41 protein-coding genes (1 of these 41 cut by a window edge) are annotated in these 40,691 nt (G+C 68.6%); 27 read left to right on the top strand and 14 right to left on the bottom strand.

Annotated elements, in window-relative coordinates; all coding sequences use genetic code 11:
* A protein-coding gene (locus ABDZ95_RS01450; RefSeq protein WP_343789257.1) for a fatty acid desaturase family protein crosses the window boundary here: on the top strand, positions 1–288 show its end. It extends 657 nt beyond the left edge of the window; 288 of the gene's 945 nt are visible here — the last part of the coding sequence; its start codon lies off the left edge, out of view; the stop codon is at positions 286–288.
* On the opposite strand, the gene map is transcribed toward ABDZ95_RS01450, so the two are convergent.
* Positions 285–1,052, bottom strand: coding sequence for a type I methionyl aminopeptidase (gene map, locus ABDZ95_RS01455; protein WP_343789260.1), 768 nt, complete (start codon positions 1,050–1,052; stop codon positions 285–287). The two genes, ABDZ95_RS01450 and map, sit on opposite strands and share 4 nt — an antisense overlap.
* Positions 1,049–1,261: a ParD-like family protein gene (locus ABDZ95_RS01460; RefSeq protein ID WP_343789263.1), complete on the bottom strand. Its 213-nt coding sequence runs from the start codon at positions 1,259–1,261 to the stop codon at positions 1,049–1,051. Before ABDZ95_RS01460 ends, map begins: the two co-directional genes overlap by 4 nt.
* Positions 1,262–1,435: 174 nt before the next feature.
* Between ABDZ95_RS01460 and ABDZ95_RS01465 the strand changes: the two genes are divergently transcribed.
* Together ABDZ95_RS01465 and ABDZ95_RS01470 are read left to right on the top strand one after the other, a co-directional pair.
* Entirely contained in the window at positions 1,436–2,374 is a 939-nt protein-coding gene (locus ABDZ95_RS01465; RefSeq protein WP_343789266.1) for a hypothetical protein, read from the top strand.
* A 46-nt stretch (positions 2,375–2,420) separates the two neighbouring features.
* The gene (locus ABDZ95_RS01470) at positions 2,421–3,062 is read left to right on the top strand and encodes a class I SAM-dependent methyltransferase (RefSeq protein ID WP_343791207.1); all 642 of its coding nucleotides are present in this window, start codon (positions 2,421–2,423) and stop codon (positions 3,060–3,062) included.
* On the opposite strand, the gene ABDZ95_RS01475 is transcribed toward ABDZ95_RS01470, so the two are convergent.
* A complete protein-coding gene (locus ABDZ95_RS01475; protein ID WP_343789269.1) occupies positions 3,034–3,321 on the bottom strand; it encodes a hypothetical protein in 288 nt (95 codons plus the stop codon). The genes ABDZ95_RS01470 and ABDZ95_RS01475 overlap by 29 nt on opposite strands.
* Before the next feature lie 9 nt (positions 3,322–3,330).
* Between ABDZ95_RS01475 and ABDZ95_RS01480 the strand changes: the two genes are divergently transcribed.
* The 4 genes from ABDZ95_RS01480 to ABDZ95_RS01495 all read left to right on the top strand — a co-directional run bounded on the left by ABDZ95_RS01480 (position 3,331) and on the right by ABDZ95_RS01495 (position 7,055).
* A complete protein-coding gene (locus ABDZ95_RS01480; protein ID WP_343789273.1) occupies positions 3,331–3,714 on the top strand; it encodes a hypothetical protein in 384 nt (127 codons plus the stop codon).
* Between the two features lie 68 nt (positions 3,715–3,782).
* Positions 3,783–4,625, top strand: a complete 843-nt coding sequence (gene ypfJ, locus ABDZ95_RS01485; protein WP_343789276.1) for a KPN_02809 family neutral zinc metallopeptidase — start codon at positions 3,783–3,785, stop codon at positions 4,623–4,625.
* Positions 4,626–4,665: 40 nt separating this feature from the next.
* A complete protein-coding gene (gene proB / locus ABDZ95_RS01490) occupies positions 4,666–5,796 on the top strand; it encodes a glutamate 5-kinase (RefSeq protein WP_343789279.1) in 1,131 nt (376 codons plus the stop codon).
* Positions 5,793–7,055: a glutamate-5-semialdehyde dehydrogenase gene (locus tag ABDZ95_RS01495; protein WP_343789282.1), complete on the top strand. Its 1,263-nt coding sequence runs from the start codon at positions 5,793–5,795 to the stop codon at positions 7,053–7,055. The genes proB and ABDZ95_RS01495 overlap by 4 nt, the downstream gene beginning before the upstream one ends.
* On the opposite strand, the gene ABDZ95_RS01500 is transcribed toward ABDZ95_RS01495, so the two are convergent.
* Together ABDZ95_RS01500 and ABDZ95_RS01505 are read right to left on the bottom strand one after the other, a co-directional pair.
* Positions 7,040–8,002, bottom strand: coding sequence for an aspartyl protease family protein (locus ABDZ95_RS01500; protein ID WP_343789285.1), 963 nt, complete (start codon positions 8,000–8,002; stop codon positions 7,040–7,042). The genes ABDZ95_RS01495 and ABDZ95_RS01500 overlap by 16 nt on opposite strands.
* A 211-nt stretch (positions 8,003–8,213) precedes the next feature.
* On the bottom strand, positions 8,214–9,035 hold the full coding sequence (locus tag ABDZ95_RS01505) for an LD-carboxypeptidase (protein ID WP_343789288.1): 822 nt from the start codon (positions 9,033–9,035) through the stop codon (positions 8,214–8,216).
* A 96-nt stretch (positions 9,036–9,131) separates the two neighbouring features.
* Between ABDZ95_RS01505 and ABDZ95_RS01510 the strand changes: the two genes are divergently transcribed.
* The 8 genes from ABDZ95_RS01510 to ABDZ95_RS01545 all read left to right on the top strand — a co-directional run bounded on the left by ABDZ95_RS01510 (position 9,132) and on the right by ABDZ95_RS01545 (position 18,826).
* Entirely contained in the window at positions 9,132–10,520 is a 1,389-nt protein-coding gene (locus tag ABDZ95_RS01510; RefSeq protein ID WP_343789291.1) for a UDP-N-acetylmuramate--L-alanine ligase, read from the top strand.
* A gap of 115 nt (positions 10,521–10,635) precedes the next feature.
* On the top strand, positions 10,636–12,234 hold the full coding sequence (locus tag ABDZ95_RS01515) for an ATP-binding protein (protein WP_343789294.1): 1,599 nt from the start codon (positions 10,636–10,638) through the stop codon (positions 12,232–12,234).
* A 39-nt stretch (positions 12,235–12,273) separates the two neighbouring features.
* Positions 12,274–14,298 carry a TonB-dependent receptor gene (locus tag ABDZ95_RS01520; protein WP_343789297.1) on the top strand — a complete coding sequence of 675 codons (2,025 nt, stop codon included), beginning with the start codon at positions 12,274–12,276 and terminating at the stop codon, positions 14,296–14,298.
* A 54-nt stretch (positions 14,299–14,352) separates the two neighbouring features.
* Positions 14,353–15,006 carry a PepSY-associated TM helix domain-containing protein gene (locus tag ABDZ95_RS01525; RefSeq protein WP_343789300.1) on the top strand — a complete coding sequence of 218 codons (654 nt, stop codon included), beginning with the start codon at positions 14,353–14,355 and terminating at the stop codon, positions 15,004–15,006.
* A 10-nt stretch (positions 15,007–15,016) separates the two neighbouring features.
* The gene (locus tag ABDZ95_RS01530) at positions 15,017–15,550 is read left to right on the top strand and encodes a DUF2271 domain-containing protein (protein ID WP_343789303.1); all 534 of its coding nucleotides are present in this window, start codon (positions 15,017–15,019) and stop codon (positions 15,548–15,550) included.
* Between the two features lie 11 nt (positions 15,551–15,561).
* A complete protein-coding gene (locus ABDZ95_RS01535) occupies positions 15,562–16,362 on the top strand; it encodes a DUF4198 domain-containing protein (protein WP_343789306.1) in 801 nt (266 codons plus the stop codon).
* A gap of 47 nt (positions 16,363–16,409) precedes the next feature.
* Complete coding sequence (locus ABDZ95_RS01540; RefSeq protein ID WP_343789309.1) at positions 16,410–17,465, top strand: FAD:protein FMN transferase; 1,056 nt, start codon at positions 16,410–16,412, stop codon at positions 17,463–17,465.
* Positions 17,462–18,826, top strand: a complete 1,365-nt coding sequence (locus ABDZ95_RS01545; RefSeq protein ID WP_343789312.1) for a sulfite reductase subunit alpha — start codon at positions 17,462–17,464, stop codon at positions 18,824–18,826. The genes ABDZ95_RS01540 and ABDZ95_RS01545 overlap by 4 nt, the downstream gene beginning before the upstream one ends.
* Positions 18,827–18,830: 4 nt before the next feature.
* Here the strand turns inward: ABDZ95_RS01545 and ABDZ95_RS01550 are convergent, their stop codons facing one another.
* Positions 18,831–19,508, bottom strand: coding sequence for a Fe2+-dependent dioxygenase (locus ABDZ95_RS01550; protein WP_343789315.1), 678 nt, complete (start codon positions 19,506–19,508; stop codon positions 18,831–18,833).
* Between the two features lie 92 nt (positions 19,509–19,600).
* Complete coding sequence (locus tag ABDZ95_RS01555; protein WP_343789318.1) at positions 19,601–21,877, bottom strand: TonB-dependent receptor; 2,277 nt, start codon at positions 21,875–21,877, stop codon at positions 19,601–19,603.
* Positions 21,878–22,224: 347 nt separating this feature from the next.
* Here ABDZ95_RS01555 and ABDZ95_RS01560 point away from each other — a divergent pair, with 347 nt between their 5' ends.
* Positions 22,225–23,862, top strand: coding sequence for a putative bifunctional diguanylate cyclase/phosphodiesterase (locus tag ABDZ95_RS01560; RefSeq protein WP_343789321.1), 1,638 nt, complete (start codon positions 22,225–22,227; stop codon positions 23,860–23,862).
* Here ABDZ95_RS01560 and ABDZ95_RS01565 read toward each other — a convergent pair whose 3' ends face one another.
* Positions 23,863–25,071, bottom strand: a complete 1,209-nt coding sequence (locus ABDZ95_RS01565) for an NAD(P)/FAD-dependent oxidoreductase (protein ID WP_343789324.1) — start codon at positions 25,069–25,071, stop codon at positions 23,863–23,865.
* Between the two features lie 117 nt (positions 25,072–25,188).
* On the opposite strand from ABDZ95_RS01565, the gene ABDZ95_RS01570 reads away from it, so the two are divergent.
* The 6 genes from ABDZ95_RS01570 (at position 25,189) to ABDZ95_RS01595 (ending at position 31,703) form a co-directional block, all read left to right on the top strand.
* A complete protein-coding gene (locus tag ABDZ95_RS01570; RefSeq protein WP_343789327.1) occupies positions 25,189–26,079 on the top strand; it encodes a peptidase in 891 nt (296 codons plus the stop codon).
* A 175-nt stretch (positions 26,080–26,254) separates the two neighbouring features.
* The gene (gene zwf / locus ABDZ95_RS01575; protein WP_343789330.1) at positions 26,255–27,712 is read left to right on the top strand and encodes a glucose-6-phosphate dehydrogenase; all 1,458 of its coding nucleotides are present in this window, start codon (positions 26,255–26,257) and stop codon (positions 27,710–27,712) included.
* Positions 27,705–28,421 carry a 6-phosphogluconolactonase gene (gene pgl / locus ABDZ95_RS01580; RefSeq protein WP_343789333.1) on the top strand — a complete coding sequence of 239 codons (717 nt, stop codon included), beginning with the start codon at positions 27,705–27,707 and terminating at the stop codon, positions 28,419–28,421. The genes zwf and pgl overlap by 8 nt, the downstream gene beginning before the upstream one ends.
* On the top strand, positions 28,421–30,310 hold the full coding sequence (gene edd / locus ABDZ95_RS01585; RefSeq protein ID WP_343789335.1) for a phosphogluconate dehydratase: 1,890 nt from the start codon (positions 28,421–28,423) through the stop codon (positions 30,308–30,310). The genes pgl and edd overlap by 1 nt, the downstream gene beginning before the upstream one ends.
* 65 nt (positions 30,311–30,375) lie before the next feature.
* The gene (gene glk, locus ABDZ95_RS01590) at positions 30,376–31,344 is read left to right on the top strand and encodes a glucokinase (RefSeq protein WP_343789338.1); all 969 of its coding nucleotides are present in this window, start codon (positions 30,376–30,378) and stop codon (positions 31,342–31,344) included.
* Between the two features lie 83 nt (positions 31,345–31,427).
* Positions 31,428–31,703: a hypothetical protein gene (locus tag ABDZ95_RS01595; protein WP_343789341.1), complete on the top strand. Its 276-nt coding sequence runs from the start codon at positions 31,428–31,430 to the stop codon at positions 31,701–31,703.
* Positions 31,704–31,799: 96 nt separating this feature from the next.
* Here ABDZ95_RS01595 and ABDZ95_RS01600 read toward each other — a convergent pair whose 3' ends face one another.
* From ABDZ95_RS01600 to ABDZ95_RS01620, 5 genes are all read right to left on the bottom strand, one after another.
* Positions 31,800–32,600, bottom strand: coding sequence for a DUF1295 domain-containing protein (locus ABDZ95_RS01600; RefSeq protein ID WP_343789344.1), 801 nt, complete (start codon positions 32,598–32,600; stop codon positions 31,800–31,802).
* 41 nt (positions 32,601–32,641) lie between these two features.
* Positions 32,642–33,022: a hypothetical protein gene (locus tag ABDZ95_RS01605; protein ID WP_343789347.1), complete on the bottom strand. Its 381-nt coding sequence runs from the start codon at positions 33,020–33,022 to the stop codon at positions 32,642–32,644.
* Positions 33,022–34,320, bottom strand: coding sequence for a homogentisate 1,2-dioxygenase (hmgA, locus tag ABDZ95_RS01610; RefSeq protein ID WP_343789350.1), 1,299 nt, complete (start codon positions 34,318–34,320; stop codon positions 33,022–33,024). The genes ABDZ95_RS01605 and hmgA overlap by 1 nt, the downstream gene beginning before the upstream one ends.
* 49 nt (positions 34,321–34,369) lie before the next feature.
* Entirely contained in the window at positions 34,370–35,488 is a 1,119-nt protein-coding gene (locus ABDZ95_RS01615) for an acyl-CoA dehydrogenase family protein (protein WP_343789353.1), read from the bottom strand.
* 143 nt (positions 35,489–35,631) lie between these two features.
* On the bottom strand, positions 35,632–36,813 hold the full coding sequence (locus ABDZ95_RS01620) for an acyl-CoA dehydrogenase family protein (protein ID WP_343789356.1): 1,182 nt from the start codon (positions 36,811–36,813) through the stop codon (positions 35,632–35,634).
* Positions 36,814–37,023: 210 nt separating this feature from the next.
* Between ABDZ95_RS01620 and ABDZ95_RS01625 the strand changes: the two genes are divergently transcribed.
* Positions 37,024–37,500, top strand: a complete 477-nt coding sequence (locus tag ABDZ95_RS01625; protein ID WP_343789359.1) for a GNAT family acetyltransferase — start codon at positions 37,024–37,026, stop codon at positions 37,498–37,500.
* Here the strand turns inward: ABDZ95_RS01625 and ABDZ95_RS01630 are convergent.
* Positions 37,466–37,723 (bottom strand): Lrp/AsnC ligand binding domain-containing protein, encoded by a 258-nt coding sequence (locus tag ABDZ95_RS01630; protein ID WP_343789362.1) that lies wholly within the window; start codon positions 37,721–37,723, stop codon positions 37,466–37,468. The genes ABDZ95_RS01625 and ABDZ95_RS01630 overlap by 35 nt on opposite strands.
* Positions 37,724–37,769: 46 nt before the next feature.
* On the opposite strand from ABDZ95_RS01630, the gene ABDZ95_RS01635 reads away from it, so the two are divergent.
* The 4 genes from ABDZ95_RS01635 to ABDZ95_RS01650 all read left to right on the top strand — a co-directional run bounded on the left by ABDZ95_RS01635 (position 37,770) and on the right by ABDZ95_RS01650 (position 40,666).
* On the top strand, positions 37,770–38,588 hold the full coding sequence (locus tag ABDZ95_RS01635) for an alpha/beta hydrolase (RefSeq protein WP_343789365.1): 819 nt from the start codon (positions 37,770–37,772) through the stop codon (positions 38,586–38,588).
* 133 nt (positions 38,589–38,721) lie between these two features.
* A complete protein-coding gene (locus ABDZ95_RS01640; protein ID WP_343789368.1) occupies positions 38,722–39,396 on the top strand; it encodes a bifunctional 4-hydroxy-2-oxoglutarate aldolase/2-dehydro-3-deoxy-phosphogluconate aldolase in 675 nt (224 codons plus the stop codon).
* A 12-nt stretch (positions 39,397–39,408) separates the two neighbouring features.
* Positions 39,409–39,972, top strand: a complete 564-nt coding sequence (locus tag ABDZ95_RS01645) for a helix-turn-helix transcriptional regulator (protein WP_343789371.1) — start codon at positions 39,409–39,411, stop codon at positions 39,970–39,972.
* Positions 39,973–40,027: 55 nt separating this feature from the next.
* On the top strand, positions 40,028–40,666 hold the full coding sequence (locus ABDZ95_RS01650; RefSeq protein WP_343789374.1) for an HD domain-containing protein: 639 nt from the start codon (positions 40,028–40,030) through the stop codon (positions 40,664–40,666).
* Positions 40,667–40,691: the final 25 nt, after the last annotated feature.

Here is a 40,691-nt window from a genome sequence, read left to right on the forward strand (position 1 = left end):
TGGTTTCCAATGGTCACGCGCCTGCGCAACATCGCCGAGCACGCCTGCGTCGAAGGCTCCAGCGAGGACCCGTTCCGCGCGGCCCGCACCACCCGCGTCTCGTGGTGGGAACGAGCCTTCATCGCTCCCTACTGGGTCAATTTCCACGCCGAGCACCACCTGTTCATGCACGTCCCCTGCTGGCGACTCCCGGCCCTGCACAGGGCCGTGCGCGGCAAGCCGCAAGGCGCGCGAATGGAGGTGGCCGGCGGCTATGCCGAGGTGCTGCGCGAGGCCGCGTCCCGCTAGGCGGCCGCCTTTTCGTCAGGCCTGAGGGTCAGCACACGGACGCCGTCCTTCGTCACCGCCACCGTGTGCTCGAACTGGGCCGAAAGCTTTCCGTCGATGGTGGTGACGGTCCAGCCATCATCGGCTGTCTCGGTGCCCGCGCGACCCTGGTTCAGCATCGGCTCGATGGTGAAGGTCATGCCTTCCTTCAGCGTCAGCCCGCGGCCAGGCTTGCCGAAATGCAGGATTTGGGGATCCTCGTGCATCTCGCGCCCGATGCCATGGCCGCAGAAGTCGCGGACGACCGAGTAGCCGGCCTTCCTGGCATGGGTCTCGATAGCGTGACCGATATCGCCCAGGGTCGCGCCGGGCTTCACGACGCGGATGCCCTTCCACATGGCCTCATAGGTGGTGCGCACCAGACGCTTGGCCGCCGCGGACACCTCGCCGATCATATAAGTCTTGCTGGAGTCGGCGATGAAGCCGTTCTTCTCCAGCGTGATGTCCAGATTGACGATGTCGCCAGCCTTCAGGATCTCGGTCGCCGAGGGCACGCCGTGGCAGACCACGGCGTTGATCGAGCAGTTCAGCACGAAGCCGTAGCCATACTGACCCTTGCTGGCCGGTCGCGCCTTCAGCTCATCGACGATGAAGGCCTCGACCCGGTCGTTGACCTCCAGCGTGCTCATGCCCGCCAGCGTCAGGCCGTCGAGCCAGGTGAAGACCGACGCCAGCAGGCGGCCGGACTCGGCCATCAGTTCCAGTTCCTGCGGGGTCTTGGTCATGCCGCGGCCGCTGTTGCAGCCGGCTCGCCCACGCCCGCGGCCTTCAGTTCGCGCGCGGCCAGTTCCTGAAAGGTCAGGCCGGGGTTCAGCTCGCCCAGCATGCCGATCCTGATCCAGAAGGCCGCCTGGGCATTGATCGACCGGCAGGACGCCTTGCTGGCGCGACGCAGCTGTTCGTGCAGTTCGTCCTCGATGTTGACGATGCCCATGGGCGACCCTCGGAATATACGTTTCGTATATGCCATATATTGACCAAGTCGCTTCGCAGCAAGCGCTCGAGACGCCTCGCCACAGGTTTTAACCAACCCCGGAAGCACGCGGTTAAGTTGATAGTGATGATTGTCCCCCAGTTGTGCGGGCACACACAACGTCAGGGGGCTGGAATGAAACGTCGCGCGGCAGCGTTGATGGCGATCGCCACGGTATTGACTGGCGCTGCGGGCTGCGCCTCGCATGACACGCAGGTCGCCCTGCAACGTCCCGGCATCCCGAACAATCAGGCCTTCCGCATCCCGTATGACCACGCCCTGCGTGGCTCGGTCACCATCGACTACATCTCGGGCATGTCGCAGTACTCGTTCTTCTTCGCGGAGGCGAACAGGAGCCAGTTCCGCCCGGCTCTCGAACAGGTGCTGGACCGCTCGGGCATGCTGGCGAAAACCCCGGCCGCAGCGCGTTATGGTCTGCAGGTCGAGTTCGTCGACCTGCAGGGCTCTTTCTTCGGCGCGGACTTCGACAGCCGCAGTCGGGCCATCTACCGGATCGTCGAACGCCGCAGCGGACGCGTCGTGTCCCAGCAGACCGTCGATGCCGGCTTCATGGCCCGCTACGTCGGCCTCACCGAGGAAGACGCTGCAGCCGCCTACTGGCTGACGATCGCTGTCGCGGCCGGCGGGCTGGCGCATTACGTCGGTGCAGACAACCAGGTGAAAGCCTGGCGGCAGGCCTATCAGGCGACGCTGTGGTCAACCCTCTTCGCTCCGGTGAACGCCATCACCCCGGGCAATTTCATCGCCGGCGGCGACTTCTTCGGCAATACCGACGTCCCGCGTCCGTACGTGCTGCACGGCGACCTGTCGACCGAGGGCTATGGGTCGCGCGACGGCCGCACGCGCGGCATCCAGGCCGACAGGCAGATGATGCGGCAGTCGCTGGCCAAGTGGGTCATGGGCCTGTCCGAGGAGCAGGGCGTGCCGTTGACCGTCATCCTGCCCTGCGACGGCAACATCGAGGTCGAGAACATCAAGCTTGAGCTCACCATGCGCGGTATCCCCTATCGCGGCGAGACCTGCCACATGCGTCCGGTCAGGGTGATTCACTAGAGGAACTCTGGCCGGAGGCGCCCCTCCCCGCTACTGACCGCGGGTGATCTCTGACCCCGAAGCCTTCATTCTCGCCAACACCCGGCTGCAGCCCGTGCCGCATGCGCCGGAGATTTCGCTGTGGATGGCGGACGAGCTGACGCCGATCTGGCGGCTGACCGAGGAGGAGCTGGGCGAGATGGGCGTGCCGCCGCCGTTCTGGGCCTTCGCCTGGGCTGGCGGACAGGCGCTGTCGCGCTGGCTGCTGGATCATCCGGAAGAGGTCGCCGGCAAGCGGGTGCTGGACTTCGCGGCGGGCTCCGGTCTCGTCGGCATCGCCGCGATGAAGGCCGGCGCTGTCTCGGCCCTGTGCGCGGACATCGACCCGTTCTGCGGCGCGGCCGTGCGGCTGAACGGCGAGGCCAACCGGGTCGCCCTGACCTTCACGGCGGCAGACCTGCTGGAGGCTCCACCGCCCGATGTCGACGTCATCTGCGCCGGCGACGTCTGCTATGAGAAGCCGATGACCGAGCGCGTTCTCGCGTGGTTAGCCGAGGCGAAGGCGCGGGGCGTGCGGGTCATCGTCGGCGACCCCGGCCGCACCTATTTCCCGAAGACCGGGCTGGATTTCCTCGCCGAGTACCGCGTGCCGACGACACGCGAGCTGGAGGATCAGGAGGTCAAACGCTCGTCGGTGTGGGCGCTGTAGTCTCCTCGGCAGGATCCGGCGAGAAATGGATGTGCCGGTCCGGCGCCGGATCGTCGGAATGATCCTCGCCCGACATCTCCGAAGCGGCCGGTCGACCGAGGCCGCGCGTCTTCTCGAGCTCGGGGTCGCGGCTGAAGCCGGGATCCTTCATCGACATGGTCATCGCGGGGCCTTTCGGAAGCTTGAGAGTACGCCTTGGAAAACCCCGAGGTCGGAATCGGTTGCGGCTCAGCTTGGTCGATCCGGCCTTGAGGGCCATGTTTGCAGGATGACCCGGATCGTCCTCGCCTTCGCCGTTCTGGCCTTCGCCGGGCCGGCGCTCGCCCAGACCCCGCCGCCCGTGCCGCCGGCCGGTCTGTCGACCTTCGACCGCCATCAGATTCAGGCCGATCAGCACCGCCAGCGCATGGACCAGCTGCGCAACCAGTCCGACCAGCGGCAGGCCCTGACCAACCAGCTTCGGCTCGAAGGCGACATCGCCCGCCAGCGGGTCGAGCAATCGCGACAGCCCGATCCCTATACCTCGAACCCGCCCGCCATCCGCTCGCCGGAGGAGGAACGGGCAGCCCGTGCAGCGGCGACGGAACACCAGCGCCGCACGGCCCGGGATGTCGGCCAGATCGACAGCTGGCTGGACCGTGGTCCGAACTGATCCTCACGCATCTCTTCCGCCCCGACCGCGTTCCGGCGTAGCCTGGATGCGGAAGCGGGAGAACGACCATGCGGTGGGAAGGCGGACGGCGCGGCGGGAACATCGATGACCGACGCGGAATGGGCGGCGTCGGCGTCGCCGGAGGCGGCATCGGGGCTCTGGTGCTCGCGGCCATCGGCTATTTCGTCTTCGGCATCGATCCGCAGACCACCCAGCAGCTGACCAGCCAGCTTGGCGGCGCGACGCAGCAGGAAGGCGCACAGGGCAGCCCCGAGGATCAGGCCGGCCGCTTCGTCGATGTGATCGGCACCAATGTCGACGACGTCTGGAAGACCAAGCTGCAGGGCTATCGCCCGCCGACCGTCACCCTTTACGAGCAGGGCACCAACACCGGCTGCGGCTTCGGTCAGGCAGCCATGGGCCCCTTCTACTGCCCGGCCGACCAGCATGTGTATCTGGACCTGTCCTTCTGGTCCGAGATGGAGCGGCTGGGCGGGTCCAGCGCCGAGTTCGCCCGCGCCTATGTGATCGCCCACGAATACGGCCACCACGTCCAGACCCTGACCGGCGCCTCGCAACAGGTGCAGCAGGCCCAGCAGCGCGCCAGCAGCCAGGCCGAGGGCAACCGCTATTCCGTGGCGCTTGAGCTTCAGGCCGACTGCTACGCTGGCGTTTGGGCCGCCAACGCCGCCGCCGTGTCGAACGGCGAGGTGGCGGTCACTGCCGCCGACATCGAGGAGGGGATGAAGACCGCCGCGGCCATCGGCGACGACGCCCTGCAGCGCAGCGCCGGACGCAGCGTCTCGCCCGACAGCTTCACCCACGGTTCCTCTGCCGAGCGGGTGCGCTGGCTGCAGATCGGCTACCAGTCCGGCGATCCGGCCGCCTGCGACACCTTCCGCGGCCTCTAGGGCGCTTGTTGCAGCGCACACGACGCGGCAAGGTCGCGCCGTGACTATCTCCGCCGCCTCCGCCCTCGCCGCCTCCCGCCGACTGGTTCTCAAGATCGGCTCCGCCCTGCTGACCGACGGCGGTCGACCAAACGCGGACAGGCTGGCGGTTCTGGGGCAGGAGATCGCATACCTGCGCGCACGCGGCGTGGAGGTGATCGTCGTTTCCTCCGGCGCCGTGGCGCTGGGCCGGGCAAGGCTAGGCCTGACTAAGTCGGCGCGGCTGGACGAGAAACAGGCCGCTGCGGCGGCGGGCCAGTCGCTGCTGATGCAGGCGTGGGAGACGGCGCTGTCGCCCCACAGACTGACGCCGGCGCAGGTGCTGCTGACCCGCGAGGACACCGAGCGTCGCCGGCGCTGGCTCAACGCGCGCTCGACGCTGGATGCACTGCTGCGGCTGGGCGCCGTGCCGGTCGTCAACGAGAACGACACCGTCGCCACTGAGGAGATCCGCTACGGCGACAACGACCGGCTGGCGGCGCGGGCAGCGCAGTTGGCGCGCGCCGATCTGCTGGTGCTGCTCAGCGACATCGATGGCCTGTACGACGCCGATCCCCGCAAGCATCCCAACGCCCGGCACATGCCGCTGGTCGAGACGCTGAACGCCGGCGTCATGGCCATGGCGGGCGATTCCAACGCCGACGCGGCGGTGGGGACCGGCGGGATGCGCACCAAGCTTGAGGCCGCGCGGATCGCCCGCTCGGCCGGCTGCGCCACGGTCATCGCCTCGGGCGTGAATAGCCATCCGTTGGGAGGGATCGAGACCGGCGCCCTTGCCACCCTGATCACCGCTCCTGCCGGCCCCATAGCGGCATGGAAGGCGTGGATCGCCGGCAGCGTCGATCCAGCCGGTCGCCTGATCGTCGACGACGGCGCCGTCGCCGCGCTGAAGGACGGCAAGAGCCTGTTGCCGTCCGGCGTGCGGGGCGTGGAAGGCCGCTTCGATCGCGGAGACAGTATTCTGGTCGTCGACCTGGCCGGTCGTCGCGCCGCGGTCGGTCTCGCCGCCTGGGCGTCGGACGACATGCTGCTGATCCAGGGGCGGCACACGACCGAGATCGAACGGCTGGTCGGCTACAAGGGCCCACAGGTCGCCATCCATCGGGACGATCTGGTGCTGGAGGGCGAATGACCGACCTGCATGACACCATGCTGGCCATGGGCCGCCGCGCGCGCCTCGCCGCCGACGCCCTGCGCACCGCCTCGCCGGAGACCCGGACGGCGGCGCTGACCGCATGCGCCAGGGCGTTACGGGATCATGCCGACGCCATCCTGGCCGCCAATGCGGAGGACGTGGACCGGGCCCGCGCCGGCGGCCTGTCCGAGGCCCTGATCGACCGCCTGTCCCTGACGCCTGCGCGGGTCGAGGCCATCGCCGCCGCTGTCGCCGAGGTGGCGGACTTGCCCGATCCTCTCGGTCGAGAACTGGCGCGCTGGGACCGGCCGAACGGGCTGGACATCGCCCGGGTCTCCACCCCGATCGGGGTGCTGGCCATCATCTACGAGAGCCGGCCGAACGTGACCGCCGATGCGGCGGCCCTGTGCCTGCGCTCGGGCAATGCGGTCATCCTGCGCTGCGGCTCGGACTGTCTGTCCTCCTCGCTGGCGATCCATGCGGCCATGGTCGAGGGGCTGGTTTCAGCGGGCGTCCCGGCCGACGCCATCCAGCTGGTGGACACCCCGGATCGGGCGGCCGTCGGCGAACTTCTGACCGGTCTGGAGGGCACCATCGATCTGCTGATCCCGCGCGGCGGCAAGAGCCTGGTCGCCCGCGTACAGGCCGAGGCGCGCGCCCCGGTGTTGGGCCATCTCGAAGGTCTCTGCCACACCTTCCTGCACGCCGGGGCGGACACGCAGATGGCCATCGACGTGGTCCTGAACGCCAAAATGCGCCGGGTTTCCGTCTGCGGCGCGACCGAGACCCTGCTGGTGGATCGCGAGGCTGCGGACCGCCTTCTGCCGCCGGTCGCCGGGGCCCTGATCGCCGCCGGCTGCGCCCTGCGCGGAGACGAGGCCAGCCGGGGGCTGGTCCCGGACATCGCCCCGGCCGACGAGGCCGACTGGAGCGCCGAATATCTGGCACCGACGCTGGCGGTGCGGATCGTGGACGGCGTCGCCGGCGCGGCAGAGCACATCCGGCGCTACGGCTCGGGCCATACCGAGGCGATCGTCACCGGCGATGCGGAGGCCGCGGCCGGCTTCCTGAACGCCGTCGACAGCGCCATCGTCATGTGGAACGCCTCGACCCAGTTCGCGGACGGCGGCGAGTTCGGCTTTGGCGGAGAGATCGGCATCTCGACCTCGCGTCTGCACGCCCGCGGCCCGGTCGGGGCCGAGCAACTGACCAGCTATAAATACGTGGTGCGCGGGACCGGTCAGGTCCGGCCCTGAGGGCCTACCGTCAGGTCCAGAGGCCGGGAGACATGCATCGTCCCCTCGCCCAGATCCATCGCCACCCGCCGTCCGCGGAAGGCCGCCATGCCGACCAGACCGCCGGGGAAGTTCGGCAGTGGCGGCTGGTCGAACACGCCGACCTCGACATCGCTGTACAACTGATCGGCGAAGGTCACCGTCCGCGCCTCGACGATCAGGGATCGCAGCTCCCCGCCCAGCACCAGACTGCTGCCGTCCCGAGTCGGGCGACCATCAAGCAGGCCGGCGGTCGTGGCGGCATCGCGGCTGAGACCCAGCAGGCCCGAGGCGCCCGTGTCGACCACCGCGTTGATCGTCACCCCCTCGACCGTCAGCTCGGCCTGCAGGGCCGTCCCCTTCTTCTGGACCGGCGTTTCGATCAGGTCCGGCGGTCGGACGAAGGCGTCGCGGCGGATCAGGCGGACGTATCTGCGCGCCGGGTCCAGCGCCAGTACCGCCTGTCCCAGCACGTCCTGCCCGAGGATCAGCGGCGTGCTCAGCCCTTGTTCGGAGGCCAGCGGACCAAGGTTCAGGATCGCTGCGCGCAGGCCGCTGATGGTCAGGTGCGGCAGGCCGATCTCCAGCGTCGTGCCGCGCCCCATCTGGGTCCCGCCGCCGACGCCATAAGCGACCAGCGGCATCTCGAACAGTGAGCGCTGGGTCTCCGGCAGGGTGTCGAACAGCCCCCGGTCGATGACCGAATACTGCGCGCCGGAATCGATCAGGGCCAAATGCCGCTGGCCGGCGAGAGTGACCTCGACCGTCGGAGTCAGCGACCGTTGCGCATAGGGCAACCAGGGCGTGGCATCGTCGCCGGTGAAGGTCAGCTTCGGATCGGGCCACAGCAGGGCGTCGCGCGCCCACCACGCGCCGGCGCCGACGGCCACGAGGGCGGCGGTCCGGATCAGGAGGCTGCGACGGTTCATGCCAACCTAGATGGCCCGACGCATGCGGATGCGCCAGCGCCAGATGGTCGCGATGTGAAAGAAGAGCGACGGTCGGTCGGCGTCCCCCCGAACGCCGACCGAGCCGTCCCAGAGCCGGCTGCGATCAACGCGCCAGAACTCCGTTGGCGCGACATGTGCCCAGATATGGTCACATTGTCCATCGCTTTCCCCGTGTGCGAGAAAGTTTGGGTTAACGGTGGCCGAAAGGCACCACCTTGTTCTCGCGATCGTGCCCGATGTCCGCCCCGCCAAGGTAGGGGATGCCGGAGCGCTGGCACCAGTAGCGAACGATTTCCTCGGGCGTCAGGCCAAAGTCCGGATCGTTCTCGATGATCTCCGACACCCGCCCAAGTCGAATGCCCGCCACCCGTCGGATCGAGGGCTGGGCGGTCAGATGGAACATCATCCGGTCGATCCGGTAGAGCGGCTCGGACACGTCCTCCAGCATCAGGACATGGCCGGTCAGGTCCGGCTCCAGATACGTCCCGACCAGGGCGTCGAGGATGCTCAGGTTGAAGGCGACCGCCGGGCGCGGGTCCTCATGCAGGGTCGGCTCCCATGACGATGACGCGCCTTTCTTCAGCCAGTCCAGCGCCCGCCATGCCGTGGCATCGCTGCGCACCGCGTCCGACGCCATCGGCCCGTGGGCGACATGCGGGAAGCCGGCCTTGTAGAGCATGGCCAGCAGGCTGCCGGCGTCGGAATAGCCGAGATAGCGCTTCTTCCGCGCCTCGTCGGTCAGGCGCGGCAGGATGGCCTCGGCGATCCGGCACGAGCCGTAGCCGCCGCGGGCGAACCAGATCGCATCCAGCCGCGGGTCATTGGCGAACTCGACGAAGGCGTTGGCGCGCGTGGCGTCATCTCCGCCGAAATGGCCATGCTTCTGGAACACCGCCGGATGGAAGACGAAGCTGATCGAACTGTCGGGCACATTGGCCTCGAACCAGGCCTTGATGGCCTCCCCGCGCGTCTCGGCGAAGCGCGAACTGGCGTTGACGATGCCGATCTTCAAGACTGCTGTCCCCGGAGTGTGTGTCCCTTCATAAGCCGCGCCGGGCTCGCGAACCAATCCCTTCCCCTCGCCCGTTTCGCCCTCTACTCAGCGGTCATGGCGAACGACTATTTCTTCTGCGGCGTCGGCGGCTCCGGCATGCTGCCTCTGGCGATGATCGTGCAGGCCCGCGGAAACCGTATCGAGGGCTCTGATCGCTCGCGCGACCAAGGCCGCACGCCCGAGAAGTTCGCCTGGCTGGAAGCCCACGACGTGACCCTGCATCCGCAGGACGGTTCGGGAGTCACCCGCGCGGATCAGATCGTGGTCGCCACCGGCGCGGTCGAGGACACCGTGCCGGACATCGGCGCGGCGAAGCGGGCCGGCGCGACCATCCTGACCCGGCCGCAACTTCTGTCCCGGCTGTTCAACGCCGCCCCGGCCTCGATCGGCGTGGCCGGCACCTCGGGCAAGTCGACCATCACCGGCATGACCGCCTGGATCCTGCATCAGGCGGGCCGTGAGCCGACCGTCATGAACGGCGCAGTGATGAAGAATTTCGCCGACGCCGACCATCCCTTCGCCAGCGCCCTGATCGGCGGGCCGGACCTGTTCGTGTCCGAGGTGGACGAGAGCGACGGCTCCATCGCCCGCTACGATCCGACCGTCGCCGTGGTTTCCAACATCTCGCTGGATCACAAGTCGATGGAGGAGCTGCGCGAGCTGTTCGGCGGCTTCACCGCCCGCGCCTCGACCGCCGTGCTGAACCTCGACAATCCCGAGACGGCGGCGCTGGCCCAGAGCCTGCCCGCGGCCAAGGTCGTCACCTTCGCGCTGGGCGATGAGACCGCGACCCTGTCGGCGCACGATCTGCAGCCGCGCCCGACCGGCATGGCCTTCACCCTGACCGAGCGCGGCGGGGAGAGCGTCTCCGCCATCCTCAACGTGCCCGGCGCGCACAACGTCGCGAACGCCCTTGCCGCCCTCGGCGCGGTCCGCGCGCTCGGCGTGCCGTTGGCCGAGGCCGTGCGGGCGCTGGAGGGCTTCAGCGGCATCCGTCGCCGGATGGAGGTGGTGGGCACGACCAATGGCGTCACCGTCATCGACGACTTCGCCCATAACCCGGACAAGATCGCCGCCACGCTCAAGACCCTGCACGCCTTCGAAGGCCGGCTGCTGATCCTGTTCCAACCGCACGGCTTCGGCCCGCTGAAGCTGATGAAGTCGGAGTTCATCGAGAGCTTCGCCGGCCTGATGCGTCCGGACGACGTCCTGCTGATGCCCGAGCCGGTCTATTACGGCGGCACCACAGACCGCAGCGTGGGCAGCGAGGACATCGCGTCGGGCGTCCGCGCCGCCGGACGACAGGCCGAGGCCCTGCCCACCCGCGACTCCTGCGGCGACCGGCTGGTCGAGCTGGCCCAGCCGGGCGACCGGATCATCGTCATGGGCGCGCGGGATGACACCCTGTCGACCTTCGCGGCCGATCTGCTGATACGTCTTTGACGTCCGCTTACGGACTGATTTTCAAGACAATATCTTGAAACTTTCACGTTCGGAAAAGCCGGCGTTAAGCGCTGCGGCTCGATAAGCGCCCCGACCTGCGGGGAGTTTTGCGTACATGGCCAGGATCGGTGACTTCGCCAGCGGCTCGGCGCCGATCACGCCCGACACGCTCGGCGCGGTCGTTTTCGAGCGTTTCGAGAACGAGCCGGACACCCTCGCCATCGCCGTGGTGGACGCCGATGAGCGCCCGGTCGGCCTCGTAGAGCGAAACGCCTTTACCCTGCGCATGGCGGCCGAGTTCGGCCGCGCCCTCTACGCCCGCAGACCCGCCTCCAGCTTCATGGAGCCTTCGCCGCGCGTTCTCGACGCAAACGCGGAGGTCGAGGACCTCTTCGGCGACGTCGAGGGCGGCAATCTCGGCGCCCTGCTGAACGGCTTCATCGTGGTGGACAAGGGCCGCTATGTCGGCGTCGGCGCCGGGGTTCATCTGTTGCAGGCCGGCAGCGCGGTCTATCGCCGCCGGGCCGAGGCCATGAGCGCCCTTGCCCGCGACCTGGCCCGTGCCGAACAGGAGGCCCGCACCGCCAGCCGCGCCAAGTCCGAATTCCTCGCTGTCATGAGCCACGAGATCCGCACGCCCCTGAACGGCGTGCTGGGCGTCGCCGCCCTGATGGAGCGGGAGCTGACGCAGGAGGCGATGAAGCCCTACGTCCGCACCATCCTCGACTCGGGTCAGAGCCTGCTGCGTCTGCTGACCGACGCCCTGGACATGTCGCGCGCCGAGGCCGGCATCATGACCTTCGAGGATGGGGTGGTCGGTCTGGAGGGCGTCGCCCGGGATCTGGCCGCACTCTGGACGCCCCGCGCCGAGGAGAAGGCCCTGTCGCTGGAGGTCGAATGCGACCTCGACGCCAGCCATGTCGTCGCCGACGAGATGCGGCTGAAGCAGTTGCTGAACAATCTGATCGGCAACGCCATCAAATTCACGCCCGCCGGCCGGATCGGGGTCTGCATCCGGTCGCGGATCGGGGGCGACGCCGCCGCCATCACCATGAGCGTCGACGACAGCGGCCCCGGCATCGACGACGAGACCGCCCGGACGATCTTCGACCCCTTCAACACCGGCAAGGCCGGGCGCGAGGGCGCCGGCGCAGGCCTGGGTCTGGCCATCTGTCGTCAGATCGTCGAGCGCATGCACGGCGGCATCCGGGTGGAACGCTCGCCCTTCGGCGGAGCCCGCTTCGTGTTCGATCTGAATCTGCCGCTGGCTGACGCAGCCTCGATCGACGCCGGCCCGGAGCTGGAGCCGGCCACGCCGCACGAGACGCTGCATGTGCTGGTCGTCGACGACAACGCCGCCAACCGCTTCGTCGCCGGCAAGGTGCTGGAGCTGTTCGGCTGCACCCACGAGACCGCGGAAAACGGGCAGGAGGCGGTGGACGCCGTACAGGCCCGCGTCTTCGATCTGGTGCTGATGGACGTGAAGATGCCGGTGATGGACGGGGTCGAGGCGACCCGCGCCATCCGGGCCCTGCGCGGCCCCGTCGCGACCCTGCCCATCCTCGCCCTGACCGCCAATGCCGATCCGCGCGACGAGCAGGACTATCTGGCCGCCGGCATGGACGGCGTGGCCCAGAAGCCGATCCAGCCGGACGTGCTGCTGAACGCCATCCGCAGGGTCCTGACGCGACCGATGGCCGCCGAGGCCGCCTGACGCGCAACCTGATCAACAGTCGGGTATTGTCACGCTCGCATGTTCCAGGACGCTCCCCCGCCCGCCCCCGCCCAGCTCTCCGAGGTCGTCGTCACCGGCGCCCGGCTGCCCTCCGCCGCCAGTGAGGCAGCCTTCTCCGTCATTCGTCTCGACGATCGCGACCTGAGGGCCGAGCAACGACTGGACGAGGCACTGGCGCAGGTTCCGGCCGTCTCCCTGTTCCGCCGCACCTCCAGCCTGTCGGCCAATCCCACGACACAGGGTATCAGCCTGCGGGCCATCGCACCGTCGGGCGCGGGCCGAACCCTCGTAACGCTGGACGGCGTGCCGCTGAACGATCCGTTCGGCGGCTGGGTGATCTGGTCACAGGTCCCGACGGAAAGCCTGTCCGGCCTCGACATCGTGCGCGGCGCGGGCGCGGGACCGTACGGCGCTGGCGCCCTGACCGGCGTGATCCAGTTGCGCGAACGCGACACGGGCTGGACCGTCGATGGCGGCCTTTCCGAACATGGCGGAGCCCGGCTGTCCGGTTCCGGGGCCATGCAGATCGGCCCGGCGCGGATCGTCGCCTCCGGCCTCTATGAAACCAGCGATGGCTATGTCCCGGTGCGTGGCGCAAACCAGGGCGCCGCCGACACCCCGCTGGATCTTGAAGTTCGTTCCGCCGCCCTGCGCGCGGACCTGCCGGTGGGCGAAGCGATGCTGGCCCTGCGCGCCTCCGCCTTTGAGGAGGAGCGCGGCTCGGGTCTCGCCGGAGCGCGGGCGACCGCCTCAGGCAACGCCCTGTCCGCGACGGCCGCGCTGCAGCCGCGCGCGGACCGGTTGGGCTGGCGCCTGCAGGCGTGGAGACGCGAGAGCGATCTGGCCAACACCTCGGCCGCGGTCGCCGCGGATCGCGCGACGACCACGCCGGCCAACGACCAGTTCGAGACGCCCGCCACGGGCTGGGGCGTGAACGCCGCCGCACGCTGGGTCGGCGTCTCCGGCATCGGCCGGACGGAGCTTGAGGTCGGCGCCGACGCCCGCTTCGCCGAGGGCGAGACCCGCGAGCTGTTCCGCTACATGGGCGGCGCCTTCACCCGTGATCGGATCGCTGGCGGCGAGACGTTTGTGGCGGGCCTCTACGCCGACGGCAGCGTCACCGCGGGGCCATGGCTTGCGGCGGGCGGCCTGCGCGTGGACCGTTGGGAGAACGCATCCGGCCGCCGGTTCGAGCGCGACCGCGCCACCGGCCTGCCGACACTGGACGAGACCGATCCGGATCGGTCGGGCGAGGTGGTCAGCGCGCGCCTCGGCGTCCGCCGCGACCTCGGCGGCGGCCAAGCCCTGCGCGCCGCCGCCTACTCCGGCTTCCGGCCGGCAACGCTGAACGAACTGCACCGCCCCTTCCGGGTCGGCAACGACCTGACCGAGGCCAATGCCGGGCTGGAGCCTGAGCGGGTGAAGGGTATCGAGGCCGGCTGGAGCTGGACCGGCGAGCGGGCTTCGCTGACCGCGACCGCTTTCCGGACCGAGATCGAGGACGCCATCGTTAACGTCACTATCGGCTCGGGCCCCGCGACCTTCCCCCGCGCGGGCTTCGTTCCGGCCGGGGGCGTCCTGCGCCAGCGCCAGAATGCCGGGACCATCAAGGCGACTGGGATCGAGCTGGATGGCCGCCTCGTCCTCACAGACGCCCTGACCCTGCGCGCCGCCGTGGCGGGCACGGACGCTCACGTCGACGGCGGTGCGGCGGCGCAGCAGCTGACCGGGCTTCGCCCGGCCCAAGCCCCGATCTGGAGCGCGACCGCCGGCATGGACTGGCAGGCGACCGACCGCCTCGCCCTCGCCGCCGACCTGCGCTGGGAGAGCCGCCGGTTCGAGGACGACCTTAACAGCCGTGTGCTGGAGTCGGGGGCGACCGTCGATCTGCGCGCGGACTGGTCGCTGTCATCTGACACGGCGCTCTGGATCGCCGCCAGCAACCTGCTGGACGAGGAGATTGAGGTTTCGGAAACCGGCAATGGCGTCGCTGGCTATGGCCCGCCGCGCACACTGTCCGTGGGATTGCGACTGACGCGCTGACAGCCTGCCGCAGGACCTATTGCTAATGGTTCGCATGTTCGGCACAAGCCGGGCGTGACCGAGACCGCTGTTCCCTCGCCGAAGCCGAAGAAAGCCCTGAACGCCACGCGGTCGTTCTGGCTGAAGCAGCTGCATCAGTGGCACTGGATCTCGGCGGCGGTCAGCCTGGTTGGCCTGCTGCTGTTCGCCGTCACCGGGATCACCCTGAACCACGCCGCCCAGATCCCCGGTCAGGTCGAGACGGTCGAAGCCACAGCCGTCCTGCCCGCCCCCCTTCTGGAGCGCCTGTCGACCTTCCCGCAGGAAACGACCGATCCGGTCCCGGACGCTGTCGCGCGCTGGGCCTCGGACCAGTTCAAGGTCCAGATCGCCGGCCGCCCGACCGAGACCACGCCGGAAGAGATCTACGTCGCCCTGGCCGAGCCTGGCGGCGACGGCTGGCTGACCATCGACCGCGCCACCGGCGACGCCCTGCGCGAGCGCACCACGCGCGGCTGGATCGCCTATCTGAACGACCTCCACAAAGGCCGGAACGCCGGCAAGGTCTGGTTCTGGTTCATCGACGTCTTCGCCGTCGCCTGCGTGATCTTCGCGGTGACCGGCTTCGCCCTCACCTGGATGCACGCGAAACAGCGCCCCTCAACCTGGCCCCTGCTGGGTCTGGGCGTGCTGATCCCCGTCATCATCGCCCTGATCTTCATTCACTGACGAGTAGCCCATGCGTCCCGTGACCCTCGCCGCCTCCGCCGCTGCGCTCGGAGCCATCGCCGCCCCCGCGGCCGCCGCCGATCTGACCGTCTCGATCGAGGTGCCGCGCCTGAGCGTCGCCGCCTATCACCGCCCCTATGTCTCGGTCTGGATCGAGCAGGCGCCGCCTGCGGGCTCGGCTGCGAACGCCGCCGGTACGCCCGTGCGCACCCTCGCTGTCTGGTACGAGGTTTCGAACGTCGCCGAGGGCAAGGACTGGCTGAAGGACATGCGCTCGTGGTGGCGCGGTCTCGGCCGCGGCATGACCCTGCCTGCCGACGGCGTCTCCAGCGCCACCAAGGCGCCGGGCCGTCACAACGTCGTCGTCCGCGGCGCGCAGCTGCGCAACCTGCCGGCCGGCAACTATCAGATCGCCGTCGAGGCCGCCCGTGAGCTGGGCGGCCGCGAGGTCGTCCGCGTGCCCTTCCGCTGGGGCGGTCCGAACTCGGGTCGTGCCATCGGCCGCACCGAACTCGGCACCGTCAACGTCACCGTTTCCCGCTAAGGATCGCAGCCATGAAGAAATCCATCGCCATCGTCGCGGCCCTCGCCGCCCTCGCCCTGCCGCTGGCGGCGCAGGCTCACCGCGCCTGGCTGGCGCCGACCGCCACCGTCCTGTCGGGCACGGACGGCTGGGTCGGCTTCGACGCCGGCATGTCCAATGGCGTCTTCATACCGGACCACGCGGCGATGAACCTGGCCGGGCTGGTCATCACCGCGCCGGACGGCTCGACCGTCGCGCCGGAGAACATGAACCGCGCCCGCTACCGCTCCAGCTTCGATCTGCACATGACCCAGCAGGGCACCTATCGCGTCGCCAACGTGATGGGCGGCGTGATCGTCAGCTACAAGCAGGGCGGCGAGCAGAAGCGCTGGCGGGGAGCCGAGGCCGAGATGGCCGCCAACATCCCTGCCGACGCCACCGACGTGGTCGCCACGCGCAGCAACAGCCGCATCGAGACCTTCGTGACCCTCGGCGCGCCCAGCACCACCGCCCTGACGCCGACCGGCGAAGGCATCGAGCTGGTGCCGGTCACCCACCCGAACGATCTGGTCGCCGGCGAGGCCGCCACCTTCAAGCTGGTCCGCGACGGTCAGCCGGCCGCCAACCTGGACGTGACCATCGCCCGCGGCGGCGTCCGCTACCGTGACAATCCGGAAGAGATCACGGTCAAGACCGGCGCCGACGGCTCCTTCTCGGTGACCTGGCCGGAAGCCGGCATGTACTGGGTTAACGCCTCGGTCCGTTCGGAAGCCTCGGCCGGCCAGCTGGCCTCGAACGCCCAGTACAACGGCGTCGTGGAAGTGCTGCCCTGACCGACGGCCGGCCGTCCTCGAGCCGCGGCGCGCCGCCCCCTCTGACGGTGGGCGGCGCTTCCGCGCGTGCGGATGGTCCCTACAACCGGGTCCTGATCCCGAACCACGACCGCGCGCCCGAGCGCCCGCCCTCGGACCTGCTCTGGGACTTCGCCGGCGAGACCATGGGCACGACCTGGGCGGTGACCCTCGTCCCGCCGCCCGGCAAGACGCGCGAGACCTTCCAGTCCGCCATCGAGGCTGAACTGGCGCGGATCATCGCCCTGTTCAGCCACTGGGAGCCGACGTCCGAACTGGCCCGCTTCAACGCCGCGCCCGAAGGCTTCTGGGCCGTATCACAGCCCTTCTGGGACCTGTTGAACAAGGCCATGGATATCGCCGACGACACCGACGGCGCCGTCGATCCGACGCTCGGCGCCTTGGTCGATCTGTGGGGCTTCGGTCCGCCCGGACCGCGTCCGCTCGACAGCTTCGGAACCGCCCCCTCCCTGCCCTTGGATGACGAGGTCGCGGAGGCTCGCGCCCGATCCGGCTGGCAATCCCTGCGCCTCAACCGGCAGCAACGCGCCGTGCAGCAGTCCGGCGAGATGAAGCTGGACCTGTCCGGCATCGCCAAGGGCCATGCCGTAGATGTCGTCTCCGAGCGCTTGCACGCGCTGGGCGCGACCAGCCATCTGGTCGAGATCGGGGGTGAGCTGCGCGGCCGGGGCGTGAAGCCCGATGGCCGCCCGTGGTGGACCGAGCTGCAGCAGGCGCCGGGCTCGCCCGAGCCGCGCACCCTCGTGGCCCTGTTCGATCTGGCCGTCGCTACCTCCGGCGACTGGGTCCGTGGCTTCGAGACCTATGGCCAGCGCTACAGCCACACGCTCAACGGCCGCATCGGGCGACCGATCGACAACGGCGTGGCCTCGGTCACCGTGCTGGCCGACACCGCCCTGTACGCCGACGCCATGGCCACGGCCCTGACCGTTATGGGACCGATTGAAGGCCCGGCCTTCGCCACGGCCATGAAGATCGCCGCCGCCTTCGTCGTGCGCGGTGATACCGGCCTGACCGAGATCGTCACCCCCGCCTTCCAGGCCATGCTGGACGAGGGCGCGTGACCACCGATCCCATTCGCTGGCTGTGGGCGGCGCTGGCCGTAGCCCTGTGGTTCGCCTCCATCGGGGCGGTCGCTTTCGTCCGGGCTCGCGCGCGGCGCAAGGCGGCCGAGAAGGCCGCGGCGCTGGCCGGGTCCGGCGACGCCCTGCTGATCGCCTTCGCCAGCCAGACCGGACTGGCCGAGGAACTGGCCTGGATGTCGGCCCGCAGCCTGTCCGACGCCGGCACGCCCGCGCGCGTCGTTTCGCTGGGCGACCTGTCCGCCGCCAAGCTGATGGCCGCCGGCCGGGTGCTGATCGTCGCCGCGACCACCGGCGAGGGCGATCCGCCCGACAGCCTGTCGCGCTTCGTGCGCCAGACCATGGCCGCGCCCGTCGACCTGACTGGTGTGACCTACGGCCTGCTGGCGCTGGGCGACCGGACCTATGCCGAATACTGCGGCTTCGGCCGCGCTCTGGACGGCTGGCTGAAACGGTCGGGCGCCGAGCCGATCTTCGACCGCGTCGAGGTCGACAATGGCGACACCGGCGCCATCCGCCACTGGCAACACCAGCTGGGTCTGATGATCGGCGCCACGGTGCAGGCCGACTGGACCCCCCCGGCCTACGACCGATGGACCCTGGTCGAGCGCCGTCACCTGAACCCCGGCAGTCCCGGCAGCGAGGCCCATCTGCTGGCCTTCGAACCCGTCGATCACGCCCCTGTCTGGAAGGCGGGCGACATCGCCGAGATCGGCCTGCCCGCGCGTGAGGGCGAGCCCTCGCCCGGCAGTCGCGAGTACTCGGTCGCCACCCTGCCCGCCTCGGGCCGGGCGGAGTTCATCATCCGTCGCATGACGCATCCGGACGGCACGCCGGGCCTCGCCTCGGGCTGGCTCACGCACGACCTCGCCGTCGGCGACGCCATCGACATGCGCATCCGCACCAACCGCAGCTTCCACGGCCCGGACGCCGCGATCCCGCTGATCCTTATCGGCAACGGCACGGGTCTGGCCGGTCTGCGCGCCCATCTGCTCGAGCGCGGCGACACGCACGGCGGCGCCTGGCTGCTGTTCGGCGAGCGCACCCGCGCCCACGACGCCCTGCTGGACGCCGAACTGACCGCCGCCCTCGCCTCGGGCCGCCTCACCCGCCTCGACCGCGCCTTCTCGCGCGACGCCGGCGATAGTCGCTACGTTCAGGCGCTGATCGCCGAACACGCTCGGGAGGTTCAGGACTGGGTCGATCGCGGCGCGACCATCATGGTCTGCGGCAGCCTCGAGGGCATGTCCAGGGGCGTCCACGCGGCGCTGGAAACCGTGCTGGGCGAGGAGCGCCTGCTGGAGCTCACCGAGGCCGGCCGATATCGGCGCGACGTCTACTAAGGGCTCAGACCTCGGCCCAGCGGCGCAGCAGGTTGTGATAAACGGCCGTCAGCTCCAGCACCGCCTGATCCTTCGGCCCCTTGTCCGCATTCACGCGCTGGATGGCGACATCCATCCGGAACAGGGTCTCGCGGTCGGCGTCGTCGCGGATCAGGCTCTGCAGCCAGAAGAAGCTCGACACCCGCGCACCCCGCGTCACCGGCGTCACCCGGTGCAGGCTCTTGGACGGATAGAGCACCAGATCACCGGCCGGCAGCTTCACTGACTGCGCCCCGTACATCTCCTCGATGATCAGTTCGCCGCCGTCGTAGTCCTCGGGCTCCGACAGGAAGAGGGTGCAGGACAGGTCGCTGCGAATACGGACACTGCCCCGCTGGCGGATCGCATTGTCGACGTGGACGTCGAAATGCTCGCCGCCCTCATAGCGATTGAACAGCGGCGGAAAGATCGTGTGCGGCAGGGCGGCCGACACGAACATCGGATTGGCGTTCAGCGCCTGCAGCACCAACTGGCCGACCTCGCGCGCTTCCGCGCTGTCCTCGGGCAGCTGGCGGTTGACCTTGGCGGTCGCCGACTGGTGGCCGGAGGTCGCGTTGCCGTCCGCCCAAGGCCCGGCGTCCAGCCGCGCGCGCAGGCTCGCGACCTCGTCCTTCGTGAACACGCCGGGAATGTGCAGCAGCATGAACGCTCTCCGTCCTGACGCAGTAAAGCCCGGGGCAGGCCATCAGGAAACCTGCCCCGGGCTCTGCGCACCGGGCCTCGGGCCGGGAAGCCCTAGTAGCGCAGATTCAGGGTCAGCGTCGCCTGACGGGCCGGAGCGACGTCGGCATGGTGCACGCCGTTGGTCCGGATGATGTACTCCTCGTCGCCCGCGTTCTGGACGTTCAGTTGCAGGCTGGCGGTCTCGTTCAGATCGTACGAGGCGAACAGGTCCAGGCGCGTGTACTCCGGCGCATAGATGCGGTTGGCGCCGCCCCCGGCGCCGCCCTGGTTTCCGCCGAAGGTGTCGGCGAGATAGTAGACGCCCCCGCCCAGGCTCAGGCGGCGCGTCACGCGGTACGTGCTGAACAGGCTGACCGTGTGCTCGGGCGTGTTGGCCAGCGGATCGCCCTCGTTGACGTTGCCCTGGGCGCCGCGAACCAGTTCGGAGTCCATCCACGAATAGCCGCCGAACACCTGCCACTGCGGCGTGATGTTGCCCGAGATGCCCAATTCGATGCCGCGCACCTCGACCTCGCCGATCTGGGCGTAGGTGGGCGGCGTCGTCGCGCTGTTGGTCAGCACCTGCGCGTTCTCGCGTTTCAGCATGAAGGCCGCGCCCGACAGGGCCAGACGGTCGCCGAACAGGTTGGCCTTGGCGCCGACTTCCCAGCTGGTGGTCTCTTCAGGATCCAGCACGGTGCTGAGGAGGGTGCCCGTACCCGTGCCGTTGCCGCCGGTGTTCTGGTCGCCGGCCGCGGTCAGCGGCGGCGTCGACGAGGTGGCGTAGGACACGTAGACGCTGGAGTTTTCGGTCGGCTTGTAGACCAGTCCGGCCTGATAGTTGACGAAGTCCCAGTCGCCGCCGACCGGCGTGTAGACCGGCGCGGCGACAGTACCGGACGCCGTGGTCCCCTCGACCGAATAGTCATCGTACCGGACGCCGAGGTTCAGGATGAAGCGACGGCCGATCTCGATGGAGTCGAGGGCATAGAGACCGATCGTGTCGGTCTTGCTGTCGCTGATCAGGCCGCGCGTGATCGTGCCGGTCCAGGGATCCTGCGGGTTCGGATTGTACAGCGGGGTGCAGTCGAAGCCGGTCAGCGGGGCCGGGCAGGCCGAGCCGCTGAGCGTGGTGATCGTGTAGGAGGCGTTGCGGTTGTCCTCGCGCGCCAGCTCCAGACCGAGATCGTAGCTGTGACGCAGGCCGCCCGTGGTGAACCGGCCATGCAGGTCGGTGACGTTGGCGATGGTGGTCGCCGGATTCCAGCGCGACTTGGTCCCGCGCTTCATCCAGTAGGTCCCGCCGATCAGGGCGACGCCGTTGTTGGTGATGTTGCCGCCATCGCCCGGATTGGTGACGACGTAGTCGTTCAGCGTGTGCGACCAGCGGGTCACGTTGCGCAGGGTGGCCGCCTCGCCGAACGAATGCCGCACATCGAAGGTGAAGGTATCGACGGTGTTCTGCAGGTAATCGCGGCTGTGAATGCCGTAGAAGCTGTCGTACGGCACATCCAGAACGCCGCTTTCGGTCGTGCGCACGCCGATCTTGGTGAACAGCGGGATGCCGTAGTCGGGCATCTGGTTCGAATCCAGATGGTAGTAGCTCATGGTCGCGGTCGTCGGCGTGCCGAGACCGGCCGCCAGCGACAGGCCGAGCCCCCACTTGTCGTAGTCGACCGAATTGCGACCAGGTACATCGCCCCCGGCGCCCATGAGGTTCAGACGCAGGGCGGCCGTGCCGCCCAGATCCCAGTTCTGGTCCAGCGTGCCGCGCAGATACCCGTCCGTTCCAGCGCCGAGGCTGTAGTGGCTGAACGTCTGCTGGCGCGGCGCCTTGGACGCCAGATTGACGCTGCCGCCGCCCGAGCCGCGGCCGGAGTAGACCGAGTCAGGCCCCTTCACGACCTCGACCTGTTCGAGATTGAAGACCTCGCGCTGCTGGCCGCCCGAATCGCGAATGCCGTCGACGAAGATGTTGTTGCCCGACGACTGGCCACGGATGAACGGACGGTCGGCCAGCGGCTGCCCGCCCTCGCCGGCGCCGAAGGTGATGCCCGGCGAGGTGCGCAGGATGTCCTGCAGGGACATCGAACCGGTCTGCTCGATGATCTGCTGTGGAATCACCGTGACGGCGCGCGGCGTATCGACGAGCGGCGCCACGAACTCCGGCGACTGCGGCTGGCGGCGCGCGTGCTGACCATTGACCGTCACGGACGAAAGCGTGACCGGCTCGTCCTGCGATGTCGCGGCGACGTCCGGGTCCCCCGCCATCACGGGCGAAGCGACCAACATGCCAGCGGCGCTGGAGGCGAACAGAAGGGCGCGGAGCGTGTCGGCGCGTTGGGTCATGAGGCGGTTTCCGGGGGAGGAAGAGTGAACTTGCGAGCGGCTCGCATATCACCGCCTCGACCGTTCGCAAGCGCTTTTGCGACACATTATCAGAAAAATCTGACAGAGTGTCGCAGGCGCCGCACCCCCTTCGACCTGACCCGCACCAGCCGACCTGAACGCGAATTACATCGCCGGGCGGCCACCTGTGAGCGCGACGTTTTTTACTTTGATTTCATATCAATGACCTAACACGACAGCATGGCGTCACCCTTCAGGGCGAAAGACATCGCCCGTCGCATCGTCACCTGATGTCTCCCGCCCGATCCCCTCGCGGCTGGTCGGGTTTCCGCAACCTGCGGACACGAATGACAATCCTGTACGCCGGGCTGTTCAGCGTCGCGCTTGGCGTGACCGCGATAGCGGTCGTCAGCGCCGTCAGGGATAGTGCGCGCGCGATCGATGAGAACGGCGCCGGCGCTGCGACCGCGGTCTACCAGACGGTCTTCGTCTCCCTCGGCCTCATCTGCATTCTGGGCCTGACCGGCGTGGTGATCGGCGCCTGGTTCCTGTCACGCAGTCTGGCTCGCCCGATCTCGGACCTCGACGAGGCGGTGCACAGGTTGCAGCAGGGCGAACACATCGAGGTCCCGGTCACGTCGAATGACGAGATCGGCCGCCTCGCCGCCAGCTTCAACGTGATGATCCGCGATCTCAGGGATCGCGAGGCCCGCCTGACGCACATGGCGCTGCATGACATGGAGAGCGGACTGCCGAACCGGCTGGCGCTCGAACGCATGGCCGCGCAGCAGAGCGACGCCTGGGTGATCCTGTTCGGCCTCGACCGGTTCGAGGTCGTGCGCAACGCCATCGGCTACGACTCCATGGCCCGGCTGGTGACCGCACTGGGCCAGCGCATCTCCGCCCTTGCCGAAGGTGCGCCGGTCGCGCGCGTGGGCGCCGGCGCCCTTGGCGTCGTGATTACCGCGGAGACGGGATCCGACGCCCTGATCATCGCCCGACGCCTGTGCGAGGCCGCCCATGCGCCGGTGAAGGTCAACGGCGCTCCCGTCGACATCGCCGTCACCGCCGGCGTCGCCGGTCGCGCGGCATCGTCCGACACTGCCTCCCCGGTCGATCGCGCCGCCATCGCCATCGAACAGGCGCGCCGCACCCGCCGCAGCGCCGCCCTGTTCAACCCGTCGGAGTACGGGGATCCGGGCGGAAACCTGTCCCTGATCTCGGAGCTGATGGCAGCGCTGCGCAACGGCGAGTTCTCGCTGGCCTATCAGCCCAAGTACGACTTCCGTGCGGAAGGCATAACCGGGGTCGAGGCTCTCGCGCGCTGGACCCACCCCCGTCGCGGCGTCGTGCCGCCTGACCTGTTCGTCGGCATGGCCGAGGAGACCGGCCACATCCGCCCCCTGACCGAGTGGGTGATCCGCCGTGCGATCGTCGACCAGCGCGCCCTCGCGGCGGCCGGTCACGACATCCTCATGTCGGTGAACATCTCGGGCCGGCTCCTGACCGACGAGACCTTCGCCGAAGAGGTGCTGGCCGCGATCACCGAGTCCGGCGCCCGGCTGTGCTTCGAGATCACCGAGACCGCGGTGATGGACAACTCCGAACGTGCGCTGGCGATGATCGGCCGCTTCAAGGACGCCGGCGTCTGCGTGTCTCTGGATGACTACGGCTCGGGGCTGTCGTCGCTCGCCTACCTGAAGCGCATCCCCGCCGACGAACTGAAGATCGACAAGGCTTTCGTCATGGGCATGGACAAGTCCTCGCGCGATGCCCTGCTGGTCAAGTCGACCATCGATCTGGCGCACGGGCTCGGCCTGCGGATCACGGCCGAGGGCGTGGAGAGCCCGACCACCCTGGCCCTGTTGCGCGGCATGGGCTGCGACATGGCCCAGGGATTCCTGATCGGGCGTCCCAAGCCGCTGCACGCCCTGATCGAACGCCTCAACGGGCCCGCCGGCCTCTCGACGACCGCCGCCGCCTGATCAGCCCGCGGCGACCTGCTTCATCGTCACGGTCGGATCGGCCAGACGCCCGTCATCGACCGGAGTGGCCTTCCCGATCATCAGCTTGCCCGCCATGAACTCCGCAGGCGCATTGACCGCCTCGACGCAGACGATGCGATCGCCGGCCAGATGGAAGACCGCGAAACTGCCGGTCGCGGGGTCGCCACGCACAAGCTGACGATCCGCCTCGGTCGGAAGGCCGGCGATCTGCAGTTTCAGGTCGTACTGGTCCGACCAGAACCACGGAACCTCCGGAGTCGGCGACGGGCGGCCGACGATTGCGGCGGCCGCCTGTTTCGCCTGCTCCAGCGCGTTGGGCACGCTTTCCAGTCGGTGCATCTGTCCCCCATGAACCGGCACCGGCCGGAAGGTCATGTCACCGATCGCGAAGATGGACGGGTCCGAGGTCCGGGCGGCCTCGTCCACCACCACGCCATTGCTGCACGACAGTCCGGCGGCAGCGGCCAGCCCGTCGCACGCCAGCGCGCCGATGCCGACCAGCACCGAATCACCCTCGACCAGCGCCCCGTCCGCCAGACGCACGCCGCCATCCTCAAAGCCCACGACTTCCGCCGAGGTCAGGATCTCGACACCCTCGGCGCGATGCCGTCCGGTGAAGAAGTCCGACAACGGCTCCGACGCCACCCGCGCCAGCACCCGATCCATCCGCTCGATCAGGACCACGTCCGCACCCAGAGCGCGCGCAGAAGCCGCGGCCTCCAGACCGACATAGCCCCCGCCCACGATCACCAGTTTCCGTCCCGGCCCGAGCGAGGCCTTCAGCGCCTCGGCATGCTCCAGCGTGCGCAGCTCCAGCAGGTCCGGCCGGTCGAAACCGGGCACGGACAGGCGCCGCGCGGTCGAGCCTGTGGCGAGGATCAACACGTCCCAGCCCTCGATCGTCCCGTCCGCGAAGACCGCCGTCTTCGACGCGGGGTCGATGGACGTCGCCGTGACCCCGACACGCAGTTCGATATCCTGCTCGGCGTAGAAACTCTCCGGCCGTAGCAGCAGATCCTCCAGCCCCGCCTCGCCCTTCAGCCACGCCTTGGACAGCGGCGGCCGCTGATAGGGTGGCGCCATTTCCTCACCGGCCAGAATGATCGGCCCCTCATGGCCGTACTGGCGCAGGAACGCCGCTGCGCTTCCGCCGGCATGTCCGGCGCCGATGATCAGGACCTTTGTCATGTTCCGGAAGTAGTGCCTTTGCCCGGCTTGCGCCAAGCCTGTTCTTGTCGTCTCGGAGATTGCCGGACGCGCCGGCTCGTGAGAACGTCGTCATCCGAACTTGGGGGATCAATTGAAATGAAGTTCACCGCTCTTCTGGCCGCCCTGACGGCCGCTCTGGGTATGGCCTCCGCCGTCCAGGCCCAGGATGCATCCGCAACCGCCACCTATGGCTCGGTGCGCCTGTCCGCGGGCTTCACGCCGGACCCGCATAGCATAAGCCTGACCGCAGGCGGCTCGATCGACGCCACGAACATCGGATCGCCTTGCCGGGGCTCCATCGCACGCGCGCCGGACTATGAGGTCACCTACACATCCGGCTCCATGCCGCTGTACTTCTACGTCAACGCCACGTCCGACACGACGCTTGTCGTCAACGGGCCGGACGGCCGGTGGTATTGCGACGACGACTCGAACGGCGGCGTCAATCCGCAGGTCACCTTCAACACGCCGCGGTCGGGCACGTATGACATCTGGGTCGGCACCTACGGCGGGGGCACCACCCCGGCGACCCTGTTTGTCACCGAGCTGAGCACCGATGGCGGCAACGGCAACACCAACAACTCGGGCGGTTATCCGAACGCCAGCCTGCGCGCCACCTTCGGCGAGATCACCCTGAATTCCGGCTTCCAGCCCGATCCCCGTCGCGTGTCGCTGACGGCCGGCGGCAACATCCCGGCGTCGAACGTCTCGTCCTCGTGCACGGGTTCCATCGCCACGGCGCCCGACTATCAGATCACCTACAACGCAGGCTCGCTGCCGCTGTCGATCCGCACGGAGGCTGGCCGCGACACGACCCTGGTCGTGAATGGTCCGGATGGTCAGTGGTATTGCGACGACGATAGCGCGGGCAGCACCAACGCCCGCGTCTACTTCGCCAAGCCCGCCTCCGGCACCTACGACATCTGGGTCGGCACCTACGGCGGCGGCACCACGCCGGCGACCCTGATCGTGACCGAACTGGACTAGGACTTCCCGCCAGCGGGAACCCGCACGGACGCCGGGGATTGACCCCCGGCGTCCGTTTTCGTTTCAGCTTCGCCGTCACATGGTGTTTCAGCTGGGACGCGACGTGTTGGCGGGACGGGCGTAACCGGCCAAAGACCCTGTCATCGACACGGGTTCAACGAGCGAAGGAGCACGGATGGCGGCCTTGGTGCTGTTCGGCGGCGGCGGCGACCTCGCCATGCGGATGCTTCTGCCTTCGCTCTATTTCCTCGAGCACGACGGCCTGCTGCCCGACGGTCTGAAGATCATCGGCGCCGCCCGCTCGGAAGAGAGCCGCGACGAGTATGTCTCCAAGGTTCGCGCCTCCGTCGAGAGCAAGGCGAAAGCCGACGACGCCTGGTCCCCCGAAGCGTGGGCGCGGATGGAGCAACGCCTCGACTACCTCGCCGTCGACGCCACCTCGGCCGAGAGCCTGAAGCCGCTCAAGGATAAGGTCGGCGAAGGCGAGTGCACCAGCTTCCTCGCAGTCTCCCCCTCGCTGTACGCCCGCATCGTCACCGCCATGCGCGCCGCCGGCCTGGCCGAGCCGGGCGATCGTGTGGTGCTGGAAAAGCCCGTCGGCCGCGACCTGCAAACCTTCAGCGAGATCGACGACGCCGTCTCGGACGCCTTCGACGAACATCAGGTGTTCCGCATCGACCACTACCTCGGCAAGGAGACGGTCCAGAACCTGATCGCCCTGCGCTTCGGCAACACCATCTTCGAGCCGCTCTGGAACAACCTGTCGATCGACCACGTCCAGATCACCGTGGGCGAGACCGTCGGCGTCGGCGACCGCTGGCCCTATTACGACGAGTACGGCGCCCTGAAGGACATGCTGCAGAACCACATGCTGCAGCTGCTGTGTCTGGTCGCCATGGAGCCCCCGTCCGACCTCGACCCGGACTCGGTCCGCAACGAGAAGGTCAAGGTGCTGCGATCCCTGCGTCGCATCACGCCTGAGGAGGCCGAGCGCGTCACTGTGCGGGGCCAGTATGTGGCGGGTAAGAGCGAGGGCGAACAGGTCCCCGGCTACGACGACGAGCGCGGGCTGGATTCGGACACCGAGACCTTCGTCGCCATCCGCGCCGACATCGACAACTGGCGCTGGGCCGGAGTCCCCTTCTTCATGCGCACCGGCAAGCGCCTGCCGGAGAAGCGCACCGAGATCGTGATCCAGTTCAAGGAACTGCCACACTCGATCTTCGACAACGACCGCGGTCAGGTCACCGCCAACCGGCTGGTGATCGAGCTCCAGCCGCAGGAAGACATCTCCCTGTCGGTGATGAACAAGCGCCCCGGTCTGGACCAGCGCATGCAGTTGCAGCCGATCCGCATGTCCCTGTCGTGGGGCCAGGACGACAAGGACGCCAAGCCGCCCCGCCGCCGGATCGCCTACGAGCGCCTTCTGCTGGACGCCCTGAACGGCGACTCCACCCTGTTCGTCCGCCGCGACGAGGCCGAGCAGGCATGGAAATGGGTCGACGAGGTCTCGCAGGCCTGGACCGACGGCAACGTCAAACCCATCGAATACAAGGCCGGAACGTGGGGGCCCGGCGAGGCCGACTTCCTGCTGGAGCGCACCGGCCGCGCGTGGAACACGAAGAATGGCTGAGGCCCCGACCATCGAGACCTTCGCCGACGGCGCAGCCTGGGCCGACGCTTGCTCTGAGCGCCTGATCGCGAGCCTGTCTGCGGCCGTGGCGGAGACCGGCAAGGCGATCTTCGCCGGCTCCGGCGGTTCGACGCCATCGCCGATCTACCGCCGCATGGCGGGATCGGACCTCGACTGGTCGAAGGTCGTCGTGACCCTGATCGACGAGCGCTATGTGCCCGAGACCTCGCCGGACTCGAACGCGACCCTGATCAAGAAGGCCCTGATGACCGGCCCGGCCACCGCCGCGCGCTTCCTGCCGCTGTATCATGCCGAGGTCACGGTCGACCGCGCCGCCGCCATCGCCGGCAAGGCGCTGGCCGCAGAGGGCGACCATCTGGACGCCGTCCTTCTCGGCATGGGGGAGGATGGCCATATCTGCTCCATGTTCCCCGAAAGCCCGACCCTGAAGACCCTGCTCACCCCCGATCTCAAGCCCGCTGTTCTGGGCGTGCCTCACGGCCGCGACGGCATGGCGCCCAGCCTTGAGCGGCTGTCGATCAACCTGCCCTGGCTGATGACCGCGCGCACCGTGGTGCTGGCCCTGACCGGCGCGAAGAAGCGCGAGGTGTTCGAACGCGAGGCGGCGGGCGATCCGAAGATCCAGCCCATCGCCGCCCTGATCGCCGCCGGTGTGCCGCTGCAGGTCGTCTGGACGGAGAAGGCCTGATGACGAAACTGAACCCGGTCGTCGCCCAGGTCACCGACCGCATCCGCGACCGCAGCGCCCGCACCCGCGCCGACTACATCCGCCGCATGGACGCCGCCCGCGACAGCGGCGTGGGCCGCGCCAAACTGTCCTGCGCCAACTGGGCCCACGCCTTCGCCGGCGCTCCGATCAAGGACAAGCTGACGGCCATGTCGGGCGCCCAGCCCAACCTCGGCATCGTCACCGCCTACAACGACATGCTGTCGGCGCATCAGCCGTTCGAGCGCTACCCCGATGTCGTCCGCGCCGCCGCACGCGAGGTCAGCGCCACCGCCCAGGTCGCCGGCGGCACGCCCGCCATGTGCGACGGCGTCACCCAGGGCCGTCCGGGCATGGAGCTGTCGCTGTTCAGCCGAGACCTGATCGCCATGTCGGCGGGCATCGCCCTGACCCACGACGCCTTCGACGCAGGCCTGATGCTGGGCGTCTGCGACAAGATCGTGCCGGGCCTGTTCATGGGCTCTCTGGCCTTCGGCCACCTGCCGGTCGTGTTCGCCCCGGCCGGTCCGATGCCATCGGGCATTCCCAATGCCGAGAAGGCCCGCGTCCGCGCCCTCTACGCCCAGAACCAGGTCGACCGTCAGACCCTGCTGGAAAGCGAGATCGGCAGCTATCACTCGCCGGGCACCTGCACCTTCTACGGCACCGCCAACTCCAACCAGATGATGATGGAGCTGGCCGGGCTGCACATGCCCTCGACCGCCTTCGTCCATCCGGAGACCGGCCTGCGCGACGCCCTGACCGCCGCCGCGGCGAAACAGGCGATCAAAATGGCGCGCGAGGGTCGCGGCCGCATGGCCGACGTCGTGGACGAGCGCACCATCGTCAATATGATCGTGGCCCTGCTGGCCACCGGCGGCTCGACCAACCACGCCATCCATCTGGTCGCCATGGCCCGCTCGGCCGGCGTGCTGATCGACTGGACCGACATGGACCAGCTGTCGTCGGTGACGCCGCTTCTGGCCCGCGTCTATCCGAACGGCTCGGCCGATGTGAACGCCTTCCAGGCTGCCGGCGGTGTCGCCTTCGTCGCCCGCGAACTGGCGCAGAACGGCAACCTGCACGCCGACGTCACCACCATCATGGGCGACGGGATCGAGGCCTATTTCCAGGAGCCGTCCATGGTCGACGGCGAGCTGGTCTGGCGCGACGGCGTCAGCGAAAGCCTCGACCTCGACATCCTGCGCCCGGCCTCCGTTCCGTTCCAGAAGGATGGCGGCCTGCGGCTGGTCCAGGGCGACCTCGGCCGCGCCGTGATCAAGGTCTCGGCGGTCAAGCCGGAGAACCGCATCGTCGAGGCGCCCGCCGCCGTGTTCGAGACGCAGGAAGATGCGCTTCAGGCCTTCAAGGAGGGCAAGCTGAACCGCGACGTTGTCCTCGTCCTGCGTTTTCAGGGCCCGCGCGCCAACGGCATGCCCGAGCTGCACAGCCTGTCGCCGGCGCTCAGCGTGCTGCAGGACAAGGGTTTCAAGGTCGCCTTCGTCACCGACGGCCGCATGTCCGGCGCCTCGGGCAAGACCCCCGCGGCCATCCACGTCAGCCCCGAGGCGCTGGCCGGCGGACCGCTCGCTCATGTCCGCGACGGCGACATCATCCGGCTGGACGCCGAGACCGGCGTGCTGACGACGGTTGGCGTGGACCTGAACACCCGACCTGCCGCCCGGCGCTCCGAGGCCCACACCGACGGCTCATCCTGGGGCTATGGCCGGGAGCTCTTCGGGGCCTTCCGCCACGTGGTCTCGACTGCGGAAGAAGGCGCCTCCGTCTGCTTCCAGCCGACGCCCGGCGCGACCGAACACACCGACACCCCGCCCGATCCGAACGTGGTCGACCGCGCGGTGGACGCATAAAAGAACAACAGGGAGCGCCCCAGGTCGCGAGCAACCGCGTTGCGAGCATAGGGCGAAAGGAAATCATGACCGAAGCCCGCACCCTTCTGGTCGGCGATGTCGGCGGCACCAATGCGCGCTTCGCGATCGCGCACATGGTCGACGGCCGCCCGACGCTGGAGCATCACGAGAGCTTCCCGGCCGAGACCTATCCGACCTTCCTTGAGGGCGTGAAGGCCTTCATCGACGGCTGCGAGGTCAAGCCGACCGGCGGCGTCATCGCCGTGGCCGGACCGGTCACCGACGGCGAGATCGATCTGACCAACTCGCCGTGGCGCGTGTCGGAAAGCGAGCTGCAGACCCTCGGGCTGAACCCGGTGCGCCTGATCAATGATTTCGAGGCCCTCGCCTGGGGCGCGCCTGTGGTGCCCGACGCCGAGCTCGCCTCGCTGGGCGGACCGGACGCGGGCGACAATGACGCCGCCATCGCGGTGCTCGGGCCGGGCACCGGCTTCGGTGTCTCGGCCTTGGCGCGTGACGGACGGGGCGGCGAAATCGCCATGCCGTCCGAGGGCGGCCACGCCTGCTTCGCCCCCGGCGACGCCGTCGAGGACGAGATCCTGCGCATCCTTCGCCGTCGCTACGAGCGGGTGTCGATCGAGCGTCTGATCTGCGGCCCTGGCCTGCTGAACATGCACCGCGCCCTGGCGGAGATAGACGGCCGCGAGACCCATATCGACGACCCGGCGCTGATCACGGCCGAGGCGCTGGAAGACCCGCGCAGCCACTGCGGCGCCACCCTCGCCCGGTTCTGCGCCATCCTCGGCGCCGCGGCCGGCGACATCGCCCTGACCACCGGCGCGCGCGGTGGCGTCTATATCGCCGGCGGGATCGCCCCGCGCATCCTGCCCTTCCTGAAGGCCAGCCCCTTCCGTGAGCGGTTTGAGCGCAAGGGCCGGTTCAAGGACTACATGGCGGCCATCCCGACCAAGGTGATCCTGCACAAGCACGCGGCGCTTCTCGGAGCCGCGCGTGTGGCCTTCTCGGCAAACTGACCTCACAATAATTACACGAGACCGTGAACCATTTCGGAGGGAGCGACGTTTCCCGGTTTCCATACCAGGAAGGAAGCTATTCCATGCGTAAACTGATCATCGCCTCCGCCGCCGCCTTCGCCTTCGCCGGCCTCGCCGCCTGCGGTGAAAGCGCCGCCGACAAGGCCGCGGAACAACAGGCTGACGCCCTGGAAGCCCAGGCCGCTGCGACCCCGAACGAAGCCCAGGAGCAGGCTCTGAACGCCGAGGCCGACCGCATCGAACAGCAGGCCGGCAACGCCGACGGCGGCATGACCACCGCCAACACGCCGAACACCTCGCCGTCGTCGAACGAGATGGCCCCGGCTCCGGCCCAGTAAGACGAACGCGTTCCGGAGGGTCATGACCTCCGGCTGATTGACTTCAGAAGGCAGGCCCCCGTCGCGGTTCGCGGCGGGGGTCTTTCCTTGTCCGGATCAGGCCTTCTTCGGCGGCCATGGGATGAAGGCGCTGGTGCGCTTTACATAGTCCGCATAGCCGGGCCGTGACTTCGTCACTGCCTTCTCGGTGATCCCGATGCCGCTCCAGCGGGTCAGGGTGAAGGTCAGGAAGATCGGCCCGAGGATCGCCCACCGCCCGGCCTCCGTCTCTGCCGCGATGAGATACAGCCCCCACCAGACGCAGGCGTCGCCGAAATAGTTGGGGTGCCGGGTGTATCGCCACAGGCCGGTGTCCAGCACCTTGCCCTTGTTCTTCGGGTCCTTCCTGAACGCCGACAACTGCGCGTCGCCGATGCTTTCGAAGCCAATGCCGATCACCGCCAGAGCGGCCCCGGTCCAGCCCAGCCAACCCACGGCCGGCGCCGCATCCACCTGTCCCAGTTGCACCGGCAAGCAGGTCAGCCACAGGAACACCGCCTGCGGCAGGAAGACGAACAAGAGGGCCGCCATCGCAAAGCTGCGGCCCTTGCTTGTCTGGTTCTCGACCAGCTCCGTATAGCGCCCGTCCGCACCCTGCCGTTTCCACCGGGACAGCAGATGCCAGCCCAGCCGCACGGCCCAGACGCCGCACAGCCAGATCAGCAGCCACGTCCGGGTGGGATCGCCTTCCGTGCGCGGCCATGTCGCCAGCGCGAGGAACAGCATGCCCAGCGGCCATGCGCCGTCGATGAAGCTGACGTCCTTCAGCCGCGTCGCCAGCCCCCACAGGGCCAGCATCACGACCACGATCAGCAGCAGGTTGAAGCCCAGCAGGGCGGCGATCTCGGGGAAGGTCATTCCCCGATTACGCGCTCATCCCCGCATTGGATGCGTCACGATCAGTCGATGCAGATCGCCGGCGTCGCCTTGCCGTTCTCGACACGTGCGTGGCAGCCGAAGGGCTGGCTGTCCGCCTGACAGCGGCCGACCGCATTCGCGCCGGCCTCCGGGAACGGCGCGGTCTCGACGCGGCAGTCGCCCTGACAGTCCGATCCGGTCGTGCAGCGCTTGCCGGCGTCGGCATAGGCGACCACGCACTGCATCGTCTGCGCGCGACCGACCGGACGCATCGTCCCGCCCGCCGTGGCGCACTCGGCCGGCGTCGCGTTCTGCAGCTCGCGCGTCACCGTCGGACGCGGGATGGAGACTTCGGGGTCGGCCGCCTGCGGCTGGCAGGCCGCCAGCATCAGCGCCGCAGTGGCGAGAATCGCAAATCGCATCAGTCCACCCGTCCCTTTTCGAATCCGGTCCATACGTCGTCGTAGTCCAGCTGCATGGTCGGTGACGTTTGCGCCCATTCCGTGGTGCGGATCGGCATGCGCGTCTCGAACATGAAGGCCAGGGTGTTATCGATCTTCACCGGCTTCAGTTCCGCCGCGACCGCCTTGTCGTAGCTGGCCTGATCCGGCCCGTGCCCGCTCATGCAGTTGTGCAGCGATGCGCCGCCGGGGGCGAAGCCGCCCTCCTTGGCGTCATACTCACCGATCACCAGACCCATGAACTCGCTCATGACGTTCCGGTGGAACCACGGCGGACGGAAGGTGTCCTCGGCCACCATCCAGCGCGGCGGGAAGATGACGAAGTCGCAGTTGGCCGTGCCCGGCGTGTCCGACGGGCTGGTCAGCACCGTGAAGATCGACGGATCCGGGTGGTCGAAGCTGACCGTGCCGATCGTGTTGAACCGTGCCGTGTCGTACTTGTACGGTGCATTGTTGCCGTGCCAGCCGACCACATCCAGCGGGCTGTGATCGAAAGTGGTGACATACAGCCGGCCACCGAACTTCTGCACGCACTCGGTCGGGCGATCGACGTCCTCGAACCAGGCGACCGGCGTCTGGAAGTCGCGCGGATTGGCCAGGCCGTTCGAGCCGATCGGCCCCAGGTCCGGCAGGCGGAACGGCGCGCCGTAGTTCTCGCACACATAGCCCCGGATCGGCCCGCTGCACTCGACGCGGAAACGCACGCCGCGCGGGATGACGACGATCTCGCCGGCGCGGGCGTCGATGCGGCCCATCTCGGTGACAAAGGCCTGCTCGCCCTGCTGCGGCACGATCAGCAGTTCGCCGTCGGCGCAGTAGAAGACGCGATCCGTCATCGAGCGGTTGGCGGCGTACAGGTGGATCCCCGTGCCCAGCCCGGCCTCTGCATCGCCGTTGCCGCCATAGGTCGTCAGACCCTCGACCCAGTCGGTCGGCTCCGTCGGGATCGGCAGCGGGTCCCAGCGCATCCGGTTCGGGCTCGGCGGCGCCTCATGGAACGGCCCCGACCGCACCCTGCCCTGCGAAAATGGACGATAGGCCGGATGCTGCGCCGAGGGCCGCAGGCGATACAGCCAGCTGCGGCGGTTCTCGGTGCGCGGCGCCGTGAACGCCGTCCCCGACAGCTGCTCGGCATACAGCCCCATCGGCGCCCGCTGCGGCGAGTTCCGCCCCTCCGGCAGCGCCCCCGCGACGGCCTCCGTCACGAAATGATTGCCGAAGCCGGTCAGATACTCAGGCGCGTTGGCTCGCGTCGTCATGGTGCGTGTCTCCCTTGCGGGGAGGTTTACGGCGCCCGGGCCGGGGAAACTAGAACCCCCTGGCCTGCGCCATCCGCTCCTGATGGAAGCCCGCGTCGCCCAGCAGTTCGTTCAACACGCGGACGCGCTTCATGAACAGGCCGACATCGAACTCGTCGGTCATGCCGACGCCGCCGTGCATCTGCACCGCCTCCTGCACCGCCAGTTCGGCCACCTTGCCGGCCTTGGCCTTGGCGACCGAGACGGCCAGCGCGCCGTGGTCCTTGCCCCCGTCCAGCGCCTGCAGGGCGCCGATCACCGCCGCGCGGGCGATCTCGATCTCGGTGAACAGATGGGCGGCGCGGTGCTGCAGCGACTGGAACTCGCCGATCAGCTTGCCGAACTGCTTGCGGGTGCGAAGGTATTCCAGCGTCAGCTGGAAGGCCTGATCCCCGGCCCCGTTCAGCGACGCGGCGGCGCAGGCCCGACCCAGGTTCAGCGCGCCCTCCAGCAGCGGCTCGCCGCCGTCGACCGTGCCGATCACCGCATCCGCATCGACCTCGACATCCGTCAGGAACACCCGCGCCGCATTGTGCGCGTCGACCATGACGGTACGCTCGATCTCCACGCCCGTCGTCTTCGGATCGACCAGGAACAGGGTCAGCCCGTTCTCCGTCAGCGCCGCCACGATCAGGGCGTCGGCGACATGGCCGTCCAGCACGAAGCCCTTGGCGCCGTTCAGCCTGAAGCCATTGCCCGAGCGCTCGGCCACGGTCGCGATCTTCGCCGGCGCATGCTTGGCGCCCTCGTCCACCGCCAGCGACACGATGGCCTCGCCCGCCGCGATCCGGGGCAGCCACGCCGCCTGCTGCTCGGCCGATCCACCCTTCAGCACCGTCGCCGACAGCACGCCCGACCCCATGAAGGGCGACGGCGTCAGGGTCCGGCCCAACGCCTCGGCCACGACCCCGGCCTCGACCGCGCCCAGCCCCGAGCCGCCGTGCTCCTCGGGGATGATCACGCCGGCGAAGCCCATCTCGCCGAACGCCTTCCACAGGTCGCGCGAGACGCCGTCGGCGTCGCGGCTGTCCCGCAGCTTGCGCAGGTGGGCGATGGGCGCGTTATCGTTCAGGAAGCCGTCGGCGGCGTCCTTCAGCATGGTCTGCTCTTCGGTCAGGATCAGAGGCATGGTCCGGTCTCTTTCCACCGTCATCCTCGGGCTTGACCCGAGGATCGGATGTTGAACTGGCAGTGCATCTCCAGAGACGCACAGTCGGCTGACCGTCCGGCCCTCGGGTCAAGCCCGAGGGTGACGATCACGAAAATGGCGACCTATGCGCCGGGCAGCTGCAGCAGGTGTTTGGCGATGATGTTCAGCTGGACCTCGCTGGTGCCGCCCTCGATCGAGTTGGCCTTGGTCCGCAGCCAGTCGCGCGCGGCGCCGCCGTGGTCGGAGCGGTCGCTCTCCCACTCCAGCGCATCGGCCCCGCCCGCCGCCATCAGCAGCTCGTGCCGACGCTTGTTCAGCTCCGAGCCGTAGTATTTCAGCATCGAGGCGATGGCCGGGTTCACCTGCCGCGCCTTCACCTGATCGCCGACCCGCTCCATCGACAGGCGGAAGGCGGCGGCGTCGATCTCGAGCTCGGCGATCTTCGCGCGCAGCATGGCGTCGTCCAGTCGGCCTTCCTCGTCCACGCCGATCGAGTCCGTGGCGACCTGTCCCACCGGACGGCCGCCGATGTCGCCGATGGCGCCGATCATCGTCCGCTCGTGGGCCAGCAGCGCCTTGGCCACGTCCCAGCCGCGGTTCAGCGTGCCGATCAGGTTCTCTTTCTCGACCCGCACATCGTCGAAGAAGGTCTCGCAGAACGGGCTCTTGCCGCTGATCAGGGTGATCGGTTTCGTGGTCACGCCCGGCGTGGCCATGTCGAACAGGACGAAGGAAATGCCCAGATGCTTGGGCGCTTCCGGGTCCGTCCGCACCAGACAGAAGATCCAGTCGGCCTTATCGGCATAGGAGGTCCAGATCTTCTGGCCGTTGACGATCCAGTGGTCGCCCCTGTCCTCGGCGCGCGTCTGCAGACCGGCCAGGTCAGAGCCGGCGCCCGGCTCGGAATAGCCCTGGCACCAGCGGATCTCGCCGCGCACGATCTCGGGCAGGAAGCGCTTCTTCTGCTCCTCGCTGCCGAACTGCAGCAGGGCCGGCCCCAGCATCCAGATGCCGAAGCTGGAGAGCGGGTCCTGGGCGTCGATGCGGCGCATCTCCGAGCGCAGCACCTTCGCCTCCTCGCGGCTCAGCCCGCCGCCGCCGTACTCACTGGGCCACTCCGGCGCGGTCCAGCCGCGGGCGCCCATCCGCTCCATCCAGAGCTTGTGACCCGGCGTGCGGAACTCGGCGTTGCGACCGCCCCAGACGCGGTCCTCATCGCTGGCCACCGGCCCACGGCACTCCGCCGGGCAGTTCTCTTCCAGCCACGCGCGCGTCTCCGCGCGGAAGGTCTCCAGATCGGTCATGCGTCCCTCGTCGATCCCGCCTTTGCAGCGTTTCGTCATCCCCGCGAAAGCGGGGACGCGTTTCCTCTTGGCGAGACGCTAGCAGCCCTCCGTTGCGTTTGACCACGGTGACGTCGCGGCAACGCTCGACGATGTGATTGCGTTAGCAGGGCGGAGGACCCCATGACCTATCTCACACGCGCCGTCTTCGCGGCGGCGAGCCTGCTCCTGATGTTGCTCGCCGTCGGGTTGGTCGCGCTCGGTCTTCGCGAAGCGGCGGGGGCTTTCGCGTCTTCCAGCGAGAGCTCCGCCGACGCCATCCTCGACACCCTTGGTTATGTGATCGTGGCCATCGCCGTCTTCGACGTCGCCAAATATCTCTTCGAGGACGAGGTTCGCCGTGGGTCCGAACGCCGAAGCGCTTCGGAGGCACGACGCAGCCTGACCAAATTCCTGTCGACGATCATCATCGCCCTGTTCCTCGAAGGCCTGGTGATGGTCTTCAAGACAGCAAGGGAGGACATCACGCAGATGCTGTACCCCACCGCCCTTATCGTCGCGGCGATTCTGGTGCTCGTCGGCCTCGGGGTCTTTCAGCGGCTCTCCGCGACCGTGGAGGAGAAGGTCGGGGATGACGACGACGCCGAGGAAGCCCGCGACGAAGCGCGGACGCCTACCCGTTCGAAGGCAGGAACGGCGAGAAGGTGATGACGGTGAAGCTGTCGCGGATGTTCGGGCGGGTCTGCACCGACTTCGTCACGAAGGTCCCGATGTCGAGCTCCTTCGGTAGCGAGAACTTGGCCAGCAGGTCGTACTGGCCCGATGTCGAATAGACTTCCGAGACGTATTCGACGTTGTCGACGATGTCGGCGGCCACGTCATTGGCATGCCCCAGCTCGCATTTGATGAAGACGAAGATGGCGGTCATCATGGCGGCTGTCTCTCCCGGCGTTTCGGGTGGTCTAGCGGATGACGGCGTGACTGATAAGGCGGCAGGCGAGATCGATCTCGAGGCGGAGTACAACAACCGCGCCCGCGTACTGGACCACATGGCCCCGATGGCGCGCTGGCAGGCGACCGCAGAAGCGGCGCGCACGTCCCATCCGCCCGAAGTGATCGCCTATGGTTCGGGAGAGCGCGAGGTCATGGACCTGTTCTCCGCCGGCCCCGATGCGCCGATCGCTGTCTTCCTGCACGGCGGCTACTGGCAGGCGCTGGACAAGGACTGGTTCAGCGGCATCGCCCCGGCCCTGCTGCATCACGGCGTCAGCCTCGCTGTGCCCTCCTACGACCTGGCCCCGACCGTCCGGCTCGGGACCATCCTGAAGCAGGTGCGCGCCGCCGTGGACCTGATCCGCGAACGCAACGGCGGCCGGCGCCCCGTCGTCTTCGGCCATTCCGCCGGCGGTCACATGTCGGCCTGCATGCTGTCCGAGGCCCGCGCCTCGGCCGCCGTCGCCATCAGCGGTGTGTTCGACCTGCGCCCCCTCGTCCACACCTCGCTGAACACGGCGCTCGATCTCGACGACAACGAGGCCGCCGCCCTCTCACCGATCTTCTGGCCCGTCCCCAACGGCTCGACGCCCGGCGGCACCATTCTCGACTGCATCGTCGGCGGCGACGAGAGCCCCGAGTTCCTGCGCCAGTCGCGTATGATGGCCGACCACTGGGCCAACAATGGCGTCCAGACCCGCTACGAGGCCCTGCCCGGCCTGAACCACTTCACCGTGCTGGAGCCGCTGCTGGAACCGGACAGCGCGATGGTGGGGCGGATCGTGGCGCTGGCGAAAGCCTGATACTGAAACACAATGTTCCGCTCATCCCCGCGGAGGCGGGGATCGAGTTCTTCCAACGCCGCCGTGCGTTGGGATAATCAAATAGCGAACACAGCACTGGATCCTCGCCTCCGCGGGGATGAGCGGAGTTGAAATGCGCCACGACCGCCTGACCGTTCTCAAAGCCCTCGAAGCACAGGGCGTGGCCCCCGTCTTCTATCACGCGGACCCGGAGGTCTGTCTGAACGTAATCCGCGCCTGTTCGCGTGGCGGGGCCAAGGCGATCGAGTTCACCAACCGGGGCGACTTCGCGGTCGACCTGTTCGGCGACATCGCCCGCGAGCTGCAGAAGACCGACCCGGACATCATCCTCGGCATCGGCTCGGTGGTCGATGCGGGCACGGCCAGCCTGTACCTGAACCGCGGCGCCCGCTTCGTCGTCAGCCCCTGCCTCGTCGAGGACGTGGCGAAGGTCTGCAACCGCCGCATGACCGCCTACTTCCCCGGCTGCGGCTCGGTGACCGAGATCGGTCAGGCGCACGAACTGGGCTGCGAGATCGTCAAGCTGTTCCCGGGTGCCTCGGTCGGCGGCGCGGACTTCGTCAAGGCGGTGCTGGGCCCGATGCCCTGGACCAAGATCATGCCGACCGGCGGCGTCGACCCCGAGGAGGCCTCCATCGCCAAATGGTTCGGCTCGGGCATCGTCGCGGCCGGCATGGGCTCGAAACTGATCACCGACGCCGCCGTGAAATCCGGCGATTGGGCGGGGATCGAAGCCCAGGTGCGCAAGACGGTGGACGCCATCGCCGCGTTCCGGGCGTCGAACTAGGATCACGGGTCGATGGAGTCGCTGCCCCGCTGCTCCGCCCTACCCCTCGGCAAGGCCCTGCGGCTGGCGCGTCGTGCGCGCGGCCTGAAGCAGTCGCACGTCGCCGAACTTGTCGGTGTCGGACAGCCGATCATAAGCCGTATCGAACACGGCGAGCATGCGCCGTCAGGACATCTGCGCGACCGACTGGTGGACCTTCTCTCCGCACGCCTAGATCCGGCGCAGGACAGCGGCCTTCGACGATTGATCGAGACCTCCAGCCTGCCGGTGCATCTGATCTGCGATGTCACCCACCGCCTGCTCGCCACCTCGCCCGCCCGCGAGCGCGAGTGGGGACGCAGCGCCGCAGAGGCCTGCGGCATATCGCTGTGGCGCTACGCGACCGAAGACATCCGCGACGCCGAGGCCCGTCTTCCATCTCTCGGCTGGGGCGACCGACGCGGATCGCACGCCCTTGCTCTAACCACCAGCGCCAACGGCTCGACCGAGCTCAGCATTGCGGCCGGCCCCATGCTCTGGGAACGGATCGTCCTGTCCGACGGGTCCGCCGCGCGGCTCGTAACCCGCCCTATCTGAAACAAGACATATCTTATGCGTGGCGCGCTCGCCTCATCGCGCCCAGTGCCGGGCCATGCCCGCCTCTCCCCTGCACGCACCCGACCGCTGGCTCGCCGCCCTCGATCCGGACCTCGCCCGCCGGTTCCGCTTCCTCCTGGAGGCCGACCGGCTGAAATCCGTTCTGCGGGGCAGCCGGATCGCCGATGGATCCCGCAGGGAGAACACCGCCGAACACAGCTGGCACATCGCCCTGTTCGCCCTGCTGCTCGCAGCATACGCCGCGCGGCCGGTCGATCCGCTGCGGGTGGTTTCCATGCTGCTGATCCACGATCTGGTCGAGATCGACTGCGGCGACACCCCGCTGTTCGACACCGGAGGTGCAGCGACGCAGGATGCGCGAGAGGCCAAGGCCGCCGACCGTCTCTACGGCCTGCTTCCGGAGTCTGACGCCTCGCGATGGAGGGCATTGTGGGACGAGTTCGAGCAGGCTGAGACCGACGACGCCCGCTTCGCCAAGGCCATTGACCGCCTCCAGCCCATTCTCCTGAACCATGCCGTCGGGGGCGGCACATGGACGGACTACGGCGTCGACGAGGCTCTCGAACGGGCTCTGACCTCGCGCATCGGCGACGGCTCGCCGACCCTGTGGGCGGCGGCCGAGGCCATCATCCGCGACGCCGTCGTCCGGGGTTGGCTGAAGCCGTCTTTCTGACCCCCTCCACCGCCGGTTTCGCTGA

This window comes from Brevundimonas kwangchunensis (assembly GCF_039523815.1).
Classification (GTDB): Bacteria; Pseudomonadota; Alphaproteobacteria; order Caulobacterales; family Caulobacteraceae; genus Brevundimonas; species Brevundimonas kwangchunensis.

Excerpts from the sequence above, each read along its gene's own strand:
- ABDZ95_RS01565 (WP_343789324.1), bottom strand. The coding sequence starts at position 25,071 with ATGACAAAGGTCCTGATCATCGGCGCCGGACATGCCGGCGGAAGCGCA.
- ABDZ95_RS01515 (WP_343789294.1), top strand. The coding sequence starts at position 10,636 with ATGGCCAGGATCGGTGACTTCGCCAGCGGCTCGGCGCCGATCACGCCC.
- ABDZ95_RS01550 (WP_343789315.1), bottom strand. The coding sequence starts at position 19,508 with ATGCTGCTGCACATTCCCGGCGTGTTCACGAAGGACGAGGTCGCGAGC.
- ABDZ95_RS01535 (WP_343789306.1), top strand. The coding sequence starts at position 15,562 with ATGAAGAAATCCATCGCCATCGTCGCGGCCCTCGCCGCCCTCGCCCTG.
- ABDZ95_RS01620 (WP_343789356.1), bottom strand. The coding sequence starts at position 36,813 with ATGACCGATCTGGAGACCTTCCGCGCGGAGACGCGCGCGTGGCTGGAA.
- ypfJ (WP_343789276.1), top strand. The coding sequence starts at position 3,783 with ATGCGGTGGGAAGGCGGACGGCGCGGCGGGAACATCGATGACCGACGC.
- ABDZ95_RS01465 (WP_343789266.1), top strand. The coding sequence starts at position 1,436 with ATGAAACGTCGCGCGGCAGCGTTGATGGCGATCGCCACGGTATTGACT.
- hmgA (WP_343789350.1), bottom strand. The coding sequence starts at position 34,320 with ATGACGACGCGAGCCAACGCGCCTGAGTATCTGACCGGCTTCGGCAAT.
- map (WP_343789260.1), bottom strand. The coding sequence starts at position 1,052 with ATGACCAAGACCCCGCAGGAACTGGAACTGATGGCCGAGTCCGGCCGC.
- glk (WP_343789338.1), top strand. The coding sequence starts at position 30,376 with ATGACCGAAGCCCGCACCCTTCTGGTCGGCGATGTCGGCGGCACCAAT.
- ABDZ95_RS01495 (WP_343789282.1), top strand. The coding sequence starts at position 5,793 with ATGACCGACCTGCATGACACCATGCTGGCCATGGGCCGCCGCGCGCGC.
- ABDZ95_RS01475 (WP_343789269.1), bottom strand. The coding sequence starts at position 3,321 with ATGGCCCTCAAGGCCGGATCGACCAAGCTGAGCCGCAACCGATTCCGA.
- edd (WP_343789335.1), top strand. The coding sequence starts at position 28,421 with ATGACGAAACTGAACCCGGTCGTCGCCCAGGTCACCGACCGCATCCGC.
- pgl (WP_343789333.1), top strand. The coding sequence starts at position 27,705 with ATGGCTGAGGCCCCGACCATCGAGACCTTCGCCGACGGCGCAGCCTGG.
- ABDZ95_RS01560 (WP_343789321.1), top strand. The coding sequence starts at position 22,225 with ATGACAATCCTGTACGCCGGGCTGTTCAGCGTCGCGCTTGGCGTGACC.
- ABDZ95_RS01500 (WP_343789285.1), bottom strand. The coding sequence starts at position 8,002 with ATGAACCGTCGCAGCCTCCTGATCCGGACCGCCGCCCTCGTGGCCGTC.
- ABDZ95_RS01645 (WP_343789371.1), top strand. The coding sequence starts at position 39,409 with ATGGAGTCGCTGCCCCGCTGCTCCGCCCTACCCCTCGGCAAGGCCCTG.
- ABDZ95_RS01595 (WP_343789341.1), top strand. The coding sequence starts at position 31,428 with ATGCGTAAACTGATCATCGCCTCCGCCGCCGCCTTCGCCTTCGCCGGC.
- ABDZ95_RS01630 (WP_343789362.1), bottom strand. The coding sequence starts at position 37,723 with ATGATGACCGCCATCTTCGTCTTCATCAAATGCGAGCTGGGGCATGCC.
- ABDZ95_RS01530 (WP_343789303.1), top strand. The coding sequence starts at position 15,017 with ATGCGTCCCGTGACCCTCGCCGCCTCCGCCGCTGCGCTCGGAGCCATC.
- ABDZ95_RS01625 (WP_343789359.1), top strand. The coding sequence starts at position 37,024 with ATGTTGCTCGCCGTCGGGTTGGTCGCGCTCGGTCTTCGCGAAGCGGCG.
- ABDZ95_RS01615 (WP_343789353.1), bottom strand. The coding sequence starts at position 35,488 with ATGCCTCTGATCCTGACCGAAGAGCAGACCATGCTGAAGGACGCCGCC.
- ABDZ95_RS01520 (WP_343789297.1), top strand. The coding sequence starts at position 12,274 with ATGTTCCAGGACGCTCCCCCGCCCGCCCCCGCCCAGCTCTCCGAGGTC.
- ABDZ95_RS01650 (WP_343789374.1), top strand. The coding sequence starts at position 40,028 with ATGCCCGCCTCTCCCCTGCACGCACCCGACCGCTGGCTCGCCGCCCTC.
- ABDZ95_RS01605 (WP_343789347.1), bottom strand. The coding sequence starts at position 33,022 with ATGCGATTTGCGATTCTCGCCACTGCGGCGCTGATGCTGGCGGCCTGC.
- ABDZ95_RS01510 (WP_343789291.1), top strand. The coding sequence starts at position 9,132 with ATGGCGAACGACTATTTCTTCTGCGGCGTCGGCGGCTCCGGCATGCTG.
- ABDZ95_RS01555 (WP_343789318.1), bottom strand. The coding sequence starts at position 21,877 with ATGACCCAACGCGCCGACACGCTCCGCGCCCTTCTGTTCGCCTCCAGC.
- ABDZ95_RS01640 (WP_343789368.1), top strand. The coding sequence starts at position 38,722 with ATGCGCCACGACCGCCTGACCGTTCTCAAAGCCCTCGAAGCACAGGGC.
- ABDZ95_RS01460 (WP_343789263.1), bottom strand. The coding sequence starts at position 1,261 with ATGGGCATCGTCAACATCGAGGACGAACTGCACGAACAGCTGCGTCGC.
- ABDZ95_RS01600 (WP_343789344.1), bottom strand. The coding sequence starts at position 32,600 with ATGACCTTCCCCGAGATCGCCGCCCTGCTGGGCTTCAACCTGCTGCTG.
- ABDZ95_RS01480 (WP_343789273.1), top strand. The coding sequence starts at position 3,331 with ATGACCCGGATCGTCCTCGCCTTCGCCGTTCTGGCCTTCGCCGGGCCG.
- ABDZ95_RS01570 (WP_343789327.1), top strand. The coding sequence starts at position 25,189 with ATGAAGTTCACCGCTCTTCTGGCCGCCCTGACGGCCGCTCTGGGTATG.
- zwf (WP_343789330.1), top strand. The coding sequence starts at position 26,255 with ATGGCGGCCTTGGTGCTGTTCGGCGGCGGCGGCGACCTCGCCATGCGG.